The organism is Kribbella kalugense, assembly GCF_004365875.1.
In the GTDB taxonomy this organism is placed as follows: domain Bacteria; phylum Actinomycetota; class Actinomycetes; order Propionibacteriales; family Kribbellaceae; genus Kribbella; species Kribbella kalugense.
On sequence record NZ_SODF01000002.1, the window covers coordinates 620,996 to 677,215 of the forward strand.

The 56,220-nt window shown below is 67.6% G+C and carries 54 protein-coding genes, 8 tRNA genes and 1 pseudogene (2 of these 63 only partly in view); 24 read left to right on the top strand and 39 right to left on the bottom strand.

What is annotated here, in order from left to right; translation table 11 throughout:
- A protein-coding gene (locus EV650_RS20560) for a carboxymuconolactone decarboxylase family protein (protein ID WP_134120670.1) crosses the window boundary here: on the top strand, positions 1–65 show its 3' end. 424 nt of this gene lie to the left of the window's left edge; only the last 65 of its 489 coding nucleotides appear in the window; its start codon lies beyond the left edge, outside the window; its stop codon occupies positions 63–65.
- Here EV650_RS20560 and EV650_RS20565 read toward each other — a convergent pair.
- Together EV650_RS20565 and EV650_RS20570 are read right to left on the bottom strand one after the other, a co-directional pair.
- Complete coding sequence (locus EV650_RS20565) at positions 55–576, bottom strand: DinB family protein (protein WP_134120671.1); 522 nt, start codon at positions 574–576, stop codon at positions 55–57. The two genes, EV650_RS20560 and EV650_RS20565, sit on opposite strands and share 11 nt — an antisense overlap.
- Positions 577–646: 70 nt before the next feature.
- Positions 647–1,057, bottom strand: coding sequence for a VOC family protein (locus EV650_RS20570; protein ID WP_134120672.1), 411 nt, complete (start codon positions 1,055–1,057; stop codon positions 647–649).
- 119 nt (positions 1,058–1,176) lie between these two features.
- Between EV650_RS20570 and EV650_RS20575 the strand changes: the two genes are divergently transcribed.
- The 3 genes from EV650_RS20575 to EV650_RS20585 all read left to right on the top strand — a co-directional run bounded on the left by EV650_RS20575 (position 1,177) and on the right by EV650_RS20585 (position 4,898).
- The gene (locus EV650_RS20575) at positions 1,177–1,551 is read left to right on the top strand and encodes a VOC family protein (RefSeq protein ID WP_134120673.1); all 375 of its coding nucleotides are present in this window, start codon (positions 1,177–1,179) and stop codon (positions 1,549–1,551) included.
- 436 nt (positions 1,552–1,987) lie between these two features.
- On the top strand, positions 1,988–2,794 hold the full coding sequence (locus EV650_RS20580) for an SGNH/GDSL hydrolase family protein (protein WP_202874786.1): 807 nt from the start codon (positions 1,988–1,990) through the stop codon (positions 2,792–2,794).
- A 211-nt stretch (positions 2,795–3,005) separates the two neighbouring features.
- Positions 3,006–4,898, top strand: a complete 1,893-nt coding sequence (locus EV650_RS20585) for a heparinase II/III domain-containing protein (RefSeq protein ID WP_134120674.1) — start codon at positions 3,006–3,008, stop codon at positions 4,896–4,898.
- A gap of 139 nt (positions 4,899–5,037) precedes the next feature.
- On the opposite strand, the gene EV650_RS20590 is transcribed toward EV650_RS20585, so the two are convergent.
- The 5 genes from EV650_RS20590 to EV650_RS20610 all read right to left on the bottom strand — a co-directional run bounded on the left by EV650_RS20590 (position 5,038) and on the right by EV650_RS20610 (position 7,958).
- A complete protein-coding gene (locus tag EV650_RS20590; RefSeq protein ID WP_134120675.1) occupies positions 5,038–5,622 on the bottom strand; it encodes a mycothiol transferase in 585 nt (194 codons plus the stop codon).
- A gap of 45 nt (positions 5,623–5,667) precedes the next feature.
- Positions 5,668–6,258: a hypothetical protein gene (locus EV650_RS20595; protein ID WP_134120676.1), complete on the bottom strand. Its 591-nt coding sequence runs from the start codon at positions 6,256–6,258 to the stop codon at positions 5,668–5,670.
- Positions 6,255–6,629, bottom strand: coding sequence for a GNAT family N-acetyltransferase (locus EV650_RS20600; protein WP_166678226.1), 375 nt, complete (start codon positions 6,627–6,629; stop codon positions 6,255–6,257). The genes EV650_RS20595 and EV650_RS20600 overlap by 4 nt, the downstream gene beginning before the upstream one ends.
- A 205-nt stretch (positions 6,630–6,834) precedes the next feature.
- Positions 6,835–7,269 (bottom strand): VOC family protein, encoded by a 435-nt coding sequence (locus EV650_RS20605; RefSeq protein WP_134120678.1) that lies wholly within the window; start codon positions 7,267–7,269, stop codon positions 6,835–6,837.
- Between the two features lie 98 nt (positions 7,270–7,367).
- Positions 7,368–7,958, bottom strand: coding sequence for a TetR/AcrR family transcriptional regulator (locus EV650_RS20610; RefSeq protein WP_134120679.1), 591 nt, complete (start codon positions 7,956–7,958; stop codon positions 7,368–7,370).
- A 105-nt stretch (positions 7,959–8,063) separates the two neighbouring features.
- Here EV650_RS20610 and EV650_RS20615 point away from each other — a divergent pair, with 105 nt between their 5' ends.
- Positions 8,064–9,491: an MFS transporter gene (locus EV650_RS20615; protein WP_202874787.1), complete on the top strand. Its 1,428-nt coding sequence runs from the start codon at positions 8,064–8,066 to the stop codon at positions 9,489–9,491.
- A complete protein-coding gene (locus EV650_RS20620) occupies positions 9,488–10,678 on the top strand; it encodes an aminotransferase-like domain-containing protein (RefSeq protein WP_134120681.1) in 1,191 nt (396 codons plus the stop codon). The genes EV650_RS20615 and EV650_RS20620 overlap by 4 nt, the downstream gene beginning before the upstream one ends.
- A gap of 6 nt (positions 10,679–10,684) precedes the next feature.
- On the opposite strand, the gene EV650_RS20625 is transcribed toward EV650_RS20620, so the two are convergent.
- The 3 genes from EV650_RS20625 to EV650_RS20635 all read right to left on the bottom strand — a co-directional run bounded on the left by EV650_RS20625 (position 10,685) and on the right by EV650_RS20635 (position 12,984).
- Positions 10,685–11,494: a maleylpyruvate isomerase N-terminal domain-containing protein gene (locus tag EV650_RS20625; RefSeq protein ID WP_134120682.1), complete on the bottom strand. Its 810-nt coding sequence runs from the start codon at positions 11,492–11,494 to the stop codon at positions 10,685–10,687.
- 58 nt (positions 11,495–11,552) lie between these two features.
- Entirely contained in the window at positions 11,553–12,470 is a 918-nt protein-coding gene (locus EV650_RS20630) for an ankyrin repeat domain-containing protein (RefSeq protein WP_134120683.1), read from the bottom strand.
- Between the two features lie 94 nt (positions 12,471–12,564).
- Positions 12,565–12,984: a hypothetical protein gene (locus EV650_RS20635; RefSeq protein WP_202874788.1), complete on the bottom strand. Its 420-nt coding sequence runs from the start codon at positions 12,982–12,984 to the stop codon at positions 12,565–12,567.
- Between the two features lie 160 nt (positions 12,985–13,144).
- Here EV650_RS20635 and EV650_RS20640 point away from each other — a divergent pair, with 160 nt between their 5' ends.
- Complete coding sequence (locus tag EV650_RS20640; protein ID WP_134120684.1) at positions 13,145–13,486, top strand: TraR/DksA family transcriptional regulator; 342 nt, start codon at positions 13,145–13,147, stop codon at positions 13,484–13,486.
- Positions 13,487–13,585: 99 nt separating this feature from the next.
- On the opposite strand, the gene EV650_RS20645 is transcribed toward EV650_RS20640, so the two are convergent.
- Complete coding sequence (locus EV650_RS20645) at positions 13,586–14,107, bottom strand: hypothetical protein (RefSeq protein ID WP_134120685.1); 522 nt, start codon at positions 14,105–14,107, stop codon at positions 13,586–13,588.
- Positions 14,108–14,434: 327 nt separating this feature from the next.
- On the bottom strand, positions 14,435–14,668 hold the full coding sequence (locus EV650_RS20650) for a carboxypeptidase regulatory-like domain-containing protein (RefSeq protein WP_134120686.1): 234 nt from the start codon (positions 14,666–14,668) through the stop codon (positions 14,435–14,437).
- Between the two features lie 276 nt (positions 14,669–14,944).
- Between EV650_RS20650 and EV650_RS20655 the strand changes: the two genes are divergently transcribed.
- Positions 14,945–15,310: a tyrosine-type recombinase/integrase gene (locus tag EV650_RS20655; protein ID WP_134120687.1), complete on the top strand. Its 366-nt coding sequence runs from the start codon at positions 14,945–14,947 to the stop codon at positions 15,308–15,310.
- A gap of 46 nt (positions 15,311–15,356) precedes the next feature.
- Entirely contained in the window at positions 15,357–15,611 is a 255-nt protein-coding gene (locus EV650_RS41490) for a tyrosine-type recombinase/integrase (protein ID WP_439648816.1), read from the top strand.
- A 14-nt stretch (positions 15,612–15,625) separates the two neighbouring features.
- On the opposite strand, the gene EV650_RS20665 is transcribed toward EV650_RS41490, so the two are convergent.
- Positions 15,626–15,701: transfer RNA gene (locus EV650_RS20665), tRNA-Thr, on the bottom strand.
- A gap of 644 nt (positions 15,702–16,345) precedes the next feature.
- On the opposite strand from EV650_RS20665, the gene EV650_RS20670 reads away from it, so the two are divergent.
- The 11 genes from EV650_RS20670 (at position 16,346) to EV650_RS40415 (ending at position 21,469) form a co-directional block, all read left to right on the top strand.
- Positions 16,346–16,421: transfer RNA gene (locus tag EV650_RS20670), tRNA-Pro, on the top strand.
- Positions 16,422–16,514: 93 nt separating this feature from the next.
- Positions 16,515–16,588 (top strand) — tRNA-Arg (locus EV650_RS20675).
- A gap of 2 nt (positions 16,589–16,590) precedes the next feature.
- Positions 16,591–16,664 (top strand) — tRNA-His (locus tag EV650_RS40400).
- A gap of 104 nt (positions 16,665–16,768) precedes the next feature.
- Entirely contained in the window at positions 16,769–17,215 is a 447-nt protein-coding gene (locus tag EV650_RS20680; RefSeq protein ID WP_134120688.1) for an HNH endonuclease, read from the top strand.
- Positions 17,216–17,334: 119 nt separating this feature from the next.
- Positions 17,335–17,427, top strand: a tRNA-Ser gene (locus EV650_RS40405).
- Between the two features lies 1 nt (position 17,428).
- On the top strand, positions 17,429–18,652 hold the full coding sequence (locus EV650_RS20685) for an RtcB family protein (RefSeq protein WP_238174347.1): 1,224 nt from the start codon (positions 17,429–17,431) through the stop codon (positions 18,650–18,652).
- A gap of 243 nt (positions 18,653–18,895) precedes the next feature.
- Positions 18,896–18,984, top strand: a tRNA-Ser gene (locus EV650_RS20690).
- A 34-nt stretch (positions 18,985–19,018) separates the two neighbouring features.
- A tRNA-Tyr gene (locus tag EV650_RS40410) sits at positions 19,019–19,102 on the top strand.
- A gap of 104 nt (positions 19,103–19,206) precedes the next feature.
- Positions 19,207–19,347 (top strand): hypothetical protein, encoded by a 141-nt coding sequence (locus EV650_RS20695; RefSeq protein WP_238174348.1) that lies wholly within the window; start codon positions 19,207–19,209, stop codon positions 19,345–19,347.
- Between the two features lie 129 nt (positions 19,348–19,476).
- Positions 19,477–21,390: a heparinase II/III domain-containing protein gene (locus EV650_RS20700; protein ID WP_134120690.1), complete on the top strand. Its 1,914-nt coding sequence runs from the start codon at positions 19,477–19,479 to the stop codon at positions 21,388–21,390.
- 7 nt (positions 21,391–21,397) lie between these two features.
- Positions 21,398–21,469: transfer RNA gene (locus EV650_RS40415), tRNA-OTHER, on the top strand.
- Positions 21,470–21,758: 289 nt separating this feature from the next.
- Here EV650_RS40415 and EV650_RS41495 read toward each other — a convergent pair.
- From EV650_RS41495 to EV650_RS20740, 8 genes and pseudogenes are all read right to left on the bottom strand, one after another.
- Positions 21,759–22,739 (bottom strand): annotated as a pseudogene (locus EV650_RS41495) (alpha-L-fucosidase); the annotation flags it as partial.
- Entirely contained in the window at positions 22,736–24,109 is a 1,374-nt protein-coding gene (locus tag EV650_RS20710) for an FAD-binding oxidoreductase (protein ID WP_134120692.1), read from the bottom strand. The gene EV650_RS20710 and the pseudogene EV650_RS41495, both read right to left, overlap by 4 nt.
- Positions 24,106–24,972: a U32 family peptidase gene (locus tag EV650_RS20715; RefSeq protein WP_134120693.1), complete on the bottom strand. Its 867-nt coding sequence runs from the start codon at positions 24,970–24,972 to the stop codon at positions 24,106–24,108. The genes EV650_RS20710 and EV650_RS20715 overlap by 4 nt, the downstream gene beginning before the upstream one ends.
- Positions 24,969–26,279 carry a nickel pincer cofactor-dependent isomerase, group 22 gene (locus EV650_RS20720; protein WP_134120694.1) on the bottom strand — a complete coding sequence of 437 codons (1,311 nt, stop codon included), beginning with the start codon at positions 26,277–26,279 and terminating at the stop codon, positions 24,969–24,971. Before EV650_RS20720 ends, EV650_RS20715 begins: the two co-directional genes overlap by 4 nt.
- A complete protein-coding gene (locus EV650_RS20725; RefSeq protein ID WP_134120695.1) occupies positions 26,279–28,078 on the bottom strand; it encodes an IlvD/Edd family dehydratase in 1,800 nt (599 codons plus the stop codon). Before EV650_RS20725 ends, EV650_RS20720 begins: the two co-directional genes overlap by 1 nt.
- Entirely contained in the window at positions 28,075–29,526 is a 1,452-nt protein-coding gene (locus EV650_RS20730; protein WP_134120696.1) for an aldehyde dehydrogenase (NADP(+)), read from the bottom strand. The genes EV650_RS20725 and EV650_RS20730 overlap by 4 nt, the downstream gene beginning before the upstream one ends.
- Complete coding sequence (locus EV650_RS20735) at positions 29,523–30,416, bottom strand: fumarylacetoacetate hydrolase family protein (RefSeq protein ID WP_134120697.1); 894 nt, start codon at positions 30,414–30,416, stop codon at positions 29,523–29,525. The genes EV650_RS20730 and EV650_RS20735 overlap by 4 nt, the downstream gene beginning before the upstream one ends.
- Positions 30,417–30,427: 11 nt before the next feature.
- Positions 30,428–33,142 (bottom strand): UxaA family hydrolase, encoded by a 2,715-nt coding sequence (locus tag EV650_RS20740; RefSeq protein WP_238174349.1) that lies wholly within the window; start codon positions 33,140–33,142, stop codon positions 30,428–30,430.
- A 118-nt stretch (positions 33,143–33,260) separates the two neighbouring features.
- Between EV650_RS20740 and EV650_RS20745 the strand changes: the two genes are divergently transcribed.
- From EV650_RS20745 to EV650_RS20755, 3 genes are all read left to right on the top strand, one after another.
- Positions 33,261–33,941 (top strand): GntR family transcriptional regulator, encoded by a 681-nt coding sequence (locus tag EV650_RS20745; protein ID WP_134120699.1) that lies wholly within the window; start codon positions 33,261–33,263, stop codon positions 33,939–33,941.
- Positions 33,942–34,054: 113 nt separating this feature from the next.
- Positions 34,055–34,351 carry a ParB N-terminal domain-containing protein gene (locus EV650_RS20750; protein ID WP_134120700.1) on the top strand — a complete coding sequence of 99 codons (297 nt, stop codon included), beginning with the start codon at positions 34,055–34,057 and terminating at the stop codon, positions 34,349–34,351.
- A 12-nt stretch (positions 34,352–34,363) separates the two neighbouring features.
- A complete protein-coding gene (locus tag EV650_RS20755) occupies positions 34,364–35,275 on the top strand; it encodes a phosphotransferase family protein (protein ID WP_202874789.1) in 912 nt (303 codons plus the stop codon).
- On the opposite strand, the gene EV650_RS20760 is transcribed toward EV650_RS20755, so the two are convergent.
- The 16 genes from EV650_RS20760 to EV650_RS20835 form a co-directional block, all read right to left on the bottom strand.
- Entirely contained in the window at positions 35,265–36,854 is a 1,590-nt protein-coding gene (locus EV650_RS20760) for a phosphodiester glycosidase family protein (RefSeq protein ID WP_134120701.1), read from the bottom strand. The two genes, EV650_RS20755 and EV650_RS20760, sit on opposite strands and share 11 nt — an antisense overlap.
- Before the next feature lie 70 nt (positions 36,855–36,924).
- Positions 36,925–37,269 carry a VOC family protein gene (locus EV650_RS20765; protein ID WP_134120702.1) on the bottom strand — a complete coding sequence of 115 codons (345 nt, stop codon included), beginning with the start codon at positions 37,267–37,269 and terminating at the stop codon, positions 36,925–36,927.
- A gap of 106 nt (positions 37,270–37,375) precedes the next feature.
- Positions 37,376–38,572 carry a Gfo/Idh/MocA family protein gene (locus tag EV650_RS20770; RefSeq protein WP_134120703.1) on the bottom strand — a complete coding sequence of 399 codons (1,197 nt, stop codon included), beginning with the start codon at positions 38,570–38,572 and terminating at the stop codon, positions 37,376–37,378.
- Between the two features lie 244 nt (positions 38,573–38,816).
- A complete protein-coding gene (locus EV650_RS20775) occupies positions 38,817–39,485 on the bottom strand; it encodes a glycerophosphodiester phosphodiesterase (RefSeq protein ID WP_134120704.1) in 669 nt (222 codons plus the stop codon).
- A complete protein-coding gene (locus EV650_RS20780; protein WP_166678227.1) occupies positions 39,482–40,798 on the bottom strand; it encodes an ABC transporter substrate-binding protein in 1,317 nt (438 codons plus the stop codon). Before EV650_RS20780 ends, EV650_RS20775 begins: the two co-directional genes overlap by 4 nt.
- Before the next feature lie 2 nt (positions 40,799–40,800).
- The gene (locus EV650_RS20785; RefSeq protein WP_134120706.1) at positions 40,801–41,613 is read right to left on the bottom strand and encodes a carbohydrate ABC transporter permease; all 813 of its coding nucleotides are present in this window, start codon (positions 41,611–41,613) and stop codon (positions 40,801–40,803) included.
- Positions 41,610–42,560, bottom strand: a complete 951-nt coding sequence (locus EV650_RS20790) for a carbohydrate ABC transporter permease (protein WP_238174350.1) — start codon at positions 42,558–42,560, stop codon at positions 41,610–41,612. The genes EV650_RS20785 and EV650_RS20790 overlap by 4 nt, the downstream gene beginning before the upstream one ends.
- Positions 42,557–43,363, bottom strand: a complete 807-nt coding sequence (locus EV650_RS20795; protein ID WP_202874790.1) for an inositol monophosphatase family protein — start codon at positions 43,361–43,363, stop codon at positions 42,557–42,559. Before EV650_RS20795 ends, EV650_RS20790 begins: the two co-directional genes overlap by 4 nt.
- Positions 43,364–43,451: 88 nt before the next feature.
- Positions 43,452–44,147, bottom strand: coding sequence for an MgtC/SapB family protein (locus EV650_RS20800; protein ID WP_134120707.1), 696 nt, complete (start codon positions 44,145–44,147; stop codon positions 43,452–43,454).
- 20 nt (positions 44,148–44,167) lie between these two features.
- The gene (locus EV650_RS20805) at positions 44,168–45,187 is read right to left on the bottom strand and encodes a 2-hydroxyacid dehydrogenase (RefSeq protein ID WP_134120708.1); all 1,020 of its coding nucleotides are present in this window, start codon (positions 45,185–45,187) and stop codon (positions 44,168–44,170) included.
- A complete protein-coding gene (locus EV650_RS20810) occupies positions 45,184–46,644 on the bottom strand; it encodes an FGGY-family carbohydrate kinase (protein ID WP_134120709.1) in 1,461 nt (486 codons plus the stop codon). The genes EV650_RS20805 and EV650_RS20810 overlap by 4 nt, the downstream gene beginning before the upstream one ends.
- Positions 46,645–46,653: 9 nt before the next feature.
- On the bottom strand, positions 46,654–47,451 hold the full coding sequence (locus tag EV650_RS20815; protein WP_134120710.1) for a DeoR/GlpR family DNA-binding transcription regulator: 798 nt from the start codon (positions 47,449–47,451) through the stop codon (positions 46,654–46,656).
- Entirely contained in the window at positions 47,448–48,065 is a 618-nt protein-coding gene (locus EV650_RS20820; RefSeq protein WP_134120711.1) for a histidine phosphatase family protein, read from the bottom strand. Before EV650_RS20820 ends, EV650_RS20815 begins: the two co-directional genes overlap by 4 nt.
- Complete coding sequence (locus tag EV650_RS20825) at positions 48,062–49,411, bottom strand: FGGY-family carbohydrate kinase (RefSeq protein WP_134120712.1); 1,350 nt, start codon at positions 49,409–49,411, stop codon at positions 48,062–48,064. The genes EV650_RS20820 and EV650_RS20825 overlap by 4 nt, the downstream gene beginning before the upstream one ends.
- A 138-nt stretch (positions 49,412–49,549) precedes the next feature.
- Positions 49,550–49,783, bottom strand: coding sequence for a hypothetical protein (locus EV650_RS20830; protein WP_166678207.1), 234 nt, complete (start codon positions 49,781–49,783; stop codon positions 49,550–49,552).
- A gap of 327 nt (positions 49,784–50,110) precedes the next feature.
- A complete protein-coding gene (locus EV650_RS20835; RefSeq protein ID WP_134120714.1) occupies positions 50,111–50,338 on the bottom strand; it encodes a hypothetical protein in 228 nt (75 codons plus the stop codon).
- 119 nt (positions 50,339–50,457) lie between these two features.
- Here EV650_RS20835 and EV650_RS20840 point away from each other — a divergent pair, with 119 nt between their 5' ends.
- A complete protein-coding gene (locus EV650_RS20840; protein WP_134120715.1) occupies positions 50,458–51,861 on the top strand; it encodes a glycoside hydrolase family 43 protein in 1,404 nt (467 codons plus the stop codon).
- Here EV650_RS20840 and EV650_RS20845 read toward each other — a convergent pair.
- Both EV650_RS20845 and EV650_RS20850 read right to left on the bottom strand, forming a co-directional pair.
- Positions 51,858–52,655, bottom strand: a complete 798-nt coding sequence (locus EV650_RS20845; RefSeq protein ID WP_134120716.1) for a hypothetical protein — start codon at positions 52,653–52,655, stop codon at positions 51,858–51,860. The two genes, EV650_RS20840 and EV650_RS20845, sit on opposite strands and share 4 nt — an antisense overlap.
- Positions 52,656–52,694: 39 nt before the next feature.
- Positions 52,695–56,220, bottom strand: partial view of a hypothetical protein gene (locus EV650_RS20850; RefSeq protein ID WP_134120717.1) — the 3' portion only. 236 nt of this gene lie beyond the right edge of the window; 3,526 of the gene's 3,762 nt are visible here — the last part of the coding sequence; its start codon lies off the right edge, out of view; it ends in the stop codon at positions 52,695–52,697.

Genomic DNA, 56,220 nt, shown 5'->3' on the forward strand with positions numbered 1-56,220 from the left:
TCACCCTCAACCAGCTCGGCGGCTCTTACCAGCCCGGTCTGATGGCGGCCGTCGTCAACCAGTAACGCCAGTAGCCGGCAGGTCCCAGATCCGCTCGGACTCCCAGGCGTACTCCCAGGCCTGGATGTCCGGCGGTTCGATGCCGAGGCCGGTGAGGATGGCGCAGACCTGTTCGCGGTGGTGGTTGGCGTGGTTGATCGCCTGAGCGATGAAGATGCCGACCCGGGTGCCGCGAGTGTTGTTGTCGACGATGATGACGCGTTCGACGTCGATCGGCTGGGTGAGGAACACCTCCCAGAGCGCGCCGGCTTCGCTGTTCCAGTGTCCGAGGGACTCCAGGTCGGCCGCCGGCTCGGCGTCCACGAAGTCGAGCGGACGGTCGATGATCCGGCGGAGGTAGCTGCCGTCGCACCGGACGATGTGATCGAGGGTCGCGAGAATGCCGCCGAACGTCCCGACGCCGGTGATCTCCAGCTGCTCGGCCGTGAGGTTCTGGGCACGGCAGAACTCGATCAGGCTTCCGGTCGCCCAGTTGTTGTGCCGGATGGGGTCGTACAGCAGGTCGTTGAGTCCCATGGAGCCAAGCTAGCCGCGCCGACCCCGCCCGAGGTACTGGATTTGACCCCGGGCGAGGCGACGGTGCGGGTCAGCCGGCCGCGACGTTGACCATCCAGTTGATGCCGAACTTGTCGGCCACCATGCCGAACTCGTCGCCCCACATCTGCTTCTCGAGCGGCATCGTCACCTTGCCGCCGTCGGCGGACAGTTTCTCGTAGTACCCGCGGAGCTCGTCTCCGTCGCCGCTCAGGCTGATCGAGATGTTCTCACCCGGGTTGTACGGCATGCCCTGCGGCGTGTCGGACGCCATCAGGGTGAACCCGCTCGGCGTCTCGAGCTGGGCGTGCATCAGCAGGTCGTCGTCCTCCGGGCCGTGGCCCGCGCCGAACTCCTTGAAGGTGTTCGTGGACAGCTCACCGCCGAAGACCCCCTGGTAGAACTCCATCGCCGCGCGCGCGTCCCCGTTGTACTGAATGTACGGATTGAGCCGGGATGCCATCGAATCGTTCCTTCCCCCAACTGGCCGGACCCTCTGGTACGGCGCTATGTCCGCACAGTAAACCTGCCCACCGACAGTCCGCGAGGCCCTGCAACCGGCCATCCGGTTAAGGTCTCCGCATGATCCTGCGACACATCACCATCGATGCCGGAAACCCCTATGAACTCGCGCAGTTCTGGAGCAAAGTGACCGGCTGGCCGGTGGCCGACGGCGACGCGCCAGGTGACGACGAAGTACTGATCGAGGCGCCGGCGCCGGTTCCCGCGCTGCTGTTCATCGCGATCCCCGAAGGCAAGACCGTGAAGAACCGGGTGCACCTCGACTGGGGCCCGACCGAGCGCACCCGCAACGAAGAGGTCGAGCGGATCCTGTCCCTCGGCGGCACCATCTACGAGGACCACCGGGTCCCCGACGGCCGCGGCTGGGTGACGATGAAGGACATCGAAGGCAACGAGTTCTGTGTAGAACGCAGCGACGCCGAACGCGCCGGCTGAATCTCAGCGGCCTACCCGATGTGGTCGAGCGACCACGTGCCGTAGCTCGCGAACGAGCGTCGTACTGCACGTGTCTGATTCCGGCATGGCCGAAAATCTATCCGTGGCTTGAGTCTTCGGGGATGCTGGAGAAATGAAGCGGTGGTGGCGGAAGAGGAAGCGGGCTGCCGAGGACGGGGAACCGCGGCGGCGAGGGGTGTACCGGGACGAGGTCAAGGACCTTCGGGCCCGGCTGACGTCTGAGGGGTACACGCTCAAGCACTGAACGCCGGATGACAACCAATCGGTCCAGGTTGGCATCTAATGCGTGGGGGTTGGGGGATGCATGCAGCGGATTCGGGGGTCACCGCGTCATGTAGGTGTAAGGAAAAGGCGATTCCGGCTGGGGGGCGTCCAGATGCTGCAACATGTCCAGAAACCACCTGGGCGAGAACCGGTGTCGGCGGTACGGGCGTTCTTCGGATCCCTTGCCGCGATCATCGTGACGCTGGTTGTACTGGCGCTGCTCGGCGGACTGCTCGTCGCACTCGAGCCGCGGACGACCGACGCCGACACCACGGCCGACGGCACCGGCTCGTACGCCGTACCCACGGTCGGGCCGGGGCTCTACGGATCGGGCACGCTCGGCCCCTGGCAGAACCTGATCCGCCGGATCTCCAGCGAGGACCAGATCCGCGACGTACTGGCGTTCGACGGGATCTTCCTGTTCGGGGACAGCATCGCCGTACAGGACAGCTCGGGACTGGAGCGACTGCTGGCGGACCGTACTGGTGACTCGATCGCGTTTCACGACTGGTCCGGTCAGCCGACGTCCGCAGCGGTCGACGCACTCGCGGAGTGGTCGCGTGACTACGGTCTGCCCCGGCGGATCGTGATGGCGGTCGGTACGAACGACATCTTCGACCCGCCCGCGTTCGCGGCGCAGGTCGAGCGGGCGATGAAGATCGCCGGCCCGAACCGGACGGTGTACTGGGTGAACGTGTACGCCGGCCGCACCAAGCAGCCGGCCGCCGTACGGGACGCGGACCTTGCCAACAGCGCCTGGATCAACCAGCAGCTCGACGAGGCCGCGCTGAACCACCCGAACCTGCGGATCATCGGATGGTCCGACTTCCTCGCCTCCCGACCGAGCGGACCGGCGCCGTACCTGCGCGACGGCGTCCACACCACCAACCCCCTCGGCGGCAACGCCCGCAACCAGCTGATCGTCGACGCCCTCCAGGACAGCGCCGCCAAGCGCTAGCTCAACGATCCTTGCCTCAAGCCCCGAATCCGACGCAACTTTTCTGACCCCTCCGGACATCTATAAGGCAGGGGAACAAATCAGACCTCGGGGGGACCGAGTCTGAAGCAGCGACACAAACCACCAGACCACATGTCCCGGGGATCGCCCTGCCCGAATTCAGGTCTAGGCCAGAATAAGCACGTCCTGGGGCGTGCGGTGAGGACGAACGATGCCCGCGAGACATCTGCGAACGACCAGTACGACGCTGCGACTCACGATCGCGCTACTCTTGAGCGCCGCCGTACTCGCCGCCGTCCTGGTGGTCCCGTGGGGCGGCTCCAAGCCGGAGGCCGCGCCGGACCCGACCGTGAGCCACACAGCCGAACCACCGACCGCCCCGCCGACGCCGGCGAAGCAGAACACCTACACCTGCACGCCGTACAGCGGTATCGACCAAGCGAACCCGGTCGCCAACCTCTACCGCGACACCTACACCTGGGGTACGACGCCGCCGACCAAGATCGGCGACGGCAAGGGCAACATCAACTGGCGGCTGAACCCGGACAACAACCCGAGCTGGTACATGTGGCTGCACTCACTTCGTTGGCTAGGGCAAGGAATCACCGCCGGAGCCAAGGGTGACAAGCGAGCGCTGCAACGGGTCAGCGCGATCGCGCACGACTGGGTCAACGACAACCCGTACTCGTGGAAGTCCGACATCGGTGCGTACGAGTCGACCATGCACCGCGCCAACGTGCTGATCTGCCTGCGGCAAGCGGTCCTGTCCGGGCTGCACGTCGCCCGACTGCCGCTGACGTACGCCTGGCTGGACAAGGCTTTGCTGGATCACGCATGGTTCCTGCAGAAGAACTGGAGCGGCGACTGGAACCACGGCACCGACGAAAGCCTCGCGCTGTTCGGGATCGGATGCACGTTGAAGCGGAACGATCTGAAGCAGGTCGCGGTCGGCCGGTTGACGGGTGCGATCAGGACCTCGATCGACACCCAGGGTTCGACGAACGAGCAGTCGACGGCGTACGCGCAGTTCAACTACCTGCTCTGGGGGCGGGCGATCGACGCGCTGCAGAAGTGCGGTGTCGATCCGGGTACGACGATCAACGCGCGGCGCCGGGAGCTGGCGAAATGGCTCGCGCTCGCGACCAACTCGCTCGGGAACCTGCCGCAGCTCGGCGACTCCGAGGTCGTCCGTACGACGCCGGTCACCGGGACGGTCCTCGAGTACGCCGGGACGCTCGGGAAGAGCGGGATCCGGCCGACGCAGCGGATCGGGATCTTCGACGCCGGGTACATCTTCGGGCGGACCGGGTGGGGCGAGACGCGGCCGTTCACCCAGGAGTCGACGTACAGCATCCGGTTCGGGCCGACGCAGAAGCTGCACGGGCACAACGACCACACGTCGGTCACGTACACCTCTCACGGGCGCGACATCCTGATCGACGGCGGGCATGCCGGGTACAAGATGGACGACTGGCGGTTCTGGGCGAAGAGCCAGTTCGCGCACAACGAGCTGACGGTGAAGTCGGCGACCGGGCATCCGGATACTGCGCTGACACGGTCGTCGCTCCAGGCAACGTCGGAGTACTACGAGCTTCGCGATGCTCCTGGCGCCGGCGTCGACAGGACCAGGGACGTGCTGGTGCTGAAGGACCCGGATCTGATGGTCGTGCTGGACCGCGGCACGTCGGCGGCCGACCAGGACTACTCGACGCTGTGGCACCTGCCGTCGGACCAGAAGGTGGTTGTCGGCGGCAACGATCGCGCGGTGGCCGCCCGGCCGGGTGATCGGGTGAAGACGACGCTGTTGCAGATCCCGTTCCAGCAGCAGACGACGCCGATCGAGGTGACGAGCGGTTCGCAGGATCCGATTCAGGGGTGGCACTACCTGACCATCGACAAACGGCTGCCGGCGCCGGTGGTGAAGTTCAACCGCTCCGGGCGTACGGCGAACATCCTGTCCGTGATCGTGCCGACCCGGACCAACGCGGCCGTCTCGTACACGACCTCCTGGCAGGGCTCCCGCATGCTGGTGAACCTGAAGGTCGACGGCGTCACAACCGTCGTCGGCGTCTCGCCGGACGGAACCCTGCAACGGATCAAGTAATGCCGGACCCGCACGCCATCACAATTGCCGCAGTCGACCCACGCTGAGCGTGCGCCGACTCGGTCGGCGCCAGTTGTGATGGCCTGGCAGTCCGCCTCTAGTGCCCGCCGGTCACGTCGCGCACCTCTGGGCCCGCCGGTCAGGTCGCCTTCGCGCCGACGGGCTTCCAGTCGCTCGGCGGGTCCTCGCCGACTCGGCCGTCGACGGACTCGCGGATGAGATCGGCGTGGCCGGTGTGGCGCCCGTACTCCTCGATCAGATCGCAGACCAGGCGTCGAAGGCTCGCGTGCTGCCCGTTCGGCCAGCTGATGTCCGCCGGCTGGTCGAGCCCGCCGTCATCGATCGCCTTGGCGAGAGTCTCCCTGGAACGCGCAACCGCGCCGTCCCACAGGGCATACAGCTCGTCCGGCGTGTTCTCGACCGCGGAGTTGAACTCCCAGTCGTTGTCGTCCCGCCAGCCGTTCTCGACCCACGGCCCGCCCATCGGCAGTCCACGGAACTTTACGTCGAACATGTAGTCCTCGTTCGCCGCGAGATGCTTCATCAACCCGCCGAGCGTGATCGACGACGCCCCGATCCGCGCGTTCAGCCCGTCCGCGTCCAACCCGTCCACCTTGAACCGGAACGTCGTACGCAACCGATCCAACGCCCCGACCAGGTGCTCCGCATCACTCCCCGCAAGCGGCGGCTCCCACCACGGCGAAACCCACTCATTCTCACTCATGCCAGCACCGTAACCCCCATTCCGGACACTCCCCTTCCGGAACCATCACCCCCCAGGAAACCAGCCAGTGCGCTCGTAGACATTCCGATCCCCAAGCCAGTGACGAAACTCGTCGTACGACCGCACGCCACCATCGAGCACCGCCTGATACAGCCAATACCCAGGCGCCCGCTCCCCTAACGAAGCCGCCTCCTCCTTGACCGCGAGAATCGCGTCCCGGCTCGCCGGCGTCAGCACCTCCCGCAGCGCCGCCGTCAGCGGCCCGCCACCTAGCACATCAGACCCGAACACCCACATGTCCACGGTCCAGGTGACCTCATCGGAGAGCTCGTACTCGAGCTTCCAGTACTGCCCCTGCTCGTGCCGATCGCGCGCGTCGAGGTACGTGATCCGCCGTACCTTCGGCAGCTCCGCCAGCGGCCCCATTACCGCGAACCCATCCGCGACTCGCGGCTCGTCGGAGCGGATCTCCAGATCGATATCCGGCTCGACCACCAGCCCGATCCCGACCGAACCGACGACCGTCACGTCGCCGTACCTGCTCCAACGCCCGATCAGATCCAGCTCACTGATCAGCTCCTGCGCAACCTGCAGTCGGGCCTCGGCCCGGGCCGCGCGCTCGTCCGAGCCGTTCATAGATTGCGACGTACGACGACGTTGTGTTTGGCGGTGGTGCGTTCTTCGGCGTACGTCGTGAAGCCGGCGTCGAGGAACGTGCTCAGCACACCGCGCCCCGGATCGCCGGGCATCGTCTTGACCGGGTAGGCCTCGACCACCCGCGCACCCGAACTCCGCGCGTACTCAACCGCCGCCTCGACCATCGGCAACGTGAGCCCACACCCGCGATACCCGCTCTTCACGAACAGGCAGTTGATCGCCCAGACCAACTCATTCTCAGGCTCGTCGATCGGCAACACCCGCGAATGCACGATCGCGTAGTACTCCGTCCGCGGCGCAACCGCACACCAAACAGCCGGCCGCTCATCGACGTACCCAATCAACCCCACCGGCATCCCTGCGCGCACGAACCCTTCCAACGCAGCCCGATTCTCCGCACCCCCATTCGCAGCGACCACCCGCGAAGGCAACCGCCGAGCCATGCACCAACACCCCCGAGTCCCCCCACTAGGCCCAAACAACTCAACCAGGTCCCCCCACCGCCCCTGATCCACAACCCGAGCCACGAGCCCAGTCACCGCTCTGAACCTTCGCTCAGTCGAGGCAGAATTCGTTGCCTTCGATGTCTTGCATGTTTTGGCAGGACTCGTTTTCCTCGTCGGCGAGGAGTAGTTGTCCGCGTACGGCGCCGAGTGGGATCAGGCGGGCGCATTCGGCCTCGAGTGCGGCCAGGCGTTCTTCGCCGACGAGGCCGGTGCCGACCCGTACGTCGAGGTGTACCCGATTCTTGACGACCTTGCCTTCGGGAACGCGCTGGAAGAACAGTCGCGGGCCGACGCCGGTGGGATCAACGCACGCGAACGCCGATCCCTGCGCCTCCGGCGGAAGCGAGCGGTTGAAGTCGTCCCAGGTGGCGAAGCCCTCGGGTGGCGGCGGTACGACGTACCCCAGCACCTCGCACCAGAACCGAGCAACCCGCTCAGGATCCGCACAATCAAACGTGACCTGGAACTGCTTCACCGACGCCATCGCACCACCATAAAGGCCCCGGTTCTACACGCCGATGCTGGTAGGCGCGCACCGACGTACCCGCGTTGTTACTGACCATCGCGACTTGTCGATCAGCTTCACGGCAGGCGCTCATGAAGACTTCTGAGCAGGCGGTCGACCAGGGCCTCGACGTACTCCGGGGTTAGGGGGTCTACGCCGAGTAGGACGCGGACGTACATCGGGGCCAGGATGTGGTCCAGGACGCCGAGGGCGTCGGGGGCGGGCTCGCCGCGTTCGAGGGAGCGGTCGAGCATGGACTGTAGTTGGCGGGTGCGTTCGACGAGGAGGTCGTCGCCTGCCTGCTGGCCCTGGTTGCCGTGGCTGGACAGGGCGACTGCCAGTCGTAGCAATGCCAGACCGTCGGGGCCGGTGATCTCGCGGGCTACCTGGGCCGCGTACGTGCGCAGGTCGCCGGCCAGGCTCCCGGTGTCGGGCATCGGCGACTGCGCGTTGAGGCGGGTGAGCGCCACGTCCGTGAGCAGAGTCGCCAGGTTCCCCCAGCGGCGGTAGATGCTGCTGTCGGCCACGCCCGCGCGGACTGCGACGTCGCCGACGGTGAAGTTCCCGTAGCCGCGCTCGTTGATCAGGTCGGTGACGGCCTGGTGCACGTCCGCGGCGACGCGGGCACTGCGCCCGCCGGGCCGCCGGGCTCGCTGTGGCTCGTTCATCCTCCCACCTTAACGCAGGCACGACTTGCGTTTGCGAGGCGACCCTCTCTACACTCTCCTAACGCAGCCCCGAGCTGCTTTAGAGCGTCGATGAGAGGAATCCCTATGGCCACATCGCCGGCACCGAATCGCGCCGTACTGCTCACGGTGACCTGCCTCGGCCAATTCATGGTCCTGCTCGACAACACGATTGTTGGAGCGGCGCTGCCTGACATGCAGCACCGGCTGCACACTCAGCTGACCGGTCTGCAGTGGATCGTCGACGCGTACGTACTACTGGTCGCCATGCTCCTGCTGTCCGGCGGCGTCTTCGCGGACCGGTTCGGCCGCAAGCGGGTGTACCTGACCGGCGTGGCAGTGTTCACCGCCGCATCGGTCATGTGCAGCCTCGCGCCCTCGATCGGCTGGCTGGTCACCGGCCGAGTGCTGCAGGGCATCGGGGCCGCGGCGCTAAGCCCCGCCTCGCTGGCTCTGCTCGCCGCCGCCTATCCCGTGCCGCAAGAACGAATCAAGGCGATCGGACTGTGGGCCGGATTCAGCGGAATCGGTCTGGCCGCAGGCCCCGTGGCCGGCGGCGTACTAACAGAGGCCTTCGGCTGGCCCGCCATCTTCCTGGTCAATCTGCCCGTCGGCGTGGTTCTCCTGCTGGTCGGTCTGCGCAGCCTGGAAGAGGCCCGCAATCCGAACGCCCCCGCGATCGACGTCCCGGGTACGGCGCTATCCGTTCTGGGCGTGGGAACCCTGACCTATGGGCTGATCGAGGGCGGTGCCCGCGGCTGGACATCGCCGGTGATTCTGGGCAGCTTCACCGCCGCGGTGATCCTGGTCGCCGCCTTCGTGGCCGTCGAAGCACGTCGTACCGCTCCGATGCTGCCGCTTCGACTGTTCCGGGAGCGGCTGTTCACCGTGTCCAACACCGCAATGGTCGTGGTGGGGTTCGCGCTGATGGGTTCGTCGTTCTTCTTCTCCCAGTTCTTCGTGTACGTCCAAGGCAGCTCGATCCTGCGCGCCGGTCTGCAGACCCTGCCGGCAACCCTCGCCATGGTGATCGTCAGCCCGTTCGCTGGCCGGCTCGCCGCCCGGTACGGCTTCCGAATCGTGGTGACGATCGGCCTGGCCCTGGCCGGCCTGGGACTGCTGGCGCTCGGCATGGTGTACGCCGACACCGGCTACGGGAACGTGTGGTGGCGACTGGGAGTCGTCGGCATCGGGTTCGCCCTGACCATGTCCCCACTGACGGGAGCCGCCATCCAGGCAGTCAACCCGCAGGAAGGCGGCCTCGCATCAGGCATCAGCAGCACCACCCGGCAGATCGGCGCGGTGCTCGGCGTCGCCGTACTCGGCGCCATCGTCCGCACCCGGCAATCCGGCGGTGCCTCCTTCGAGGCCGGCCTCAACAGCGCCTTCCTCGCTGCCGGCGGCGTCACTTTGGCCACCGCCGTCTTCACCGGGCTGTGGCTCGCGAGATCCAAGGAACCGCATCGTGAAAACTCCCTGGCGGAGGAAGAGGGGCTTCGTAGGGTGGGTAGATGACGATCCGAGCCGCCGCGGTCCCCGCTCTCGCAGCCCGCACAGCCGAGGTGGGTGGGTCCCCCGTCCGGGAGATTCTGGCGCTGACCGCACGGCCAGAGGTCATCTCGTTCGCGGGCGGCCTGCCTGCGCCCGAGCTCTTCGACGCGGCGGGCATTCGCGCGGCGTACGACGCAGTACTGCGTGAATCGCCTCGGCAGGTGTTGCAGTACTCGACCACCGAGGGCGACCCCTCGCTGCGCGCTGCCGTGGCTGCCCGGCTCAGTACGCGCGGCCTGCCGACTGACCCCGAGGACCTGCTGATCACCGGGGGCTCGCAGCAGGGTTTGTCGCTGCTGGCCTCGGCTCTGCTGGAGCCTGGCGACACGGTTCTGGTCGAGGACCCGACCTATCTCGCAGCACTGCAGTGCTTTGGGTTAGCGGGCGCGCGGATCGTCCCGGTCCCCTCCGACGCGGACGGCGTACTGCCGGATGCGTTGGACGCGCTCGTCGCGACGGAGCAGCCCAAACTGCTCTATCTGGTGCCCAACTTCCAGAACCCGACCGGCCGCACGCTGCCGCTCGCACGCCGGCGCGCAGTCGCACAGGTCGCGGCGCGGCGCGGGCTATGGATTGTGGAGGACGATCCGTACGGCGAACTGCGGTTCAGCGGCGAACCGGTGCAGTGGGTCGCGGGCTGTGCCGGGGCAGAGGACCGCACGGTGCTGCTGAGCAGCTTCTCCAAGGTGATGGCCCCGGGGCTGAGACTCGGCTGGTTGCGCGGCCCGGCCGCGCTGCGGCGTGCCTGCGAGATCGCCAAGCAGGCCGCGGATCTGCACACATCGACGGTCGACCAGGCTGCCGCGGCGCGGTACCTCGCCGACTCGGACCTGGACGCGCACCTCGCCACCGTCCGCAACGCCTACCGCGAGCGCCGCGACGCCCTGCTCGCCGGACTGGCGGACGCGTTGCCCGCCGGCAGCTGCTGGAACCGCCCGGACGGCGGCATGTTCGTCTGGGCTCACCTGCCCTCCGGCCACGACGCCACCGCCCTGCTCCAGCAAGCGATCGCCCACAACGTGGCCTATGTCCCGGGTGCTCCGTTCTTCGCCGGCCAGCCGGATCCGACGACGCTGCGCCTGTCATTCGCCACCCACACCCCCGTCGAGATCGCCGACGGCCTCACCCGGCTGGCCAAGGCGCTCCGCTAACACCGGTCAATCGGTGACGTGGGCCGTGTTGTCCAGCCAGTGCTGGGCGAGGTCGGTGTCGCCGTCGATGCTGATGCCGGTGTCTTCGCGATCGGTGAGCGGGAGCCGCCGGGTCATGGTCAGCAGCAGCGATCCGGCCGGGCCGGTCATCGTCACATCCGCCTCGTGTACTCCGGGCTGCCAGGTTGCCCCGTCTGGTCGCCGTACGACGTGCCAAGCGCCCGCGTCGGTGTCTGTGTCGGTGGCCAGCCATTGCAGGGTCTGGCCGGTACCACGGATGGCGTGGGCGGACTCGGATCGCCGCATCTCCCAGGTGGGTGAGGTGAGCATGTTGAGGTGGTTGCTGATGAGCTCGGCTGCGATGTCGGCGTCGATGTCGGCTGCGTTGGCTGAGTTGACCGCGTTGGCTGCGTCGAAGCCGTGGACGACCGACTCGTTGAGCATGCTGGTCATCCAGAACTGCGCGCCGGACCGCTCGTCGCCCGCGGCGTTGAACACCGGCGCCTCGAGCGCCTCGTCGGAGCACGCGTCCGCGACCCGCTGTGCGGATTCCGACAGCCACGCCTGCCATTTGCTGGGATCGGTTGGGAGTACGGCCAACTCGGTGGGGAGTTGGGTGGGGTCGACGATGCGCCGCTCGATGATCTCCGCGACCCAGTGCTGGGTCTGCCCGACGTGCTCGACCAGGTCGGTCACGGTCCACTTCGGGGTGGTCGGCACGGGCGCGTCAGGTCCGGCCGTGGCGGCTGAATCCGCCAGCCGCCCGGTGTACTCGACGATCGCCTGCCGGGCACGTTCCGCGATCAGCTCGCTCAAGGCTGTTTCCTCTCAGAGTCGGTACCTTCCGTCTGCCTCAGACTCTGCCGGAAGACGTTTACGGTTTCTTTCCGGTAGCGCCGCCATCCCCCGTCTTCATCGCTGACTTGAGGTAGGCGATGACGTCGTCGTACGTGGACTTGCTCGCGCCCTCCGCACGGGAGGCTTTGACGGCCCAGTCCAGCGGAGTCTCGCCGGAAGTGTCGGACCGCGCCGTCAGATCGGCGCCGCTCTCCACCAGCTTGCGGACCTGTTCGAGGTCTCCGCGCCAGGCAGAAATGTGCAGAGACGTAGCCGGCCACGGGGGAAGCTCCAGGGCCTGTTCGAACGCCTCGCGAGTGTGGACGGGTTCGCCGTGGGAGATGATCACCCGCTCGAACGGAAGATCCAGCATCGCCCGCAGGTCAGGCAGGGCACGCTCCTCGTGGGTGGGTGACATCCACACCCGCAACGATCCAGCTCGCTCCGTCATGCTGTCGCCGAACACCAGAGTCTTGTGGTCGGGAAGGTAGAGCGGCGTCTCGTACCACCCGCGCGGATCCCGGAAGGGCACCAGGTCTCCCGGCAACTCCTGACCAGGCTCGATCGTCTGTACGTCGGTCTCGAGCGGCCCGCCCTTCTCGATCATCTCCGGATCGAACGCGTTCGGGCCGAAGGCGCGGCACCCATAGCGGCGTACCAGCGCATCGACACTCCAGGTCGTCCGGTCGTCCCAGGTCTCGCGCAGATGATCGCCGATCAGGACCGCGACCGCAGTGGGCGGTCGGTCGGCGAAGCGATCCCACACCTGGCTCGCCTGCGCCGGCGGGAGCAGCGGGTCGAGCACCCACCTCTCGGCGCCGGCGTCCACGCAGACACTCGTCACCACTTCCGGCCAGTCGTGCCCCTCACTCCAGTTGGGATGCTCAACCCGCCAGACCCAAAGCCCCGGCGCAAGGTCGATAACCTCCACACTCGGCGAGCCTTCCGGCCCCATCACACCACTCCTCGAATCGGCCGACGTGATCACAACTCGGGCACCAGGCGGCTCTCCGGAGATCTCTCAGCGGCCTTGCGTCACCAGATTCAGGCTAGCCGCGCGGGCGTTCAGGCTCGCTGATAACCACGTCGCCCTGTCGGTCAAGGGTGAACTGAAACGTTGGGCGCCAGCGCGGCATCTTGCGCTGAATGCTCCGAAGCAGGCCGATGCTGTCAGAGTCCGTGATCCCTGACGTAGTCGACCAGTCCAACCCGGAACCGACTACATCGCTGACGAACACGACCTCGGTCTCCAGCAGGACGCGTCGCCAGTCCTCATGCGACAACGGCTCTCCGGCCTGCAGCGCCTCCCGAAGACGGGCCACGGCTTCATGGAAGTGGTCCCGGCCCTCGAAACCCATCCCGATCGCGAGCTGGTCGGTGCATCGAGCGGGACCTCCCCACTCACCTAGCCCTTTCAGAAGGAACATTCGCTCCTCGGTGGTCAGGCTCACTTGCACAGCGTCGGGCATGACAGCAGTGTCCCATCCGCGTCGTCAGCGCGGCGGGGTCTCGACCCGCCGGATCACCAGCCCGCCCACCGCTTGATCGAGTGCCACGCCGATGGCTGTCTGCAGTGAAGCCGACTGGAGTGCGTTGGCGTGAGACGGATCCGCGAGACAGACTCTGTGGATGGACGATCCGCGTGCTCAACTCGACCGTGAGCGGCAAAAGACGATCGACCGCCTGGCGAGTCTGACCGAGGACTTCGACAAGGTCGTGGCTGCGTCGCGCGACAGCAACGCCGACGACGAGCACGATCCCGAGGGCTCAACGATTGCGTTCGAGCGGTCCCAGCTCGGCGCGTTGGCCGAGCAGGCCCGGAAGGCCCTGGCGGAGATCGATGCCGCGCTGGCACGCGTCGCGGCTGGAACCTACACAACGTGCGAGCGCTGCGGCCGCCCGATCTCGGCAGAGCGGCTTCAGGCGCGTCCGATGGTCCGCACCTGCATCGACTGTGCATCTGGCGGGTGACAACCGGTCCCTTGGCGCATCTCCTTCCGCCTCGCAACCTTCAGGCGGTGCTGGCCCCCGCACTCGCGGGGTTCGTGGAGCCGCTTGTCGGAATCCGACCTATCGCCCAGCTCCGGCGGCTTGGAGCCTCTTCGGCCAAGGGAAAACCAGCGGATCGGAGTTCGCCTGCCATCGGTGGCTCAGTTCGCGCAGTGTTTCGGTGGCGCGGTCGAGGTCTGCGTCCGGGTAAGGACAAGGATCTGGTTGGGTGACGCCCCACATTTCGCGGATCCGGGCGTACGGCGTCACCCGATCCTTCTCGACTGCTTCGTGAATGACGCTCGTGATCGCCTCGCTGATGCCGATGCTGTTCGGCGCCTTCAGGACGCGGGCGCTGCGAACCTTGGCGTCGTGGCGCTTCTTGCCCGCTGTCTGTTGCATGCTCTCGAACACCACACCTGCTGCGATGCAGCCGAAGATGCCGTCGGGCATTCCCAGTTCGCGTTCGGTCACGGCGTGCGCGAGGTCGTGGGGCACACGGTGCTTGCGCGAATAGGAGGAGAGAGTGAACTCCGCGCCGTCCGCTCGCCGGATCACCGTGACACACTCACCGCGCGGGTCATGGAGGAAGGTGAGATGCATGCCTCCAGCGTGACCCTGCGCAGGCCCCCGTGCCACCGGTTTTCAGCCGGGCGTCGACCCCGTCTCCCGGGAACGACGAACCCCCAGCCTCAGAGAGTGGTCTCTGAACTGGGGGTGGCCGCATGCGCACGCCGCGCCGCGCACCGAAGGCGCGCCTTGATCCATAAGAGCCAAATTCAGCAAGAGCCCGTGCGGACAGACTGTGATTCGTCAACGGATGTACGACAGGTTAGAAGTCTGCCGCGCCCACGGGACGAACCGAGGCAAGTAGCCGATGAGCGGATGTCGGGCAAGGCGCGCCAGGCCGCGCGCTGAGGCTGGTGTCACTCACGCGACCTGGCACTCGATCGACAGAGCCGTGGCAGTCTCGGCGTGGGCTACGACGTGCTTGGCGCCGCAGGCGTTCGAGAAGACTTCGTATGAGCCGGGTGGCACGACTAGCGTCGCTTCGCCTCGAGTGTCGGTGGTGGCCGTCCAAGTAGCTCCACTGGCCGCCGTCGCGGTCACGTTGACGCCGACCGCCGGTGCGCCGTTCAGAGCCATCCCGCCGGCTGGCGTCACCGGACCTCCGAAGAGAGCGACGTGCGCTGTGATGCTAGCTGTGCTGCTATGTGTGCTGTGTGCTTGGCAACCGCTGGCCAGTGCCAGCGTGATCACGACACACCCCAGCCTCAGTCCAACCCGTCGAACCGCATCCCCTGTAGTGCGCGACATGTCTCTCCCCCTTCCAGGCCCCTTCTATTAGACGCACAGGCGCGCGCCTTCGTTGCCCGCTGTGCCGCGACCCGTGCATTCGGCTGTCGCAGATCACCTGGCGGACGAGCGTCGCGCCTTCCGATGGAGGAAGCCCGTGCGGACAAACCGCGTCAGGCGACGGAGGCTCAGCTCTACGAACTCGCCGCCGCCTGCCAGGGCCGCTACGCGGAGCTAGTGCTCGTCCTCGGATTGGCTGGTCTCCGATGGGGTGAGATGGCAGGCCTGCAAGCTGGCGACCGAGTGTGGGTGCCAGGCAGAGGTCTCCGGCTCCAACGGGCCATGCTGGCGAGTGGTGGATTCGGCGAGCTGTTCGTTGACACCTTGAAGAACAAGCGCGCCCGCACGGTGCCCCTGGTCGACGAGCTGATCCCTATGGTTGACCGGTGGGCAGGCGAGAAGGTGAACGGGGCCTGGCTGTTCCACGCCCCATGGTGGACCGCTCAGTGAAGGCAACTGGAAGCGGTCTGTTCGCTGGTCGGCCGCGATCAAGGCAATCGGAGTCCCGACCCTGCGGGTCCACGACCTGCGCCACACTGCCTCGTCGGTCTGGCTGGGATCGGAAGCTGACCCGAAGGTCGTTCAGAGGATCTTGGGGCACGCCTCGGCGGCCATGACGATGGACCTCTACGGGCACCTGATCGACCAGAACCTCAGGGATGCCGCCCGGAAGATCGGGGGCACCACGGGGGCACGGCGGGCGCTTGGGGCTGGAACGACAGAACCCCCGGGCGAGGAAACTGCCCTCTGACCTGGGGGTTCGCGTGGAGCCGCCTATCGGAATCGAACCGATGACCTTCTCATTACGAGTGAGACGCTCTGCCGACTGAGCTAAGGCGGCGGGTGCCGGGGAAGAGTGTAGCGGGCCGGAGGGGGTGATTCCGAATCGGATCTGGGGAGTGGGGTACGGCGGGGTGCGGTGTGTGGCCCGGATCACCGAGGGGACGGGGAGCGGGGAACCTGTGAGTGGCGGCGTACGTCGGACGGGCGAGGAAATAGCTCGCGGAACAATTGTTCCAGGAAATGCGTTGACTTGATCTGTGGGGATGGGTGACACTAATTCCCGCAAGGACCAAGACCCTGAGGAGACATCGTGTACGGCGCGCAGAACCCGAGAAAAGCCTGGCGGCCCGGCCGCATGGCTTTGTCGGCATGCCTGCGATCCGTGTGCGACAGCGCCATCTATCACCACCAGCTCCGCATCGAGCCGAGCCTGTGTGCAGGCGGTCCGCCTGGGTGATCTCCGCGTGGAGAGACCTCCAGGAGCCGTCTGAGCCGGGTACCGGCAGCAGGCGGCTCTTTTCTTTTGCCCGGTTACGGGCCACGTCGGTGCGCAATGGTTGCGGACCGGATTCCAAACCCGCGTCACGAGGGTTCGACTCCTTCCACCGATGCTATTTCCGGTATTCACGAATACCGGCACGAACAATGACAACTGGACATTCATCGCAATTTCCCCGGGGCCACGACAGGCCCCGGGGAGGACCAGCTGTAGGCCAGCGGCCAGGCCACCTCATTTGGGTTGAGGAGATCGGAGGTTCGAGTCCTCCCAGCTGGACCAGGCGCCCGCAGGATGCTCTGCTACCGGCCGAGCGGGCGCCGCAAACGTGCCCTGCGACGGAAATCCGCACCACATCCGGCGCAGGGCACTCGAACGCCCGTGGTTCAACTGGAGAGAGCACCTGCCTACGAAGCAGGAGAGTGCAGGTTCGAGTCCTGCCGGGCGTGCTGTGTTCGAGGCAGAAGCGGTCGATGCACCGGGACGTGACCCCGGAGGAAGCGGGTTCGAGTCCCGCCGGACACCCCGACGTACGGCGTGCTCACGCAAAGCAACGTCGTACCCGCCGACACCGAGATCGCCGACCTGCCAGCCGCTGGTCGGGCACACTGGATGGGAGGAGGAACCAGATGAGCGGTGTGATCGTCCTGAACGCCTCATACGAACAGCTTCATGTCGTATCGATCCCGCACGCCATCCGGATGCTCGTCCGGGAGGTCGCCGTCGTCGAGGAAGCGCACGACGGCGCCAGCATCGGTCCGTTCCCGCTCCCCCGCGTACTGCGTCTGGTCCGGTACGTCGTGATGAAGTGGCGGTACGCGTCCGGGCGACTGCAGTACACCCGGGCCGGCGTACTGAAACGTGACAAGTACACCTGCGCGTACTGCGGTAAGCCGGGCGCAAGCACGATGGACCACGTGATTCCACGATCACGTGGTGGTCGGGGCGAGTGGCTGAACGCCGTCGCCGCGCACTCCGGGTGCAACGAGAAGAAGGGCTCGCGAACACCGGAAGAGGCCGGCATGCCACTGCTGTGGCAGCCGTGGATCCCTTCCCGTGCCGAGTTGGCGCTCTAACGCGACACCCACCCGGTGTCGCGGCGGAGCGCGATGCCAGGTGGGCGACGGCGACCCACCCTCGGTTCTGACCCGAGGCCCCGCAGGTTCGACCCCTGCCCTGGCAGCTGTACCAACCTGGTGAGATAAGCCGAGTGTCAGGCCTAGCGGCAGCCGTCTCGAAAACGGCAGGTCCTTCAACGGGCGTCTGGGTTCGAGTCCCAGTCTCACCGCATGCACACGATCAAGGAGGGTGAGGAGATGAACGTGGGGCTTCCGGTTGAGTTGAGTGGGGCTAAGAGCTCCACGCTCATGTGGGCTCAGGAGTACGACGTGGATGCGAAGGCGCTGCAGCAGCTGCGGAACATTGCGGCGCTGCCGTGGGTCCACGGGGTCCGGGTGATGCCGGATGTGCACCTCGGCAAGGGCGCGACCGTCGGGTCCGTGATCGCGATGTACCAGGCCGTGTCGCCGGCCGCGGTCGGGGTCGACATCGGGTGCGGGATGGAAGGTGTCCTGACCTCGCTGACGGCCGCGGACCTCCCGGACGACCTGTCGGGAATCCGCTCGCGGATCGAGGCCGCCGTACCGGTCGGCTTCCGGGCGCACGAGAACGCCGTTGGGGTACGTCGGCTTGGACTCGACCCGCGGCCGTGGGATCGACTCTGGGGCGCGTTCACGAGTCTGCACGACGGCGTACAGGACCGCGAGCGCAAGGCCAAGCAGCAGATGGGATCGCTGGGCGGAGGCAACCACTTCATCGAGGTCTGCCTCGACGACGAGGACCGCGTCTGGCTGATGCTGCACTCCGGGAGCCGCAACATCGGCAAGGAACTCGCGGAGCGGCACATGCGGATCGCCCGGGACCTGCCGCACAACGCGGATCTCCCGGATCGCGATCTGGCGGTGTTCCTTTCGGGTACGCCGGAGATGGACTCGTACCGTCGGGACCTCACGTGGGCCCAGGAGTACGCGGCCCGGAACCGCGCGGTCATGCTCGCGCTGGTGATGCAGGCTGTGCGCGAGTCGTTCCCGGTCGAGGTGCGGTTCGAGCAGCCGATCTCGTGCCATCACAACTACGTGGCCGAGGAGCACTTCGACGGGCTCGACCTGCTCGTCACCCGCAAGGGCGCGATCCGGGCGGGGCTTGGAGATCTCGGGCTGATCCCGGGGTCGATGGGCACCGGTTCGTACGTCGTCCGCGGTCTCGGTTCGGAGCGCTCGTTCTACTCGGCCTCACACGGGGCGGGCCGGCGGATGAGCCGCAACGAGGCGAAGCGCCGGTTCACGGTCGAGGACCTGGTCGCCCAGACGACGGGTGTCGAGTCTCGTAAGGACGCGGGCGTCATCGACGAGATCCCGGCGGCGTACAAGGACATCGACTCCGTCATCGCCGCCCAGTCCGACCTGGTCGAGGTCGTCGCCCACCTGAAGCAGGTCATCTGCGTCAAGGGCTGAATCGGAGCGGGTGCGTGGTACGCCCGCCCGCCGTGCGCCCTCTTCCTTTGAACTAAGCGTACAAGTTCGAGGGAGGTCGGCGACGAAGTTATCCACAGCCGCCCGTCGTCGTCAGGGGAGGCGGCGGGCGGTGGGTGTACCGACGAACGGGTAGTGGTGGGTCGACGAGTCGGTTGCCAGGCGTGGCGGGGTGACTCGTTGGCTGGGATCGGGGACTACTACCCGTTCTTAGGTACGCAACAAGGTGAGGTCCGCCTGTTGGTAAGGGCTGCGGTTTGCTAAACCGTTGGTCGGTTTTGGCCGGCTCGCGAGTTCGAATCTCGCTCTCACCGCTGGGCGGCCGGGACGGACCGGTCGCCCAGCCAGGCAGGAGCGCCGTCGTGGGAGAGGCGGGACGGGCTGTAAACCCGTTGCCTTCGGGCTGAGCAGGTTCGAATCCTGCCTCCTGTACGAACCGGGGCTATGGGCCCCGGGCAACAAGAATGAGAGGAGGACCGGCCATGGCCGACCTCAGGAACAGAAAGCGAGTGCCCGGCGGTAGGACCGGTGCTCCAGTGAAGCAGGGTCATGCGCTGCGCCGGGTACGGCTTGCCTGCGGGCATGTGCAGCGGGACCGGATCGCCCACGCCGGCGATCACGTCTGGTGTGAAGCCGACTGCTCCGACTGGATCCGCGTTCTCTCCGTCGAAGAGTAGTCACTCGATCACGCCCCCCAGCAAAAAGAAGCCCACCGCAACTTTCTCCGCCAATTGACCATCGTGGCGGGTGTACAGGTTGTCACCGCCGGCTGGGGGGCCGCGGGCGAGTTGGGGTGGGGAAATCGCATGATCAGATGGTTGTTGGTGTTCGGGCTTGTCGTCGGGGGGCTGGCGAGTACCGGCGGAGTCGCGGTGGCCAAGACCGGTCCGGGGATCGCGATCGCCGCGGATCTGCCGGAGCCGGAGGCAGCACAGTTCACGCCGGGGGCAACAAACGTGATCCCGGCGACCGGGGTTTCGGCGAAGAGCGCCCAGGCGACAGCCACGGCAACAGGTGGCACCTACACGTGCCCCGGTTTCAGCACTGTCGACGACGCGACGCCGCTGTCGTCCGTGTTGCAGGACACCTACTCCTGGGGTGGGTTCAAGCCGTACAAGGTTGGCGACGGCAACGGAAACATCAACTGGAAGCTCAACCCGTACGGCAATCCCAGTTGGTACATGTGGTTCCACTCACTTCGTTGGTTGGGCCAAGGAATCACCGCGGCCAGCCAAGGTGACACGGCGGCCATCGCTCACGTCACGACGATCGTCCACGACTGGGTCCGCGACAATCCGTACTCCTGGAAGGCAGATGTCGGCGCCTGGGAGTCGACCATGCACCGCACCAACGTCATCATTTGCACCCGGCAAGCAGTTCTCGCCGGCCTCAACGTGACCACGCTCCCGGCGCAGTACAGCTGGCTCGACACGGCTCTGCTCGATCACGCCAAGTTCCTGGTCAATAACTGGAGCGGCGCCTGGAACCACGGCACCGACGAGAGCATCGCGCTGTTCGGCGTCGGCTGCACGCTGAACCGCACGGACTACACGACCCTCGCGCAGCAGCGTCTGAACGCGGGCATCACGACGTCGATCGACGCGCAGGGGTCGACCAACGAGCAGTCGACCGCCTACGCGCAGTTCAACTATTCCCTCTGGGGCCGAGCCGTCGACGTACTGCGAGCCTGCGGCGCCGACCCCGGTACGACGATTCCCGCACGCCGCGCCCTGCTGGCGAACTGGCTCGCGCTGGCAACGAACTCACTAGGCAACCTGCATCAGATCGGCGACTCCGAGGTCGTGCGTACGGCGCCAGTCGCCGGCACCCCACTCGAGTACGCCGGAACGCAAGGCGCGACCGGGATCGCGCCGACTGACCGGGTCGGCATGTTCTCCGCGGGCTATGTCTTCGGCCGATCCGGATGGGGCACGTTCGCGAACCAGGCGTCGTACAGCATCAGGTACGGGCCGGCGCGGCAGTTGCACGGCCACAGCGACCACACGTCGCTCACGTACACCGCTCGCGGCCGGGACATCCTGATCGACGGCGGGCACGCCGGCTATCAGAACGACGTCTGGCGGGCCTGGGCGAAGAGCCCATTCGCCAGTAGCGCGATGACAACTCCGCTGTCGGCCGACACTTTGCCGGCGACCAAGCTGACCCGGTCCCAGCTCAAACCGAACGCGGACTTCTTCGAGTTCTCCGACGTACCCGGGACCGGCATCAGCCGTGTCCGTGCCGTCCTCGTGCTCAACAACCCGGACCTGGTCGTCACCCTCGATCGTGCCTCGTCCAAGACCGCGCAGCAGTTCCAGACGTTGTGGCATCTGCCCGCGGACCAGAAGGCGACGGTGTACTCGCGGACCACTGCCCTCGCGGCGAAGCCGGGTGAGGACACCCGGACGATCCTGTTCCAGGTGCCGTACCGGCAGGCGCTGCCACCCGGCGCGATCCTGCTCAAGCAGGCACAGACGAAGCCGATCCAGGGCTGGACCTACCCGAACATCAACACCCGGCTGCCGGCGCCGACCCTGATGTTCGCGAGGTCCGGAACCACGGCCTCGATCCTGTCGTTCGTCGCTCCGGTCAAGGCCTCTGGCGCCGTCACGTACACGACCCGCTGGTCCGGTACGACGTACGTCGTCGACCTCAGCGTTGCGGGCGTAAAAACGTCGATCGGCATCTCCGCAGGCGGCTCACTCGTCCGCCTGAGCTGATCGAATCCCCCCTGGTGACGGAATCACACCCGGCCCTCCGAAGGCTCGGATCCTGGTTCGACTCCAGGCAGGGGGACCAGCAACGGATCGAAGTGGACGGTCAGTGAGACCGTCGCTTCGGCCCGGGCGGACAGAACGCGGACGCGGACGTCGGCGGCCTCGATCGGCGCAGGCAGCGCGATCAGCCGGCGATGTCCGATGGTGGTGCCGTGCGCGATCTCGGTCCATGAACCGTCGGCCAGCGCGTCGACTGCGAACGCCGAGACCTGTTGTCCCGACTCGATGTCCTCACGAAGATCGAGAAGGTTGATCGTTGCCGGCAGCACCAGATCGGTCCCGTAGTACTCACGCACCGCAGTACCGAACTCCAGGAGCGCAGCAACATCTGGCGACGCGAACAGCCCGCGGCGGTCCGGCGGGATGTTCAACAGCAGTACGGCGTTGCGCCCGACCGACTTGCGATAGATGTCCAGTAGCTCCCGCACCGACTTCACCGCAGCGTCCTCGGACGCGTGGTAGAACCACCCCGGCCGGATCGACACGTCGACCTCGGCCGGATACCACCGCAGCTCGTCGGCCCGCGCCATCAGTTCAGGCCCGGCAACATCCGGCGCGTTCTGCGCAGCCACCATCTGCCCACGGGCGAACGGTACGACGCTCCACTCGGTCTCGCGCGCGAACCCGTCCTCGTTCCCCACCCACCGCACATCCGGCCCGCCGATCGCGATCGTGGCGTCGGGTGCCAACCGCCGGATCAGGTCGAACCAGGCCTCGTAGTCATAGGTCTGTGCACTACTCGTCGGATTCGCACCGTCCAGCCAGACCTCGGCGATCGGCCCGTACGACGTCAGCAGTTCGTACAGCTGCAGCAGGTAGAACCGGTTGTAGTCGTCGACCGTGTAGGTGAACTCGCCGATGGGTGCCTCGACCGCCGGGCTCCCGTTGCCGTAGTACCCGCCCGGCGCCTTCTCCTGATACAGGTCCGCCGGCGACAGATAGATCCCGAAGCCAAGCCCGGCCGATTGGCAGGCCGACGACAGCTCGGCCACCACATCACCGGAATACGGGCTCGCGGCAACGGTATGCGGCAGGTACTTGCTCGGCCACAAGCAGAAGCCGTCGTGATGCTTGGCCGTCAGGATCACACTCTTGAACCCAGCGGCCACCAACGTCCGCACCCACTGCCCGCAGTCCAGCTCCGACGGGTCGAACACCGTCGGATCGTCCAGACCGGTCCCCCACTCCAGATCCGTGAACGTGTTCGGCCCGAAATGCACGAACGCGGTCAACTCCTGCCGCTGCCACGCGATCTGCCGGGGCGATGGACGCACGTCCGACGGATCGATCACCGCAGCACCTTGCCGGGGTTGAGGAGGTTGTCCGGGTCGAAGGCATGCTTGATTCGTCGATGCAGTTCGAGGCTGACCGGGCCGAGCTCGGTTTCCAACCAGCTGGCCTTCAGCGTGCCGATGCCGTGCTCGCCGGTGATGGTGCCGCCGAGCCGAAGGCCCAGCTCCATCACCGCGCCGAACGCCTCCAACGCTCGTTCTTCGGCCGCCGCGTCGTTGCGATCGAAGACCACCGTCGGATGCATGTTCCCGTCACCTACATGCCCAGGGCAACAAATCAGCACCTGGTACTTCTCGCCGATCTCCGCGATCCCCCGCAGCAACGGGACCAGTTGCGACCGTGCTACCGAGACGTCGTCGATCAACGTGGTCCCGAGCGGCTCGAGTGCGGAGTTCACCAGGCGTCGCGCCTCGAGCAGCATCCGGGACTCCTCGGCGTCCGAGGCCTCAGCGACGTCAATCGCGCCATACGACAAGCAGATCGCTGCGATCTGTGCCACGTCGGCGGCCGCCCGTGGGCCTCGGTCGGACTGAGCGATCAGCATCGACCCGGCATCCGCCGGCAGTCCCATATCCCGGTAGCTCTGAATGGCCTGCACAGTCGGCCGATCCAGGAACTCCAGCAGCGAAGGCCGCAACCCTGACGCCATCACCGCCGCCGCTGCCGCGATCCCGTCCTCGATCGACCGGAACGTCGCCGCCGCGGTCAGCGCAGCCTCCGGCGCCGGACGCAACGCCAGCGTCGCCTCCGTCACCACACCGAGCGTGCCTTCGGATCCGACAATCAACCGAGTCAGGTCATATCCCGCGACGCCCTTCGCAGCCCGGCGACCAGTGCGAACGACCTCACCCGACGCCAGTACGACTTCCAGACCGCGCACGAAGTCCGCCGTCACGCCGTACTTCACACAACACAACCCACCCGCGTTGGTCGCGATGTTCCCACCGATCGTGGACATCTCCCACGACGAAGGATCCGGCGGGTAGAACAGCTCCTTCGCCAGCACGGCCCGCGACAGTTCCGCGTTCACCACACCCGGCTGGACCACCGCGACATGATCCTCGACCGAAATCTCCAGGATCTGGTTCATCCGCGAGGTCGACAGCAACAAGCATCCGTCGATCGCGTTTGCGGCACCCGACAACCCGGTCCGGGCGCCCTGCGTGACAACCGGTACGCCGAACGACCCGGCCGTCCGCAGTACCTCAACCACTTCATCGGTCGACGACGGCCGAACCAGCACCCGCGGTACGCCGGCCGTGCAGAACGTCGCGTGATCGTTGCGATGAGTGTCCAGTACGTCGGCATCGTCGACGACCGCCCCGTCACCGAGGGCGGACCGGAGCCGGGCTACCAGCGGATCGCTCATCCTTCTTCTTGTTCCGCAAGGAGTCGGAGAATCAGTTCCGCTCGCCGGACCCGCTCCCGGCCGAGAGCTTCCGCCGTACCCGTGAGATGCGCGCCGACCGGATAGATGTTCGGCGCGTTCCGCAGCCCCATCTTCAGATACACCGGCGCCGCGACGCGGACGACTTCCGGTACGTCGTAGAACCGGACGTGGCCGCCCTGGTCGTCGGGGACCTCGATGTACATGTCGATCGGCACAGTTGTGACCGAGCGGATCTCCGCGAGTACCGGCACCGGCAGGTCCGTCGACACGTTCAGGCTGGTCGCGCCAAGTCGCTCGTACAGCCGCGCAGTCGGTGCGTTCGGCAACGGCATCAGGACCGACGTCTTGAGCACCAGATCCGCAGGCAGCTCGCCCTCGATCTTCAACTGACCCAAGATCTCCAGTACGCCGATGTCTCCGACCAGCAAGCTCCGTACGCCGAGCTCCACCGCACGGAACGCGTCACACAACGACGCCGCGACCTGCTCATTGCCTCGCGCAACACCACCAACCGCGGCCGAAACCTTGGCCTGACCACCGATATCCCAAGCTCCGCGCGGTCCAAGGAACAGACAGACCTCCACGCCGGCGGACGCGCCGAGCGAGAGCATCTCCTCGATCTCGCCGTCGGTCAGCATCATCACGCCGCTGCCCTGCGACACCCGATCGATCGTGATCCCGCGAGACTTCGCCTCCTCGAGGACCGCGGTCATCACCCGCGGCCCTTCACAGGAAGGGATCTCGACCTTGTACGGCGACCCGTCTGGGAAGGTCCGGGTCGAGGTCTCCCCCGGCCGGAAACCACGGTCGGCGAGCAGGGCATGTGCCTCGCGAAGATTCATCTCTCGCTCCAAGGTCCGAGTGTCCCGGCCGGCGCCAGGTCCCGCGCCGTACCGGTGATCTCCAGGTCGAAACGCTCGGCCGCCTCGGTCAGCAGGGCCGGCGTCACCATCAACACGTCCGGGGACAGCGTGTCCTTGATCCGGGCCAGCCGCAGCTCGGACCAATCCCGCCGCCCGCACATCGTCACAGCCGCGAGTACGGCGGCCTCGTCGTCCTCCATCACCATCGGCAACCGGGAGCGGCGCGCACCGCCGGCGCCCGAGGTCAGCGCGTTCACATAGCTCGCGTGCAGATCGATCTGCTCCAGCAGCCGCGCCGGAATGACGTCGGCCAGTCCGAGCCCGGACGCGTTCCCATGCGATGCGGGCGACAACGAATGCACACTGATCGCGGCGATCGACGGCGACTCGAACTCCGGGATCCCGTGCACCCAGCACCGGCCGATCACGTTCGTATCCATCCCGGCGCCGGACTTGTCCTTGCCGAGTTCATCGATCACCAGTACATCGAGCTCGTCGAACGGCAACCGGCCGAGCATGCTGGAAGCCCTTTGCAGCAACGCGTTCTCGGCCGCGCCGGCGATCCCGTCGGCCTCGAGGAACTCGACGGACGCGGTCTGATCCAGCGCGTTCTCCAGGATCGCGAGCCCACCGAGAATCTTGCCCTGCGCAACGACCATCCTGGCAGCGGCCTCGATGTTGCCGCCGAGCGCGGGGATGCCGCCGGCGTGCAGCGAGGCGGCCCCGCGATGGTTGCCCAGCCCGATCGCGAGGACCTTCGCGATCCCGCTCTCGATCGGTCCACGGAAGTCGGTGTGCGGTTTGACCCGATTCACCAGCAGTACGCCGTCCACCTTGGCCGCGATCGCGTCGTGGTGGATCTCGGTCCCGTCGGGCAACGAGCCGACGACCACCGTCTCCATCGTCGCCTCGATCGGGCAACCGACGGACTCCGGCGTGATGCCGAGACCCTCGAGCATCTCCCGCTGACCATCGGCGGTCGCACCGCCGTGCGAGCCCATGGCAGGGATGACGAACGGCGCGGCGCCGACCGACTTCAACCAGTCGACGGCGGCCTTGACCACGGGCACCAGGTCATGGATCCCCCGGCTGCCCGCAGTCACGGCGATACGGGCGTCCGGGAGGATCCTTTCCCGAAGCGGTTCGAGGGCCGCCTGCGCGTCGGCGTACGGGTCGGCCGAGACCTGCAGATCCGTGAGGATCCGCCGGATCGGCGTGACCTGCGGCAGCGTCCCTGACGGCCGCAGCCCACGGACGGCCTCGAAAGGTCCCCAGGACGTGGCCATCAGTGACTCTGCCGTCCCACGGCCGAGCCGGTCCGGCCGACCAGGAAGTCCAGGTCGCAGCCCTGGTTCGCCTGCGTGACATGGTCAACGTACAGGCGAGCCCATCCGCGGTCGGTCTGCGGCGCCGGCGGCTGCCAATCCGCCCGCCGCTTCTCCAGCTCCTCGTCGGATACATCCAGATGCAACCGCCGAGCCGGTACGTCGAGCTCGATCCAGTCCCCGGTCCGCACCAGCGCCAACGGTCCACCGACCGCCGCCTCCGGCGTGACATGCAGTACGACGGTGCCGTACGCCGTACCGCTCATCCGCGCGTCCGAGATCCGCACCATGTCGTCGACACCGATCTCGGCGAGCTTCCGCGGGATCGTCATGTTCCCGACCTCGGGCATGCCCGGGTAGCCGCGCGGTCCGGAGTTCTGCAGGACGAGCACAGTGTCCTCGTCGACGTCGAGCTCCGGGTCCTCGACCGCCTTGTCGTAGTCCTCGATGCTGCTGAACACCAACGCCTTACCCCGGTGCCGGGAGAGCCGCTCGGATGCAGCCGACTGCTTGATGACGGCGCCGTCGGGAGCCAGATTCCCCTTCAGTACGGCGGTCCCCGCGCCACTGCCCAGCGGGTCCTCGACCGGCCGGATCACCGCATACGTCTGGCTGCCCGGAGCAGCGCCCGGGTAGGTCGCCTCGATCCGCTCGGCATTCGCGACGTTCTCGCCGATCGTCTTGCCGGTGACCGTGATCGCCTCGGTCTTGAGCAGCGGCAGGATCTCCTTCATCACCGCGGGCAGACCGCCGGCGTAGTAGAAGTCCTCCATCAGGTACTTGCCCGACGGCTGCAGGTCGACCAGCCACGGTACGCCGCGCGCCCACTCGTCGATGTCGTCGAGGGTCAGCTCGACGCCGACGCGGCCGGCGATCGCCAGCAGGTGGATGACGAAGTTCGTCGAGCCGCCGATCGCAGCGTTCGCGCGGACCGCATTCGCGAAGGCGTCCCGGGTGAGGATGTCGCTCGGCTTGAGGTCCTCCTTCACCATCTCGACGATGCGCTGCCCGGACTTCTGGGCGATCACGTATCGCCGCGAGTCGACCGCCGGGATCGCCGCGGACCCGGTCAACTGCAGACCGAGTGCCTCCGCCATGCAGGCCATCGTCGATGCCGTGCCCATGGTCATGCAGTGGCCGTTGCTGCGCGATTGACCCGCTTCGGCCGCGGCGAAGTCCTCGGCCGACATCCGGCCGGCGTTGAGGTCCTGGGTGAAGCGCCAGACCGCCGTACCGGAACCGATGTCGCAGCCGCGGAACTTGCCGTTCAGCATCGGTCCGCCGGTCACGACGACCGTCGGCAGGTCGACGCTCGCCGCGCCCATGATCGAACCGGGCGTCGTCTTGTCGCAGCCGGTCAGCAGCACGACGCCGTCGATCGGGTTGCCACGCAGGGATTCCTCGACGTCCATGCTGAGCAGGTTGCGGAACAGCATCGCGGTCGGCCGCAGCAACGTCTCGCCGAGCGACATCACCGGGAACTCCAGCGGGAACCCGCCGGCCTGCCAGACGCCCCGCTTGACCGAGTCGGCCAGCCGGCGCAGGTGCGCGTTGCACGGGGTGAGCTCGGACCAGGTGTTGGCGATCCCGATCACCGGACGGCCGTCGAAGGCCTCCTCCGAGAAGCCCTGCGACTTCATCCAGGACCGGTGGATGAACCCGTTCCGGCCCTTCTCGCCGAACCAGTGGTCGAAACTCCGCCGCCCGATGGGCTGATCAGGCTCGTCGACCGTCGGTTCGTTCGGGGGCTGATCAGTCATCGCGACACCTCACCTGTGGTCACGGTTCCGTTCACGCGGCGGCTGATGCCGGCCGGGTTGGAGTCCTTGAGTACGTCGGGCAGCACTGCATCGGGAGCGTCCTGGTAAGCCACCGGCCGCTGGAACCGTCGGGCCGCGGTCACCCCGACGCTGGTGTGGATCGACCCGACTGTCGACGGGAACGGGCCGCCGTGGTGCTGGGCCCACGACACCGCTACTCCGGTCGGCCAGCCGTTCCAGAGCACTCGACCAGCCCTTGCCGTCAGCAACGGCAGCAACTGCCGCGCCAGGTCGGCATCCGCGTCTTCGGCGTGCAGTGTCGCCGTCAGATTGCCTTCGAAGGCCTCGACCGCGGCGCGCAGTTCGTCAAGCGACGAGTATTCGACGACGATCGAGACCGGGCCGAAGCACTCCTCGAGGATCTCGTCGCGGCGAGCGAGCAGCTCGGCGACCGTTGTCTGTAGCAACGTTGCCGGACCGGACGACCAGACCCGAACGCCATCGATCTTCTCCAGCCGGTCGAGGCCGGAGCTGAAACCATCCTTGATCCGGTCGTTGAGCATCGGCGCCTCAGCGACCCCACCGACTGCCTCGACGAGCTGATCCTGCAGACCGTGGCCGGCGGGCAGGAAGAGCAGTCCTGGCTTGGTGCAGAACTGGCCGACGCCGAGGGTGAACGAACCGACGTACCCGGTCGCGATGTCCTTGCCGCGGGCATCGATCGCGGCTTGGGTGACGAAGACCGGGTTCAGGCTGCCGAGCTCGCCGTAGAACGGGATCGGCTCCGGGCGGGTGACGGCGATCTCGTGCAGCGCCTTGCCGGCCGGGACCGAGCCGGTGAAGCCGGCCGCGGTGATCCGCGGGTCCTTCAGTGCAGTCACGCCAACGTCGAAGCCTGCGATCAGGCCGAACGTTCCGTCGGGTGCTCCGGCCGCCTTCAGTGCCTCGATCATCACCTCGGCGGTCCGTGCGGACAGCTCCGGGTGTCCGGGGTGTGCTTTCACGATCACCGGACAGCCGGCCGCGAGCGCGGACGCGGTGTCTCCACCGCAGACGCTGAATGCGAACGGGAAGTTGCTGGCAGCAAACACCAGGACCGGTCCGACTGGCACCAGCACGCGGCGGAGGTCGGGGCGCGGGACCGGCTTGGCCTGTGCGTCGGCCGTGTCGATGATGACCTCCAGCAACGAGCCTTCTTCGAGGGCGTCGGCGAACATCCGCAGCTGGCCGGTACTGCGCGCGACCTCGCCGGTCAGCCGCGCCTGGGGAAGCGAGCTCTCGCGCATCGCGATCGGCACCAGCTCATCAGCGGCGGCGTCGAGCGCGTCCGCGGCGGCGCGAATCCACCCGGCCCGCACCGCGGGCTCAGAAGCAGCGAAGGCGGGGGCCGCAGCGTCAGCCGTAGCAAGCGCCTGCTCGAGCTGGGCGGGGGTGGTGTCCGAGGTCATCGGGTTCCCTCCAGGTTGTCGGTGGCGAGGAACGCGAACGGTTCCCGGCCTACGGCCACGGTATTCGTGAGGGTGCCGACCTCGTCGATGGTGATCGTGATGACGTCGCCCTCGGCCAGCGCGAAGTCCAGCTCCGGCACGATCCCGGTGCCGGTCGCGAGGATCACGCCGTCGGGGAAGTCGTTCGGCAGGAAAAGTACGTCGATCAGGTCCTGCAACTCCCGCACCAGCTTGGCGGTCGAGGTGGTGTCCGCGAACACCTCCGCGCCGTCCCGCTCGATCACCAGCCGGATGCCGAGGTTCTTCGGGTCGGCGACCTCCCACACCGGGCGGATCCCGGACGCCAGTGAGCAGCCGCCGGCGAACAGCTTCGCCTGCGGCACGTACAGCGGGTTGACGCCCTCGATCGACCGCGAGCTCATGTCGTTGCAGACCGTGAACCCGACGATCTCACCGTGGCTGTTGGCAACGACCGCGAGCTCCGGCTCCGGTACGTCGTGACCGGAGTCGGACCGAATCCCTACCGGCTCGCCGTCCACGACCACTCGCCAAGCAGGCGCCTTCTGGAACAGCTCCGGCCGATCGGCGCTGTAAACCTTGTCGTAGACCGACTGCTCGGTGCTCTCCTCCATCCGGGCACCGCGCGACCGCTCGTACGTCACGCCCGCACACCAGACCTCGCCGCGGCCGTCGAGCGGCGGCAGGAACTTCACACCCGCGGCCGGCTCCTCCACGCCGAGCTTGCTCACCACCGACTGCAGCTCGTCGAGCGGCAACTGGAGCAGTTCGGCGAAGGTGTTGACGCCCACCAGTTGGGACAGGCTGTCGCCGGTGCGCACACCAACAGCAGGACGCCCGTCGACCGGGGACAGATAGCGGACAAGGTGCATGGACAGGCCTTTCACATCGACGTACCGAGCAGACCACGGGTGATCTGGAAACCAACATTGCCGGAGGCAACTGCTTTGGGGACGAGCCGGCGACTGGCAACGGCGGCGATCGTGTCGAGCCCGATCCGGGCCTGCTCGGCCGCATCACCAGTGGCCACCGCGTCCAGGTCGTCGCCGTACATCGCGACCGTCTCCGGATCGTTGCTGAACTCAACCACCGGAACGAACCGCTGCGCCGACAAGGTGCCGCCGGCAACATGCGCGAGGATCTGCTGTACGCCGGTCGCACCGAACCCGGTCGCGGTCTCCATCCAGTCCGTCCCCGGCATCCGCATCACGTGCCAGCCCGGCTCCGCGAACCGCTGCCCGTGCGCAACCGTCGGCCCGACCGGATCCGCTGACCCGAACGCCGCAGTACGGAAGGCATCATCCGCAAGCAGCGCACCGCGCGACGACAGTACGACGGAACCGCCGGAGCCCACGATCTCGCGGCCGATCAGCGCGAACGCCTCAGCGGTCGCAGCCGAGAACCGACCGCGCGCCTCCAACCCGACGGTGAGCGAACCCAGGTCTCCACGCTGATCGACCGGCGCCGCCAACTGGAAGCTGCTGAACCAGTCCTTGACCTTGTTGCCGACGGCATCGAGACCGCCGTCCGCCTGGATGCTCGCCCAACCGAAGCGGGCCGGATCGGCGCCGGCCTCGACCAGTCGCGAGCGGAAGTAGTCGTTGTGAGTCTTCTCGCAGCCGTGCTCCAGCAGCAGCGCCATCCGGGTGTTCGGATGCAGCAGGTAGCCGAGCATGATCCGCGCGAACGTCTCCTCGGACGCGCCTCCACTGCTGCCGCAGCCCTCGGTATGCGGAAGAGCGACCATCCGGGTGACCGAGTCGCCGGCCCATTTCTCCAGCTCCGCCTGGCCCGCGAGGCGCAAGGCGATCTGGCCGGAGCAGAGGCTGGTCGGCAGGATCAGACCGACTGCCTCAGGGACGAGCCGGTCATCGACGCGCAGCAGCTCAACCGGTGTCCGGCTCTCGGAGGTCAGGCCCTGGTGCGGCAATCCGTCGAGCGGAGCGTCGCGGTCCTCGACCGGCAGGTCGGCGAGCTTGCGGCTCATCCGGCCGTCGGTGGTGATCGAGATTCCGTCGACCGGGCCGACCTGCTTCCAGTTCCGCCAGATCGACACCTGGCTGTGGCCGGCCCGCTCGCCCGCGCTCTTCTCACCGGACGCGACCCTGATGGTGAGGTCGAAGGTCTCCGCGGTCAGGTCCGCCATCGACGTGCCGGTCAGATACTTCCCCGCGTTCACGTCCATCTCGGCGTGCAACCGCTCGTACCTGGCACTCGTCGTGACGAACTTCAGCGTCGGGACGAACGGGAAGTTGGTGATCGAGCCGTTGCCGGTGGTGAAGAAGATCAGGTTGCAGCCGCCGCCGATCTGGCCGGCCACCGATTCGAGGTCGTTGCCCGGGCTGTCCATGAAGATGTAGCCGGTGCCGGGCAGCGGCTCGCCGTAGTCGATCACGTGGTCCAGCCGCACCTCGCGCGGCAGCTTGCGGGCGGCGCCGATCGACTTGAGCACGATGTTGTAGAGACCGCGGTACACGTTGCCGCCGGACGGATTGCCCTCGGCGGTGTGCCCATGCCAGCCGACGCGTTCCTTGAACGACTTGATCGTGCTCAGGAATCGTTTCGCGGTCGCGAGGTCGCGGACGTTGTTCAGTACGTACGGCTCGGCACCGATCAGCTCGTCGGTCTCCGCGAGCACCGCCGTACCGCCGTGTCGGATCAGCTCGGCGCTGACCTGACCGGCCAGCGGATTCGCCGAGATCCCGGAGAACGCGTCGGAACCGCCACACTGCAAGGCGATCTTGAGATCCGCCAACGGGACCTCCTCGCGCTGCTGCGCGTCCACGACCGGCAGCCAGGGCTCGATCAGCGCGCCGGCGATCGTCAGGTCGTGCTCGAAGCCGGCCTTCCGGGTGAAGTACGCATGCGGAACCTTGAGCGACGGGTAGCCGTGCTCGGCCATGAATTCCTTGATCGCCCGGCCGGACACGACATCACCCTCGGTGTCGACGATCAGGACAGCGCCGACGTTCGGGTTCAGCGTGAAGCCGGCCAGCGTCGCAAGCAGGAAGTGCAGGTTGTTCGGGACCTCGTCCTCGCCGCCCTCCGTGTGCGCCACCGGTACGACGCCATCGCCGGCGGACGCGCCGTCGAAGCGCCGGGCCAACTCGGTGACGAACCCGCTGCTGCGCGAACTGGTCGCCATCAGTACGACGTGATTGCGAGTGCCGGCCGGACCCTGCTCGCGGCGGTAGCCGAGGAACGTGCCGGGTTGCTCGACGCTGGTTACCTGGGCACCGAAGTTCAGCGCGGACTCGTCCAGCTCGTACGGGTCGAGCGGCTCATTTGTCGCCGACGACTCGTCCGGCAGGCCGTCCACTCCGCGGGCGGTGACTGCGGCCAGGCTGGTCGGCGTACACACGTAGTCACCTGGGACCAGGTCGCGGGACGCGCGGGCGAAGGCGGTGTTCCACGAGGTCAGGGCCGCGCCGGTGGGGACCGGGGTGACCACGAAGCGATGCCCTTCGAGCACGGTGTGTGGCAGCGTGATCGTCGTACCGTCGAGCTCGACCTCGGTGCCGGCGTCGAGCCGGCGGGAGGCGATCGCGACGTTGTCCCCGGGCTCGGGCAGAACGCCGATCTGTTCGAACCTCACCATCGTTCGTGCCTTCCCATAGCTGCCTTTGGGCGAAATCGTGCATGATGCATGATTACCAGTGTTACCCTGCCGAAACCAAAGGGTGGGGTCAAGGCCGCGACCAGATTCCGGAGACCGCATGACCGAGCCGATGGCGCCGGTGGACCGGCGGCTGCTGCGGCGGCAGATGCTGGCCGACGACGTGTACGAGGCCATCAAGACGATGCTGATGGACCACGTCATCGTGCCGGGCGCGCGGATCTCGATCGACGGGCTGGCTCGCGAGTTCCAGGTGTCGTCGACGCCGGTCCGCGAGGCGCTGGCGCGGCTGGAGTCGGAGGGGCTGGCGGTCAAGGAGCCGCTGAAGGGGTATCGGGCGACGCCGCTGCTGACGCTTTCCGAGTTCGACGACCTGTACCGGTTCCGGCTGCTGCTGGAGCCTTGGGCGGCTCGCCGGGCGGCCGAGCTGATCTCCGCCGACGGCCGGGATCGGTTGCGGGCCGAGCTCAAGAACGCGGTCGAGCCGACGTCGGTCGACTACGCCGGCTACAAGTCACTCACCGCGCACGACAACCGGTTCCACTCGCTGATCGCGTCGCTGTCCGGCAGCGAGCAGGTCCGGCTCGCCTTCGAGCGCACTCACTGCCACCTGCACATCTTCCGACTCCACTACGACCGCGACATCGGCCCCGAAGTACTGACCGAACACCGCTCTCTCGTCGAAACCATCGCCGCCGGCGACCCCACTGCCGCCGAGGCAGCCATGACCCGCCACATCGAAAACTCCATGACCCTCCGCCTCCGCAAAATCTACGAATAACCCGCCGCCCCTTCCCCCTGGCCGAGCTGGTCCCGCCGGAGCTCACGCCGTACATCCTCGACTTCCACTGGTCCGGCGAGCAGCTGCACGCCCTCGACCTACCCACAGTTGGTTTGCCGCTCGCCGAGCTCGCCCACCACCTCGACCTGCCGTTCTGGGCGCACGACGGCGAGCCGTTCCAACTCACCCCGCACCAGGTTGCCGCCGATCCGGTCGCCTACCAGGCGCAGTACGAGCGCACCCTGGCCGCCGATCTCCGCCACCCTCTGGATGTACTGCGGCGCTCCGACGACCGCCTGACGGTCCTGGATGGCGTGCACCGTCTGCTGCACGCAGAACTCGAAGGCCGCACGACCGTAGACGTCCGGATCCTGCCCTGGAACAGGTTGGACGAGATCGCGGTGGGGTGAGAGTCTCGGGGCGTGCGATGGCTGGATGGGGGTTCGCCTGCGGAGGTTGTGGCGGCGTTGAAGGATGTTGCGCCTGAGCTTGGCGACTACCCGATTGTGGTTCGGGAGCCGGTGGGCGATGACGATCCCTTGTGGCGGTCGGCGACTGCGGTCGTTGGGGAGCGGTTCGTGGTGAAGTATGCGTGGTCGCGTCCTGCGGCGCTCCGGCTGGCGCATGAGATCGCCGTCCTGGAAGCGCTGGCGATTCCGTACCTGCCGGAAGTGGTTGCCAGCAGCACCGATCCGGTGCTCTTGGTGACCAGGCTGGTGCCTGGTCAGGCGCTGTTCGATGTCGTGGACTCGGTCGACCGGGACGATGCGGGTCGGCAGCTCGCGCAGTTTCTTGGTGAGTTGCACGGTGCTGACATCGGTCCACTTCCTCCCGCGGCACTGCAACCAGCCACGACCGATGTCTTGCGCAACGAGTTCATCAAATGGGCTCGTCCCGATCAGCGCGCAGCTGTCGTGCGGTGGTGCGACTGGGCAGACGAAGTACTGGCGACGCCACGCGCGACTGTGCTGGTGCACGCCGATCTACACGGCGGCAACCAGGTCTGGGAGGGCGGGCAGCTTCGCGTGGTCGTCGACTTCGAGACCGCCGGCCTTGCCGAGCCGGAGTACGACCTGCGCGCCTTCCCCGGCACGGGTCCCGGCGTCGAGTTGCTCACCGCAACCATGCGCCACTACACCCACCTCACCGGCCGCGAACTGGCGACCGACCGCGTAATGGCCTGGCACCTCCGCACCGCCCTCGGCGATGCACTCTGGCGCAGCGAAGCCGGCGTCCCACTACCGGATCACCGCACACCGCAAGCCTGGGTCGACGACCTCGCCGAGCGATTCACCGCACTAGGCATCGACCCAGGCTTGTCAGCTACTTCGTGACGACTAGGGCGTCGCCGACCGGGCGTTCGCCGGTGGCGTCCGAGGGCGTGTTGAGGACTTTGCCGTTGGCAACCATTGTGGTGGAGCCGCCGCCGTCGAGGTTGATGGCTTCGGTGAGGTGGAAGGACTTGGCGACCGCGGCTTCCTCGGAGATGGACAGGCCGAGGCTGTCGACGTTGCGCCCGTCGGCGGTGATCAGGACGGTGCGGCCGTGGTCGTCGACGCCGGCGATCGTGCGCGGGTTCCGCTTGTGTACCCAGCCGTAGTAGAAGCTCGGCGTGTCCTGGACCATGCCGTCCGCCGCCGCAGTCGCGTGGATCCGGCCGTCGCGGACCAACTCTGGTCCGCCGTTGACGATCGTCGTACGGCGGGACAGCGCGACCGGGCGCCCGTGGTCGTCGAGCAAGGTCGAGCGGATCGAGAGCGGCTTGCCGATCTTGGCGGCGGCGAGGAGCGGGGCGACCAGGTTGCCGATCGCCTGGACGGTCCGACCGCCTTCGGGGATGGCTCCGCCGCGAGTCGTCGTACGGATCGCGGTGACGATCCCGCGCCGGTCGAGGATCACCTCGGCGCCGGGGCCGCTCGGGGTGGCGACGCCGTACGACGCGTCGAACGCGATCAGCTCGTCGGGGTCGGTGCACGTGGTGTCGTGCAGCGGTTTGGAGGTCGGCAGGTCGTCCGCCGTACCGCCGCAGTTGCGGATCAGGCCGGGGACGCGGTTCAGTCCGTCGAGCGGGAGGGGCTTGCCGAGGCCGCGGAGCTCACCGCGCCAGGTGAAGCGGTCGACGGAGGTGCCGCGTGGCCCGAGTACGAGAGCCGGGCGGCCGTTGGTGGGTTCGCTCACCAGGCGTCCGTCGTACACGCCGATGCCGGCCGGGTCGCCAGGTGCGCCGGACTTCGGGTCGAGGACGAAGAAGCCCGCGTTGATCGCGGCGGTCGCGCCGGTCAGGGTCGCGAGAGTGCTGGTCGTCTCGCGCTGCTCGATGTCCAGGCCGTACGTCGCATCGAGCGTGCCGCGGAACGTCTTCGGGTCGATGGTCAGGACCTGCACGTGCCAGGGACCGGTCGAGCCGGCGATGTCGTCGGGTTCGCCGTCCCATCCGGTGTAGAGGCTCGATCCGCTCAGGCCGGCCGCGATCACCTTGGTCCGCAGCGCGTCGGCCTCAGCCTTGGTCGGGAACAGTCCGAGACGGACTCGATACCCGAGGCTGCCGCCACCGCCGTCCGCGAGTTTCGGCGTCGGCACGTCCTCGACGCGCGGGTCGAGGCCGGCGGCCCGGAGCTTGTCGGCGGCCTTGTTCGCGCCGGCCTGGTCGGAGATCGCGGCCGCGGGGGCGTCCGGATCCGGCGAGGACGACGGGATGGAGACCTCGACCGTCCAGCCGGCGTTGGTGTCGGTCTGGCCGCGGACGATCGTGGTCAGCGTGACGCCCGGCTGCAGGGTGCGGGTATCACGGGTTTCGGTGAGATTGTCCGGGCCGAGCGGGAGGTGCTGCGCCGGCGGAGTGGCGATGGCAGTCGTGCCACCAAGGGTCAGGGAGAGACAAAGGGCGGACAGGCCCAGACGTCGCAGGGTCATACAACGTTCCTACGGGGCACCCTTTGCTGTCGCAACCTGAGCGGAGCGTCGCGTTCTTGAACAACAAACGTCACTCCAACGGCGCCCCGCCGTACGAAACCTCGTTGCCGTCCGGATCGAAGAACGTCGCATGACGTACGCCGTTCTCGTATGTCTCCCGCACCGCCGGCTCGAGCCCTCGTTCGGCAATCGCGCCCAGCACACCCTCGAAGTCCTCGACGAACAAGGTGTGCTGCGCATGCCCCGCGTGCTCAGGCACGACCTCGATGTAGAGGAACTGGTGTTCCCCGACCTCCCAGACCGCCTCGACGTCATTGGGCAGAAAGCTCGGCGGTCCACCCAGCAACTTCTCGTACCAGGCGACGGCGGCGTCGTAGTCAGCAACGGAGATTCCGGCGAAGAGGTCCAGACCCATGCCGGATAGTACCTAAGGACAGGAGGTAGTCCCTCGAATCGTGCCGGTCGCGGCGCGCGCAGGCGTGGCGACACGGGCTCGAACGCACTACCTCCTGTCGTTAGCGTTAGACGGGGGCGTCTCCGTGGTCGGGGATTTCTAGTTGTACGCCGCCTTGGAGGGCGGACTGGTGGGCGTAGATGCCGGGGAGGGTGTAGCGGGCCGAGACCCAGGCGTTGATGGGTGGGAGGGTCTTGTCGGCGACCGCGCGGACGAAGTCGTCGGCGAGGAAGTGGTGCGAGCCCTCGTGGCCGTTGTGCATGCCGTCGAACTCCTTCGGCAGGCGGCTGCGGTCGTGCACCGGGGAGAGACCGGAGCGGAACGCGTCACGCAGCGCCGGGTCGACGTTCGCCAGGTCGGAGTCGTCCAGCGAGCTGCTGGGCTTGGTCTCCATCAACTGGGAGACGTCCTCGACACCTTCCTTGTTCTGCCAGAGCGTCGTGGTGGCGAGCTGCTCGAAGCTGCCCTCCGTGCCGAACACGCGCAGCCGCGACTCGCGGATGTGTGACGGGTACCCGACGCGGCGCATCTCGTTCGTCCGCATGATCCCGCCGTCGGCGAGCTTGAACAGTGCGGTCGCGTTCGAGAAGTCGTTGTTGAACTGGCTGACGTCCTTGTCGAAGACGCCGTCACCACGGTCGTCCTTGACGCCGATCGCCGACACGTGGGTGGCGTGCTGACCGGTCACCGAGAGAACGTTGCCGACGGCATGCGTCGGGTAGAGCAGCGGCGGGAACGACGCGGTCTTCTTCCAGTCGTCACCACCGGAGTACTGGTACGCCGCGTAGAACCCGAGATCCATGTCGTGGACGTAGTCGCCCTCGGAGTAGAACACCCGCCCGAACGCACCCTCGGCGAGCTTCTGCCGGCAGTAGACCGAGGACGGGTAGTAGAAGCTGGTCTCGCCCATCATGTAGGTCAGGCCGGTCTCCTTGACCAGCTCGATGATGCGGGCGATCTGGTCGGCCTCGATCGCCATCGGGACCGTCGAGTACACATGCTTGCCGGCCTCGAGCGCCTTGATCGCCATCTCCCCGTGCAGCCAGCGCTGGGTAAAGATCGCGACCGCGTCCAGGTCCGACTCGAGCATCTCCTCGAACGACGCGTGCGTGACCGCGATGCCCTGCTGGGCGGCCATCTCGGCGGTCCGCTCCGGGATCACGTCGGTCAGCCGCACCTCGGACACATCCGGGTGCGCGGACCACAGCCGCAGGAACGAAGGAGCAAACTGTCCGGCGCCAACCACGCCGATGCTGATTCCCATGCGAGAGAGCCAATCACACATTTATGTTCTATGGAAGAACAAATTCAGACGTTGGAACGTGTGCGGCGCAAGACGCCGCCTCCGGCGGCGGGGAGGTTAGGGGCGTTGGAACGCGTAGGGCGCGAGGCGCCGCCTCCGGCGGCGGGGGTCGGGGTGGGGGCGTGCGCACCGCCACGCAGGCAGAAGTGGCCGGAAGGGGCCGGGCACACGGCGTGTCGGGGGTTTCTGCGTGCGTGGCGGTCCGCTAGGGGAGCAGGTGGGGGTTGTCTGTGGTGATGCCGTCGACACCTAGCGTGACGGCGTGGGCCAGGGTCTCGGGGTCGGGGACGGGCCAGGCGGTGACGTTCAGGTCGGCGGCGTGCAGCTCGGCGACGCCGTTCGCGGTCAGGCCGGCGATGCCGCAGAGGGCCCAGCTCGCCTCGGCCGCTCGGGTGCGGGCGATGACGTCGGCGATCTCCGGCGTACGGCCGAAGATGTGACCGGTCGTCACGTCCGGGAACGCCTGCCGCATCGCGAGCAGGATCTCCGGATGGAACGACGTGACCAGGGTCCGCGCAGCCAGGTCCGGGTCCGACTTCAGCGACTGAGCCAGCAGCGGTACGGCGGCCTCCGCCTTCACCTCCGCCTGAAACCGAACGTCGATCCCCGCGACCGCCTCGGCCCAGGTCGGCACCTGCTCCCCCAACCCGGCATCCAACGCCCGCAGCTCCGCCAACGTAAGACCGTCGACCTCGCCCGACCCGGAGGTGGTCCGGTCGACGGTGGCGTCGTGCATGATCACGAGCTCCCCGTCGGCGCTCACCCGCAGGTCGAGCTCGATCTCGTCGCACCCGTCCGCGACCGCCCGGCGGAACGATCGCAGCGTGTTCTCCGGCTCGCTCCCCAGCGCGCCCCGATGGCCGGTGATGATCACAGCACCTTCTCCTCGTAGAGACGTTTGACCTCTTCGCCGATCGCCTCGAGCCGCCGCGCGACCGAGCCGAACACCTGCTTCGGTTTGGCGTTGTCCGCGTAGATCTGCTGCAGCCCGGTGTAGATCTGCACGTTCGCGTTCCGCCCGTACAACCGGATCGCGTCCTGCTGCCGCGCATTCTCCAGCTGCGCGATCGCCACCCCGTAGTTGGGCTGCTCGGCGATGAGCTTCTTCAGCTCGGCGTCTTCCCGGGCTTTGTTCACCACGGGCAGGTAGCCGGTCTGAGTTGTCCACCAGGCCGAGTTGTCCGGATGCGCCAGGAACTGCAGGAACGCTGCCGCGGCCTGCTTGCGTTCGTCCGAGATGTTCCGCAGCATCCCGATCCCGCCGCCACCGGTGGCGAGCCCGGCCGCGACCTCGGACGGGATGAACCCGGCCCCGACCTTGAACTTCGCCTTGCTGCTAATGGTCTTCATGCCACCGGTCGATTCCTGGATCACCGCGACCAGCCCGTTCGCGAAGTCCGTACTCGGACTGCTCGCCATGTACGCCGCCCCGAGATCGTGCGCCATCGACCGCTGCCACTCGCCGGCCGCGACCGCGCCGGCCTCGTCGATCGTCACGTCGAGACCGCGTGAGTACGCCCCGCCGAACTGCCACACGTTCCCCTGGAACTGCCAGTCCCCGTCGATCTTCGCGAACGCGATCGTTCGCAACGACCGCCCACCGGACTGCACCTTCGCCAGCGACGGCACCCACGACCGCAGTTCGCTCCAGGTCCGCGGCGCCCGATCCGGCAGCCCGGCCTTCTCGAACGCATCCCGGTTGTAGTACAAGATCGGCGTACTGCGGGCGAACGGGACCGCCCAGCTCTGCCCCTTCACCACATACTCGCCGAACAGCTTCTCCTGGAAGACCCCGGGACCGAAACCGTCGTTGAAGTACTTGTTCAGCGGCTCGAGCGCGTCGTTCAGGAAGAACCGTTCCCAGGTGACGTCGGAGAGTACGGCGAGATCCGGCGCCTGCTTCGCGACCAGCGCGGCCGCGACCTTCTGCGCCACGTCGTCGTAGCTGCCCTGGAACTGCGTCTCGACGTACACGTCGTCCTGCGAATCGTTGAACTTGGCAACGAGTGTGTCGACCGCCTTGCCGTTCGCCCCACCGTACGGCGACCAGAACACGACCCGGGTTCGGTTGGCGTACTGCTTCGGAACGGAACCGGCCGGTTGCGAGTAGATCGCGTCCACCGACCGGTAGCCACAGCCGGCCAGCGTCAGGCCCGCTGTCACTCCGAGGAAAGTCCTGCGACGCATGCTCATCCCTTCAGAGCTCCCTGGGTGATACCGCCGACGATGTAACGCTGGGCGATCAGGAAGATCAGCAGCATCGGTGCGAGCACCAGCAGCGTGCCGGCCATGATCGTGCCCCAGGCCGCGAGCCCCTCCTCGTCCTTGAGGATCAGCAGCCCGACCGGCAGCGTCCGCATCGAGGCGGTGTTGGTGACGATCAGCGGCCAGACGAAGTTGTTCCACTCCTCGACCGCGGTGATCACCACTACCGTGACCAGCATCGGCTGCGACATCGGCAGTACGACGCGCCACAACGTGCGCAGGTGTCCCGCCCCGTCGACCGCGGCCGCGTCCGTCACCTCGGTCGGCAACGTCAGGAAGTGCTGCCGCATCAGGAACGTCGCGAACGCGGATCCGATGCCGGGGATGATGAGCCCGGCGTAGGTGTTGATCCAGCCGAGTGTTGCCACCGTCAAGTAGTTCGGCAGCAGCGTCACGTGACCCGGCACCATCATTGCCCCGAGCACCAAGAAGAACAGCACCTTCTTGAACGGGAACCGCAAGTAGGCGAAGGCGTACGCCGTCAGCACGGCGTTGATCACTTTCAGCGCCGTACCCACCACCGTGATGATCGTGGAGTTGAGGAAGAACCGGTCGAACGGCGCGGCCTTCCAGGCCAGGCTGAAGTTCTCCCAGGTCAGGTGCGGCCACCAGGCCGGCGGCCACTGGTAGATCTGACTCGGTTCCTTGAACGCCGTGGACACCAACCAGTACAGCGGTCCGAGGAACACGGCCGCCACACCGACCAGTACGACGTACTGAATCGCGCGCGTCTTCATCGGTAGTGCACCCGCCTCTCCATCACCTTGGCCTGCACCGTGGTGACGACCAGCAGGATGACGAACATGATGATCGACAGCGTCGCCGCGCGGCCCGCGTTGAACGCCTGGAAACCCTCGTTGTAGATCGACCAGCTCAGCGTGGTGGTGGCATCACCAGGGCCACCACCGGTCATCACCGCGATCACGTCGAAGGCCTGGAACGTGCCGATCACCGTGGTGATCAGCAGGAAGAAGGTGATCGGGGCGAGCAACGGGAGCTTGATCGCCCGGAACCGGGTCCAGGTCGAAGCCCCGTCGATCGCGGCCGCCTCGTCGAGCTCCTTCGGCAGGCCCTGCAGGCCGGCCAGGTAGATCAGCGCGGCGAAGCCTACGTTCTTCCACAGGTAGACGATGACGAGTCCGGGCAAGGCCCAGTCGGAGTTGTTCATCCAGTCCGGCGGCTCCGCGCCGAACGGCTCGATCAGCGCCCGCATCAGGCCGTATCCCGGGTCGAAGATGAACGCCCAGATGGTCGCAACCGCGGCGCCGGACAGGATGTGCGGCGCGAACGCGATCGTCCGGACCGCGCCGCGGCCCTTCAGCGGCAGGTTGAACAGGAACGCCAGCGCCAGGCCGATGATCAGGCTGCCGACCACGATCAGGCCGGTGAAGACGACCGTGATCCACAGCGTCTTGTGGAACGCCGGGTCGGTCAGGGTACGGCCGTAGTTCGCCAGCCCGATGAACTTCGGCCGGGCGGCGATCATGTTCCAGTCGGTCAGGCTGAGGAACGCGTTGTAGATGATCGGCCAGTACGCGAAGACCGCGATCACCAGCAGGTTCGGCGCAACCAGCAGCGCGAACAGCCCGTACTCGCGCCGGCGCCGGCGTTTCAGCTGATCGTCGCCCGTGGCAACTGTTCGTTCATCCGGATGCGTCCGCGCCGGCAGGTCTACTACCGTCACACCGACCTCCTAGGGGTCGTGAGCAGATCGAGAAGGCCGGCGGCCAGTGCAGGCGCCGCCGCCAAGACGCCGTTCGGGAAGGCGGTCCCGGGTCCGCTGATGATCTCGGCGCCGGCCTCGGCGGCGATCAGGGCTCCGGCGGCGATGTCCCAGGGCTGGATCACGTGCTCGTAGTACGCATCCGCCGTACCGTCGGCGACAGAGCACAGGTCGAGCGCGGCCGACCCACCGCGGCGCACATCCCGTACGGCGGGCAGCACGCGGCGAAGGTGGTCACCTTGCTCCGCACGACGGTCGGCGAGGTACGAGAAGCCGGTGCTCACGAGGGCGCCGGCCAGCTCGACGTCTCGCGGTGGGCCGAGTACAACGTCGTCGCGCCGGGCACCGCCTGCACGGATCGCGGACCAGGTGATGCCGGTCCGAGGCTGGTGAACCACGCCGGCCAGGGCTCCGGCTTCGTCCTGGACCGCGATGGAGACACACCAGTCGAGTCGGCCGTAGAGGTAGTTCACTGTCCCGTCCAGCGGGTCGATCACCCAGGTGAGGCCGGTCTCCGACGGCCGGGCGGCACCCTCTTCACCGAGCAGGCCGTCGCCGGGCCGGGCCGCGATCAGACCGTCCGCGATCACCTTCTCGGAGGCGCGGTCGGCGGCGCTGACCGGGTCGCTGGCGGAGGTCTTGGTTTCGATGCCAATGGCATCGATCGACAGTCCGTGCCGGCGGGCGAGCAGCTCGCCGCCGGCTGCCAGCGCCAGCTGAAGGGCCAGCGCACGGAGGTCATCGGATGACGGGGCGATCAGCACGTCGGTGAAATTATCACCGTTTTTTGGTGTCGTACAGATGAACAATGTGATTTTCTCACCAAAATCACATCGCCAAGCGCAAGCCCGGTCAATCGTCGTCGTCGTTGCGCAGCCGGACCCCGGTGACGCCGTCGAGCTCGCCGAGCGCGATCACCAGGTTCTGCAGCGGCAGCCGGCCGCTGAACCGCATCGCGGCGCGGACCTGCGGCCGATCACCGTCACGATGCACCTCGGTGCCGAGCACCGACGCCTCGAACCCCATCGACGTCGCGGTCGACAGGATCGACCGCAGTACGCCGTTCCCGTCGTCGTACCGCACCGTGACGATGCGGCGGCGGTCCGGCGACGGCAGGAATCGGCCGAGCCGGGCGAACGGGCCGACCGCGACCAGATGCAGCACCGTCGCGGCGACCGCCAACACCGGCATCCCGGCTCCGCACGCCATCCCGATCGCGGCGGTCATCCAGATGGTCGCGGCGGTCGTCAGCCCGCGGACCGCGTCCCGGCGCATGAAGATCACCCCGGCGCCGAGGAAGCCCACTCCGGAGACGATCTGGGCCGCGATCCGGGACGGGTCGAGGTTGACGTCGGTCCCGAGGACGGAGCTGAAGCCGAATCCCGAGACCAACGTGAACAAGGCGGCACCCGTGCCGACAAGGGTATGCGTCCGCATCCCGGCGCTCTTCTGCCGCACCTGCCGCTCGATGCCGATGACCATCGACAGCACGAACGCGATCAGCAGCAGCAGAAGCTCGGTCCAGGTACTCGATGTTGCCAGCTTCATAATCCCAATCCTGTGCCCGACTACGCGGACACCACTCCCACCGGGTCCTTCCCGGCCAGGAACGCCGCCACCGCCTCCGCCGCGATCGATGCGGCGCGATGTGCGGTTTGGCGGGTCGCGCCGGCCAGGTGCGGGGTCATCACGATGTTCGGTGCCGTCAGCAACCGCGACCCCGCCGGCAGCGGCTCGGACGGGAACACGTCGAACGCCGCCGCGCCCAGCTGACCCGACTCCAACGCGTCAACCGTCGCATCGTAGTCGAGCAATCCACCACGCGCGGTGTTCACGAGTACGGCGCCTCGCGGCATCGACGCGATCTGCTCCGCACCGATCATCCCGCGGGTCTCGTCGGTCAGCCGGGCATGCAGAGTCACCACGTCGGACCGTCGCAGCAACTCGTCCAGCTCGACGAGCTCAATGCCTGAAGGAGCCTGATCGACAAACGGATCGGCGACCAGGACGTGCGCACCGAAGGCCAGCATCACTCGTGCGACCCGTTGCCCGATCGCGCCGTACCCAATCAGTCCGACTGTGGATCCGTCGAGCTCGACCCCGCATTCGTCGTACGCATAGAGGTCGGATCGCCACTCGCCCTGCTCCAGCGTCCGTTGCAATCGCGGAATGTTGCGCAAGGCACCCATCATCAACGCGACCGCGTGCTCCGCAGCAGCGACCGCGTTCCGTCCAGGTGTCGAGGCGACCTGGATCCCACGTTTGGTTGCCGCAGGCACATTCACGTTCACCGGACCGCCTCGGCACACGACCAGGTAGCGCAGGTCGGGCGCGGTCTTCAGCACCCGCTCGGTGAACGGACCCATCTGCGTGACCGCGAGCTCGACCCCGGCCAACGCCTCGATCAGCTGGTCCTCCACGTCGCTGGCCTCGTCCACCTCGGCAACGCGTCCGTACGGCGTCAACGGCCAGGGCAGCGTCACCTCACGAAAGTCGAAGTCCACATCCGGGATCGCCGTGAGGGCAGCGGCGAGCAGCTGGTTGCGAACGAAATGGTCGCCAGCAAGCAGGGTCTTGACGGTTCTCATCGATCTCCCGGGAAGGTAGGTGCTGGGTCGGCCCAGCGTGGGCGGGCTGCCTCGATCCGGCGCAGGTAGTGGGCGTATCCCTCGGCGTAGAACGCGGCGCGCTCCGGGTCCGGGTCGACCTGGCGGGTCTCGGCGATCCACTGCGGGCCGGCGCTGTCCGGGTCGACGGCACGCCGCGCGCAGATCACCGCACCGCGCGCGGCGACCTGTTCGGCCTCGGCCGTGTGCAATGGCGCGTTCAGTACGTCGGCCAGGATCTGAGTCCACTCGCTACTCCGGGCGCCGCCGCCGCAGACCGTCACTCGACCGGTCCACCCGGCTGCGTCGAGGCAGTGGCGAGCGGCGTATGCGATCCCTTCGCAGGTCGCGCGGACCAGGTCGGCCGTGGTCGTGGACAGCGAGATGCCATCGATCGTGCCGCGGGCGCGGGTGTCGACGAACGGAGCACGTTCACCGGCCTCCGACAGATACGGCAGGACTGTCACGCCGGAAGCGCCGGGTGGACTATCCGCGAGCAGCGACGGGAGGCGATCGGTATCGGCACCGACGAGTGCGAGCACGCGGTCGAGAGCCGCCGTACCAACCATCGCGGGCATCGCGCGCAGCCAGACGCCAGGCGTCCACGTACCGAGGAACAGACCGGCGGGCTCGCCGTCGACAGGTAAGTCCCGGGTGATGACCTGGCAGGCCAACGTTGTACCGACAGTCAACAAAGCGTCTCCGGGCTCGGTCACACCGGCGCCGGCGGCTGCGGCGGGGAGGTCGTACGGTCCGGACGACACCCTGGTGCCGCGAGCCATGCCGGTCGAGTCGTCCCGCAGTTCGCCGACCGGACCGGCAGGGGCAACCGGCGCGAGGAGATGCCGCAGCTCAGTCAGACCGGTCGCCTGCAGCGCCTCGTCGTCGTACCCACCAGTCCTGGGATCGAGGAACGGCGCCGACGCATCGGAGACATCCGTTGCCCGCACCCCGGTCAGCGCCTGCATCACGACGTCCTTGCAGTACGCCGCTGTGCCGGCGCGCGCGATCACGTCGGGCTCTTCCGCGAGTACGGCGGCCAGCAGCGGACCCGAAGCACCCGGGAACATCCGGTTGCCGGATCGCCGGAACACCTTTTCCGCAACGCCGTCCGCGGTCCAGCGCTCGAGGATCGCACTGCTTCGCGCATCCAACCAGGAGATCGCCGGGCGTACCGGCGTACCGTCGGCATCGACGAGCCAGAGGCCGTCACCTTGGGCAGTGATAGCCAGGACGCCGGGCCGGTCCCCCACCGTGGCTGACAGCTCCTTGACCACTTCGTTGACCGAGGCAACGATCTCGGCGGTCTCGTGCTCGAACCGCCCGATCCCGGACCGGACCAGCCGGGTCGGCCGGGATGCCTCGGCCACCGGACGACCGGCGTCGTCGAACGCGACGGCCTTGGTCACGGTGGTGCCGACGTCGACTCCGACGTCCATATACCCCTCCTAGAGTTTGGCGACCTCCACCGTTGCGCCGTGCTCGCGCAGCGGTCGGATCAGGTCGTCAGGGGTCTTCTCGTCCACGATCACCACGTCGAAGTCGGTGAGCGGGGCGAGTCGGTGCAGGGCGGTGCGCTGCAGCTTGGCGTGGTCGACCAGCAGCACCTTGGTCTTCGCCGACCGCAGCATGGCCCGCTTGACCAGGACGATCTCCTCTTCCTGGTGGAAGGCGTGCGTCGGCGACACCGCCGAGACCGAGCAGAACAGCAGGTCGGTGTGCAGCGCCTCGACGGCCTCCGCGCACGGCATCCCGCCGAACGAGTCGTGGGTCGCCGAGTAGATCCCGCCGAGTGCCAGCAGCGTGATGTCGCGGAGCTGGGCCAGCCGGGTGATCGCGGGCAGGAAGTTCGTTGCCACGGTCAACGGAGTGATGTCTTCGAACAGGTCGACCAGGGACAGCGCGCTGGTCGAGTCGTCGAGCATCACCGACATCCCGGGCTCGATCATCGCCCGCGCATGCCGGGCGATCGCGGCCTTCTCCGCGTGGGCGGTGTTCAGCCGGTACGCCACGTTGCTCTCGAACACGCTGGTCGGCTGTGCGCTCACGCCACCGCGGTACTTGCGGACCACGCCCTGCCGCTCGAGCTCGTCCAGGTCGCGGTGCACCGTCATCACGCTCACCCCGAACGCCTCGACCAGGTCGTTGGCCGAGACCGAGCCGTTCTTCACGACGTACGCCGCGATCTCGGCCTGCCGGCGCGCGGGACGGCTCAGCTCGGCGGTGTCGTCGACATCCGATGTCATGCCTGGGTCTCCAAACGTAGTGCGGGAACGTTGTACGCCTCGAGACCCACTGTGCCGTCCTGCCACCGGAAACGCACCAGCGCCGCGGGACCGAGCGCAGGTAGCAGTCTGCGGTAGTCGTTCAGTCGCAGACCGAGCACCCTGCACACGAGCAACCGGATGAGCGTGTTGTGCGCGACGGCGAGGACCTTCTCGCCCTCGTGCCGCCGCCCGATCTCCTGGAACACCTCGTACACCCGATCGGCCGCCGCGACCGGATCCTCGCCACCCGGGAAGTGGTCCCGCACCGGGTCGAGCTGGAACGCCTTCGCCACCGCGGGCGGCAGTTCGCTGAGCATCTTCCCCTCGGCCGAGCCGAAATCGACCTCACGCAGCCGAGCGTCGAGGGTCGGTGTCAGACCGAGCGCCTCCGCGGTCGGCGTGACGGTCTGGCGGGCGCGCAACATCGGCGACGCCCAGAGCGCGTCCGGCGCGTAGTCCGTGGCCCATTCCTTCAATTGCTCAGCCTGCCGTACGCCGACCTCGTCGATCGGGAGGTCCGTCGAACCGGTGTACCGGTTGCCGTGATGCCATTCGGTCCGGCCGTGGCGGGCCAGCACGATCGTCGTTCTCATCCTCTGTACCCCCGACGGTCGAGCTCCGCGACAAACTCGCCGTACAACTCGTCGAGTCGAGATCCGCGCGGCTCGAGGACGCGGTCCACGCGGACCATCCGTCGCGCGGTGCCGGTGAGGTCCGTCCCGCCAGACGCAGCCAGGATCGCCATGCCGTACGCCGGATCCGGTACGGCGGGAAGCTCTACGGGTACGCCGAGGACGTCCGCGCGGATCTGGTTCCAATAGCCGCTCCGGGTGGCGCCGCCGGTCAGCGAGACCGAGCGGACCGGGTCCGCGCCGAGAGTTTGCAGGTGGTCGAAGGCAAGTCGCTCGATGAAGGCGACGCCTTGCAGGACAGCGGCGTACACGTGCAGGTCGTCGGGGGTGCTGCCGAGGGTGAAGCGTTCGGCTTGGGGTGCAACGAAGGGGAATCGTTCGCCGGTCTTCGTCAGTGGGTAAGTGACCGCGTCGATCGGGCCGGCGGCGCGGTCGAGGGCGTCGAGGTCGGCTCCGGGGAGGAGTTCGGTGAGTACGCCGGCGCCGGTGCTGGACGCGCCGCCGGGGAGCCAGCCGCCGTCCGGGTGGCGGTGGCTGTAGACGGCGCCAGTCGGGTCGGTGAGGAGGTCGTTGCTGACGCCTTTGAGGACGAGCGTCGTACCGAGGACCGAGTTCCAGGCGCCGGGAGTGAGGGCGCCGGCGGCGATCTGGGCGGCGCAGCCGTCGGTCATGCCTGCGTGGACGGGTACGCCGGCGGGGGTGCGGCCGAGCTCGGTGCCGGGGCGGACGACCTCGGGGAACGCGGACAGCGGCAGGCCGAGTTTGTCGAAGGCAGCGGTCGGCCAGGCGTCGGCGATCAGGTCGTAGCCGGTCTTGAGGGCGTGGCTGGTGTCGGTGGCGACCGGGTGGCCGACGAGGTGGGCCGCGACGAAGTCGGCGCTGTGGACGACGCGGCGATCGGTCAGGTCGTGACCGTCCGCGACGAGATCGAGGATCTTGGGCAGCGCCCAGGTGGGTTGCATGCTCGTGGCCCAGCGATCCGGGTCCGCGTCCACGATGTGGTCGCGACGGGCGGCTGCGCGGGCGTCGTCGTACATCAGGGCGGGAGTGACGGGCCGGCCGGCGCGGTCGGTCAGGAGGAAGGTGCCGGAGGTGGAGCAGATCGCGATGCCGTCGAGCTCGGTGGCGGCGACCTCGGCCAGGACCTCGTCGACGGCGGCGAGCCAGGTCTGCGGATCCTGCTCGTGCCGGACGCCGTTGCGATGGCTGGTCAGTGGGCGCGTTGCCCGTGCCAGCACGCTCCCCTTGGCATCGGCCAGCACGGCGCGCACACTTTGCGTGCCGAGATCGACACCGATCCAGCCCACGAAACGCCTCCCGAGTGACTGTTATCTAGGTTGATAACATAACACCAGAAGACGGTAAGACAGCGCCAGCGTTGTGGCCGAACGCGGACACAACACGGCTCCCGCAGCCGATGGGCGTGCGGGAGCCGGAGTGGACGATCAGGAGTGCATCAGCAGCAGGGCCGGGTCGGCGGTGGCCAGCTCGAGCCGGCCGGCGTCGACCGCGCCGTACGCCCCGATCGGGCCGATGCTGCGGCGGCCGCTGCGGTTGGTCCAGAAGCCCCAGCCGGCCGGTGCGTCGGGCCAGGTCGGGTCAGGCTCCCAGCCGACCGGCGGGCGCCAGGTTGCACTGGGCGGCTCGGGCCAGTCGGGTGGCGGGTTGAACAGGTGCACGAGCGGTACCTCCGGATTCCCCAGCGATCCGCTGAGCGCGAACTGCCTGACTGAACAACGATCTGGCGCGCCGGGCGTTACGGATAAATCTTCGTAAAGTTTCATCCTGCGCACGGCTATCTCACCACCAGAACAGCGTCCCGGCAACCGTTCTCTCACCAACCGGACTGCATGTGCATCCGCACCCGCATTAGTTGCCTCGTCCACAACCAGACCGCAGTTGTCCACAGCAACCACCGAGATACCCACAGCCCGATCCCGTTATCCACAAGCGATTACTCGCCGTACAGGCGCGCGTGGGCTCGGTGATGGTTGGTGAGGGAGCCGTCAGGCTGCTTTCGTGCGGGTCTCGCTGATCCGGCCCGGGTCGGCGCCGGCGGCGATCCGCTGGTCGAACGCGGCGAGCTGGCTGCAGGCGAGGGCGATCGCCTCGGCCTGCGTACGGCAGCCGTCGGCGTACCAGTAGGGATCGTCCGGCTGACGATCATCCGCGTCGTCGATGTCGGCGTACCAGCAGTCGTGCCGGTAATGCACAACCCGAACCTTGAGCTTCATGCGCGGTACGACGCCCGCTGGACTGCTCCGGTTCCTGGCCGGAGGGTTTACAACGATGGCAAAGGGCCGGTACAACGTTGTATGAGACCGGTCCGCCCCCAGGTTTCGAGAGGTGTGTCATGAGATTCCTCCGCCTTGTCCTGAGCACAGTCCTGCTCGCCGGCGTACTGACACCGCCCGCTCGAGCTGCCGAACGTCAGGAGAACGCGGTGACGTCGCAGACCTTCCGGAATCCGGTGAACCCGTCGGCGGATCCGTCGTTGATGTTCTACGGCGGGAAGTACTACGTCGCGACGACTCGGGGCGATCGGATCGGGATCTGGTCGTCACCGAGTCTGGCGACGTTGTTGGTGCAGCCCGAGCAGGTGGTGTGGCGGGACTCGGATCCGAGCCGCAACACGCAGATGTGGGCGCCGGCGTTCCGGCACGTCGGGGGCCGTTGGTACATCTACTACACGGCGTCGGACGGCGTCGACGCCAATCACCGGATGTATGTCCTCGAGTCGGCCGGCGACGACCCGCTCGGGCCGTACAGCTTCAAGGCGAAGATCGCGGACTTCGGTGAGTACGCGATCGACGGCGAGCCGATCACCGTCAACGGCCAGCAGTACTTCGTCTGGACCGGCCCCGGCCGCGGTCAAGGCGGTCCGGCGCAGCTGTACATCGTCCGGATGAGCAACCCGTGGACCGCCACTGGCGACCGCGTCGCGATCCCGGCCGACGGCGGCTGCTCGGAGGTCCGCGAGGGGCCGACGCCGCTGTACGGCGCAACGCGTACCTTCCTCACCTACTCGACCTGCGACACCGGCAAGCCGGACTACCAACTGTGGATGACGAGCATCGCGAACGGCGCCGATCCGATGGTCGCGTCGAACTGGGTGCAGACCGCCGGCCCGATCTTCTCCCGCAACGACGAGACCGGCGTCTGGGGTCCCGGGCACCACTCGTTCTTCAAGTCCCCCGACGGCACCGAGGACTGGATCGCGTACCACGGCAAGAACACCAGCACCTACACGTACGACTTCCGTACGACGCGAGTCCAGAAGATCACCTGGAACGCCGACGGCACGCCGAACCTGGGCCGTCCACTCGCGGCCGGCGCGACCCAAGACCTGCCGTCCGGCGACCCGGGCTCCTCGAACTACTGGATCAACGACACCGACACCACAGTCGAGTACGCCGGGAACTGGAGCTCGGGATCCGGTTGCGGCAACCAGTGCTTCTGGGGCAACGACCACTGGAGCGGCGAGACCAACGCCACCGCCACGATCCAGTTCACCGGCACCCGCGCCGCCCTGCTCAGCGTGGCCGACACCGGCAACGGGATCGCCGCCATCTCCGTCGACGGCGGTCCCGAGCAGCGGATCGACTACTACAGCTCGATCCGCGTCGGCGAGCAGCTGATGTACATCAGCCCCACCCTCGCCGCCGGCGCCCACACCCTGAAGGTGCGAGTCACCGGCGACAAGAACCCAGCCTCAGGCGGCACGGTCATCAGCCTCGACCGCATCGAGGTCTACTAGACGAACGTCTTGACGATGGTCTTGCCGTTGATCAGGAGGAAGTGGCCGTCGTCGCGGATTTGTACGACGGTGCCGGCGCGGCGGCTGTCGTAACCCCACGTCTCGTCGCCGCCCTGGTTGAGGGTGCCGAACCGGCCACTGCTGTCGATCCAGGCCGTGGACCCGGGGTACTGCGTCTTGCCGGTGCTCCACAGCACGGTCTTGCCGTTCTTCAGGAAGACCAGGTTGCCGTTCGTCAGCAACTGCAGCGTGTAGACCCGGTTGACGGAGTACATGGTGACGTCGCGTCCGGTGGTGCCCTCCGGGGCACGCAGCAGCGCGTTGGGCATCAGCGTCCCGATCACCATGTGCCGGTTCCAGACCGCTTTGCCGCGGGTGTTGTAGATTCCGAGCAGTCCGGTGTTCGGCAGCACCAGCTTCGCCTGCGCACTGGCCACGCCCATCGACCAGATCGCCGTCCGGCCGTAGATGATCCGCATCACGCCGTCCGTGCCCATGACGAGCACAGATCCCGGCCGGAACGTGTGGGAGATCCACAGCGGCTCCACCACGCCACGCTGCAGCAGCGTCACGTTTCCGTTCCGCTGCATCGTCAGCGTGAACACGCCACTCGCCGACTTGATCGACTGCAACGCCAGCAACTTCTGCCCGGGCAGCAGCGTGTCCTTCACCGCCGCAGCCTTGGTGACCGACGCCGTGGATGTGGTGGCGGCCCCGGCCGGCGAACTCCCCAGGATCGCGGCCCCGGCAACGGCCAAAGCCCCGGCGACAGCAGCCCAACGTCTTGTGATCACGCAGATCTCCCCCTCTGTTCCTGATAGGACAGCGAGAATCTACCGTCGGTCGAGTCCACTACTCGCAATCAGCAGCTGCACCGGGCCGAGGAGCCCAGAGACCTTCTGGCCCGGGAAGACGAAGTGGGTCGGGCTGACAGCGTCGAGGTACGGCGCAGCCGTGTTGAAGACCTCGATCGTGAGGTCATGTCGCCCCGGCGAGACCCCGGTCAGCTCGTAGCTGTACGGCGAGCAGACGCGCACGCCGATCGACCTGCCGTCGACGAAGACCTCGGCGGTACCGCGGACCCGGCCCAGATCCAGGCGGACTGCCTCCGCTTCCGGGACGACGATCGTGCGGGAGTAGCGCACCCCGCCGCTGTAGGCACCCAGGCCCTGGTCCTCCCAGTTTCCCGGCTCGAGTCGGCCCGGACCGACGGTCGCGCGGATGGGGCCACCGAGTACCGCACCGGCTTCGTGTCCCGCTGAGCTCTGCACGATGAGGCAGGCTTCGCGAGCACCGGCCGGGACATCAGCCACCAGCCGGCCGGCTCCGCTCGCCACGCGGGTCCCGTCGACGACGAGAGCGCCCTCGCACTTCAGCTCCAGGTCGAGCTGGACAGTCCCAGGCGGCAGGTCGAAGCGCAGGTGCTCGGTCCGCTCCTGCTCTGCTCGCGGTACGGCGAAGGTGATCGGCTCGACGAAACCGTCGAAGGACGTGGCGTCCAGCCACGCGGCCGGTGGCAGCGGGTGCGGCCGACGGGTCAGGTACAGGTCGGCGTGCGAGCGATGTTGCCGCCGCTCCCGAACCGTGGCCACCGTTCGTCCGCCCACCGAGGCCTGCCAGTCGTGGTCGGAGATGACCACCCCGTCGACCAGGATCGGCTCGGCCCCGGCGACCTCGATCGTGACCGTGTTCTCCACACCCGGCCGGAGCGCGGCAGCTGCGTCGTACCGCCGTACCCGCGGTGTTGTCCGTTCGTACGGCAGGAAGCCGCCCTGGCGCCCGACCTCCTGGCCGTTCACCAGCACCCGCGCCAAACCCCACGCGGTCAGCGTGAGCTCCGTCTGCTCCGCCGGTACGACGGTCGTGCTGAACTGGATCGCGGTCCCGGGAACCGGAAGCTCGGCGGCCGCGATCCACTCCGGCCGGCGGTACGCCGCCAGGTCGTGGACGAACGCGAGACTCGCGCGGAGTGGAAGCTCCGTCGCCGGAGTCAGCCGCAGCTCGAGCTGGTGCCGCCCAGCCGTGAGTACGGCCGGCGCCGACCCGAACTGGCCGCCGTCGTCCGTGACCGGCAGCACCTGCCCGTCGATCACGAGTTCCTTTGCGGCGGGAGCAGCGACCACAGCCGTCGCCGCGAGATCCGCGGGCAGCTCGAACTCCGCTGTGAACACCACTGTGCGGCCCGGACCGACCACTCCGAAGTCGAGGAACTCCTCGGGCACATGGCCTTTGGGACCGAGCGCGTGGCGATGGATGTGGTCCTTGCGGATCCCGAGCCTCTCGGAGTACTCGATCGGCGTACCGTCGATCAGGCCGTGCGGTCCGAACGTCGCGTGCGCCGGTCTCCACTCCGTCTCGCCCTCGAGGCGATGCGCGAGGGCCCACACCTCGACCGTCTCGGCGGACGGGCCGGACGCCGGCCAGGCGAAGTCTCCCCAGGTGTTGTCGAGCGTCGGGACCAGCTGTGTGTCCCAATCCCCTGCGAGCGGCTCGGCGGACCACTCCACCGGCTCACCCACCTCGGCCTCTTGGTTGCCGGAGGCAAATACCACCAGGCCGGCCGGTCCCTGGGTGAACGGTACGACGACCTCCGTGACACCCGGCGCGACCGACCGATGCGTGAGCGGCCGCGACGATCCGTCGAACGGGTCCACGAGTACCGGTGGGCCGGGCACGTCCCGGACGCGCAGCGTCGTCTCCCGCAGGTAGCGCCCAGGGTCGAACGAATAGCCGACGTCGGCCCACTCGTGGCTGATGCCACGACCGACCGGCTCGCCGTCGATCTGGGTGGCGGACCATTCGGAGGCTGCGACGAAAACGACCAGCGCGTCATCGACCTGGCGAGTGAGGACCGGCAGCTCCGACTCGACCCGCCGCGACAGTCGTGCCAGCGCGGCGGGCACCTCCGCGGCCGTACTCACCAGAACGGCCTGACCCTCCAGTCCCGGCGGAACGACCTCCACCGCGACCAGCAGGCCGCCCGCGGCGACGAACTCCTGCAGCCGCTCGGTCACGGCGTCCTCGAGCACGGTTGCCGCAGGCAACACGACGGCCGCGTAGGACTCGGCGGCGACGGACAGCCTCGCACCGTTCGGCTCTGCACCGGCCAGTGAGTCGTCGTCGATGACGTCCGCGTCGATGCGGGCACGATCGAGCACGCCGAGCACCGGCGCGAACCAGGTCGCGTCACCGACCAGTTCGCGGTACACCTGCTGGGCTCGCACGGCGGACGGCCCCGGACCGTCGAGACCCAGGTCCGCCTGCGCCGTCGCGTTCGGGAACAGTACGGCGACATCGCACAGGTGACGTCCGAGCGACAGGGCGGCGCACAACCGCGACACCGCGTCCGCGAACACCTTGTGATGCCGCCAGTACGGCTGCCGCCAGTCCGTCGACGGCGGCGCCCACTCCCACCACCCAGCGCGGGTCGTGTAGTAGACCGCGTGCGGGTTGTAGAGCGTCGCCCCGGTCCGCAACCACGGCAGCAACCAGTCGAACGTCTCCTCCAGCGTGCCGCCCCAACCAGTGGAATGGAACGCCTCGATCCAGGTCCGCGGCCGTTCGTACAGGTGTGCCAGCGAGGAGTGGATCCGTGCGTCACCGTGGTGATCCGAGCCCGGCGCACTGAACCAGCGGTGCGTTCGCGGGTAATCGGCGTACAACTGGACGCCTTCTACCGGACGCCCCGCCCGGGCCGGGTCTTGCTGGTCGCAGCCGACGATCAACCCGTGCTTGTCGTGCCACTCGTGCAACGGCCGGAAGAACGCGTCCTCGGCCAAGGCGGACCGCAGCGCGTGATAGTCCCGCCGCACCTGATCCCCACCTGGTACGCCGAGATCCCACAGCGCCTCGAGCCGGTCCCGCAGGTCGTAGCCGTACCGGGCCTGGAAGCGGTCGGCGAAGTCTGCGGACCAGGTCGGCACCGACGGCAGTTCGTCCTGGAACGATCCGACGACCACGGTGCCGAGCCGATCTCCGAGGCGACGCTCGAACTGACCGTGGACCCGATCGAGTAACGCCGCGCACGCCGCCGGACTGAGGTAGTCGAACCCGTGGTCGGTCTCGTAGAACAGTGACAACCGCGATTCGACCGCGGCTTCGCAGGTGGCGCCGGCTGCATCAAGAGTGACCGCGACCGACGGCTCCGACGTCGCCGAGACCACGCGACCGCCCGCCGGGCACTCCAGTTCCAGGTGACCGGTCCCGGTCACTGTGAGCCGGTGCAACCGACGGCCGGCGTACGCCGGTTGCCGGGCCACCAGCCGCGCCTGGATGTCGGCGCCCGAGAACCCGAGCTGGTCGTAGAACCACAGCGTCATCCCGAGCTCGGCCGCGTCGTCGCACACGCCGAGGAAGATC

Bases quoted from the DNA above. Each gene is read 5' to 3' on its own strand.
- EV650_RS20595 (WP_134120676.1), bottom strand. From the start codon at position 6,258: ATGAACGGCTCGGACGAGCGCGCGGCCCGGGCCGAGGCCCGACTGCAG.
- EV650_RS20620 (WP_134120681.1), top strand. From the start codon at position 9,488: ATGACGATCCGAGCCGCCGCGGTCCCCGCTCTCGCAGCCCGCACAGCC.
- EV650_RS20645 (WP_134120685.1), bottom strand. From the start codon at position 14,107: ATGCATCTCACCTTCCTCCATGACCCGCGCGGTGAGTGTGTCACGGTG.
- EV650_RS20785 (WP_134120706.1), bottom strand. From the start codon at position 41,613: ATGAAGACGCGCGCGATTCAGTACGTCGTACTGGTCGGTGTGGCGGCC.
- EV650_RS20765 (WP_134120702.1), bottom strand. From the start codon at position 37,269: ATGGGTCTGGACCTCTTCGCCGGAATCTCCGTTGCTGACTACGACGCC.
- EV650_RS20740 (WP_238174349.1), bottom strand. From the start codon at position 33,142: ATGGTGAGGTTCGAACAGATCGGCGTTCTGCCCGAGCCCGGGGACAAC.
- EV650_RS20570 (WP_134120672.1), bottom strand. From the start codon at position 1,057: ATGGCATCCCGGCTCAATCCGTACATTCAGTACAACGGGGACGCGCGC.
- EV650_RS20590 (WP_134120675.1), bottom strand. From the start codon at position 5,622: ATGAGTGAGAATGAGTGGGTTTCGCCGTGGTGGGAGCCGCCGCTTGCG.
- EV650_RS20635 (WP_202874788.1), bottom strand. From the start codon at position 12,984: ATGCCCGACGCTGTGCAAGTGAGCCTGACCACCGAGGAGCGAATGTTC.
- EV650_RS20820 (WP_134120711.1), bottom strand. From the start codon at position 48,065: ATGAGAACGACGATCGTGCTGGCCCGCCACGGCCGGACCGAATGGCAT.
- EV650_RS20615 (WP_202874787.1), top strand. From the start codon at position 8,064: ATGGCCACATCGCCGGCACCGAATCGCGCCGTACTGCTCACGGTGACC.
- EV650_RS20810 (WP_134120709.1), bottom strand. From the start codon at position 46,644: ATGGACGTCGGAGTCGACGTCGGCACCACCGTGACCAAGGCCGTCGCG.
- EV650_RS20780 (WP_166678227.1), bottom strand. From the start codon at position 40,798: ATGCGTCGCAGGACTTTCCTCGGAGTGACAGCGGGCCTGACGCTGGCC.
- EV650_RS20710 (WP_134120692.1), bottom strand. From the start codon at position 24,109: ATGAGCGATCCGCTGGTAGCCCGGCTCCGGTCCGCCCTCGGTGACGGG.
- EV650_RS20630 (WP_134120683.1), bottom strand. From the start codon at position 12,470: ATGGGGCCGGAAGGCTCGCCGAGTGTGGAGGTTATCGACCTTGCGCCG.
- EV650_RS20770 (WP_134120703.1), bottom strand. From the start codon at position 38,572: ATGGGAATCAGCATCGGCGTGGTTGGCGCCGGACAGTTTGCTCCTTCG.
- EV650_RS20575 (WP_134120673.1), top strand. From the start codon at position 1,177: ATGATCCTGCGACACATCACCATCGATGCCGGAAACCCCTATGAACTC.
- EV650_RS20720 (WP_134120694.1), bottom strand. From the start codon at position 26,279: ATGGCCACGTCCTGGGGACCTTTCGAGGCCGTCCGTGGGCTGCGGCCG.
- EV650_RS20715 (WP_134120693.1), bottom strand. From the start codon at position 24,972: ATGAATCTTCGCGAGGCACATGCCCTGCTCGCCGACCGTGGTTTCCGG.
- EV650_RS20700 (WP_134120690.1), top strand. From the start codon at position 19,477: ATGATCAGATGGTTGTTGGTGTTCGGGCTTGTCGTCGGGGGGCTGGCG.
- EV650_RS20585 (WP_134120674.1), top strand. From the start codon at position 3,006: ATGCCCGCGAGACATCTGCGAACGACCAGTACGACGCTGCGACTCACG.
- EV650_RS20725 (WP_134120695.1), bottom strand. From the start codon at position 28,078: ATGACTGATCAGCCCCCGAACGAACCGACGGTCGACGAGCCTGATCAG.
- EV650_RS20760 (WP_134120701.1), bottom strand. From the start codon at position 36,854: ATGACCCTGCGACGTCTGGGCCTGTCCGCCCTTTGTCTCTCCCTGACC.
- EV650_RS20835 (WP_134120714.1), bottom strand. From the start codon at position 50,338: ATGAAGCTCAAGGTTCGGGTTGTGCATTACCGGCACGACTGCTGGTAC.
- EV650_RS20655 (WP_134120687.1), top strand. From the start codon at position 14,945: ATGGAGGAAGCCCGTGCGGACAAACCGCGTCAGGCGACGGAGGCTCAG.
- EV650_RS20730 (WP_134120696.1), bottom strand. From the start codon at position 29,526: ATGACCTCGGACACCACCCCCGCCCAGCTCGAGCAGGCGCTTGCTACG.
- EV650_RS20605 (WP_134120678.1), bottom strand. From the start codon at position 7,269: ATGGCGTCGGTGAAGCAGTTCCAGGTCACGTTTGATTGTGCGGATCCT.
- EV650_RS20745 (WP_134120699.1), top strand. From the start codon at position 33,261: ATGACCGAGCCGATGGCGCCGGTGGACCGGCGGCTGCTGCGGCGGCAG.
- EV650_RS20800 (WP_134120707.1), bottom strand. From the start codon at position 44,147: ATGAAGCTGGCAACATCGAGTACCTGGACCGAGCTTCTGCTGCTGCTG.
- EV650_RS20640 (WP_134120684.1), top strand. From the start codon at position 13,145: ATGGACGATCCGCGTGCTCAACTCGACCGTGAGCGGCAAAAGACGATC.
- EV650_RS20685 (WP_238174347.1), top strand. From the start codon at position 17,429: ATGCACACGATCAAGGAGGGTGAGGAGATGAACGTGGGGCTTCCGGTT.
- EV650_RS20805 (WP_134120708.1), bottom strand. From the start codon at position 45,187: ATGAGAACCGTCAAGACCCTGCTTGCTGGCGACCATTTCGTTCGCAAC.
- EV650_RS20680 (WP_134120688.1), top strand. From the start codon at position 16,769: ATGAGCGGTGTGATCGTCCTGAACGCCTCATACGAACAGCTTCATGTC.
- EV650_RS20840 (WP_134120715.1), top strand. From the start codon at position 50,458: ATGAGATTCCTCCGCCTTGTCCTGAGCACAGTCCTGCTCGCCGGCGTA.
- EV650_RS20735 (WP_134120697.1), bottom strand. From the start codon at position 30,416: ATGCACCTTGTCCGCTATCTGTCCCCGGTCGACGGGCGTCCTGCTGTT.
- EV650_RS20610 (WP_134120679.1), bottom strand. From the start codon at position 7,958: ATGAACGAGCCACAGCGAGCCCGGCGGCCCGGCGGGCGCAGTGCCCGC.
- EV650_RS20565 (WP_134120671.1), bottom strand. From the start codon at position 576: ATGGGACTCAACGACCTGCTGTACGACCCCATCCGGCACAACAACTGG.
- EV650_RS20815 (WP_134120710.1), bottom strand. From the start codon at position 47,451: ATGACATCGGATGTCGACGACACCGCCGAGCTGAGCCGTCCCGCGCGC.